The following is a 57,671-nucleotide window of genomic DNA, read 5'->3' as shown; positions in this document are numbered from 1 at the left end:
AGCAAGAGTGAACAATTGCATTGCTTTTTTGAGATAGGAAGGATCGGGCCATTCTTTGCCCCCATTATATAGAAGTATCTGATTTGGAAACCGATACCTATCCAGAACCTTCTCTGTGGCCAGCATTGGGGTGTAATTAAAATTTTCCTTGTCCACAATGCCCACAAAGTGAAAGGGACGTTTTATATCCAAAAGCTCGGTATTGGAGATGGCTGCGCCAATAGAAATTACCCCATTGATTTCCTTTATAAACAAGGGAACCAAATTGGCAAATCTTGCTCCAGCCTGGGCACCAGCACTATAAATTCGTGATTTTTGTATGGGCAACAAATCCAAGACCTTTTTAATAGACCTACCTGCTTTGATAATATTATTGGATAGTGATAGGGAATCGTACACCTTGGGAGCGGCCAAAATATATCCTTCATCCTCCGCGGTGCCCAGAAACATTGACATTGTCTGTTTTTCCCTTCCTTTTAAATCGAATACCACCAAGAGGGGCCAGCTTTTGTCCGTGCTGAAGTTTGACGGTAAATAAAGTGAAAAGGTATCTGGCAGGGAATCATGAACAGGAAGCGACTCTAAAATGGTTCCCTTTTTCAATACCATTTGCTGCGAAAAGGCAACTTGACCTATGCATACAACAAGAAAGAGTAGGGTGAATCTTTTTTTCATATTCCTTTCATAACAAAAATCTGGCCAAAAACTAAGAAGTGAATGGCTATTTAAAAATAATCTAATTTTAGGTATTAACCTTACCTTTTATGATCGGGGCATCAGCAACCACATTAGAGAGCACGATATGGGTCCTGCACTCCCCATACACGATAAGTTGGTCGATGAACTTTTCCAAATGGGACTGATCCTTAAGGACCACTTCCATAATTATGTTCTCATTCCCTGTAATCCTATAGCAATTGATTACCTCCTGAAAGGAATTCACCTTATTTAAAAAAGGCTTCAACTTTCCCATAAAGGCCCTAAGCATAATGATTGCCTTCAGTTGATTACCTGCCAGCGTATAAGAGACTTTGGTTCCGTAACCCTCAATTACCCCGACATCTTCCAACTTCTTTACCCGTTCTGCCACGGCGGGTGGTGTTAGGCCCACCTGCCTGCCGATATTGGCGAATGATTCCCTTGCATTTTGCTGCAAACAGCCAAGAATTTGCCAATTCAAATCATCTATCTTCATATTTAAAGTAATTGATGTAATTTTTTAATAATCCAAAGCACATGGGCTTATTTGCTTTCAAAAACAAAGTTAAGTTATCTTTTTGAGACGTAATTTTATGGTTTGAAATTGCTTTGAAACTGATGGAGAGAAATTCTTTGAATTCGCTGGGTGTCTATCGCAAATCACTGGCCTTACGTGATTTGAGCGAAGCCATTGCCCTTTATTTTTCTTATAATAAAGAAGTACTGTCCTTAAGGAAAGTTGGTAGTTTCAGAGATGATATTACCCAATCCCTCATGACCGATGCTGTGCAGATTACCAAAGAGGTCGAACAGGCTGCTCTCAGCAATTCGTATTCGGTACGGATGAGGAGCCTCACCTTTATCAACATCATGACGCGAAACATTCTCGCCTACTGCAATGGTTTGGAAAGGGACGGGGTCAAAGAAAAGGAATACCTCAATCTACTTCGAAGGGAAATCCGGACTTTTAGAACCTCATTTAAAAAGTGGAGAAAGTCATTTCAGAACGGATTGGATTAAATTCATTTACATATTTCTTCTATACTGGCCCCCAACTTGAAACAAGGCCTGTGTTATTTGTCCCAAGGAGCAATACTTGGACACTTCCATCAAACGCTCAAAAATATTTTCGTTCTGCACCGCCGCATCCTGCAGGGTAATCAATTGCCTGCTTGCTTCCTCCCTATTTCCTTTTTGTAAATTTTTCAGAGTACTTATCTGATCTTGTTTTTCCTCCTCGGTGGCCCTTATCACTTCGGCAGGTAAGACGGTTGGCGAACCCTTCGAGCTCAAGAAAGTATTCACACCAATAATAGGGTATTCACCCGTGTGCTTTAAAGTTTCATAATGCAGACTTTCTTCCTGAATCTTAGAACGTTGGTACATGGTTTCCATCGCTCCCAATACCCCACCTCGCTCGGTAATTCTATCAAACTCCAAAAGCACGGCTTCTTCGACCAAATCGGTAAGCTCTTCAATAATAAAAGACCCTTGCATGGGGTTTTCGTTCTTTGCCAACCCCAGTTCCTTGTTGATAATCAGCTGAATTGCCATGGCCCTTCGTACCGATTCCTCAGTGGGGGTTGTAATGGCCTCATCATAGGCGTTGGTATGCAAGGAGTTGCAATTGTCATAAATGGCATAAAGGGCCTGCAGCGTGGTCCGAATGTCATTGAAATCTATTTCTTGTGCATGAAGGCTCCTTCCTGAAGTTTGGATATGGTATTTCAACATCTGTGCCCTAGGATTGGCCCCGTATTTCTCCTTTAAGGCTTTGGCCCAGATTCTTCGGGCTACCCGACCGATCACAGCATATTCCGGATCGACCCCGTTGGAAAAGAAGAAAGATAGGTTTGGCCCAAATTTGTTGATATCCATTCCCCTGCTGAGATAATACTCTACGTAAGTAAATCCATTGGACAAGGTAAACGCCAATTGGGTAATGGGGTTGGCTCCTGCTTCTGCTATATGGTAGCCGGAAATGGACACCGAATAAAAATTGCGAACCTGATGGGTAATGAAGTATTCTTGCACATCACCCATTAATCGCAGTGCAAATTCAGTGGAAAAAATACAGGTGTTCTGCGCCTGATCCTCTTTTAGGATATCCGCCTGTACCGTTCCCCTTACCTGACTCAAGGTTTCCGTTTTGATCTTGTTATAAACATCTATAGGCAACACTTGATCACCCGTTACCCCTAGCAGCATAAGTCCCAAACCATCGTTTCCCTCTGGTAATTTACCTGAGTATCGGGGACGATCTACGTTCTTCTTCTTATAAATATCAATGATTCTTTGCTCCACTTCCTTTTCAAGACCATTTTGCTTGATATACTTTTCACAGTTCTGGTCTATGGCCGCATTCATGAAAAATCCTAGAAGCATAGGTGCAGGGCCATTGATGGTCATGCTCACCGAGGTCATCGGATCACTTAAGTCAAAACCGGAGTAAAGTTTTTTGGCGTCATCCAAACAACAAATGGAGACCCCCGCATTACCGATCTTACCGTAAATATCAGGTCGATGGTCAGGATCGTTTCCGTATAGCGTAACAGAGTCGAATGCCGTGGAAAGCCGTTTTGCCGGCATATCCAAACTCACGTAATGGAAGCGTCGGTTCGTGCGCTCTGGCCCTCCTTCCCCAGCAAACATACGGGTTGGGTCTTCACCTTCCCTTTTAAAGGGATATAGTCCGGCGGTATAAGGGAACTCCCCTGGAACATTCTCCTGTAAAGTCCAACGCAATATATCTCCCCAAGCAGTATATTTAGGCAAGGAAACCTTAGGGATTTTGCTATGGGACAAAGATTCGGTGTGGGTCTGTATTTTAATCTCCTTGTTGCGCACCGCGAAAGCATAGACCTCTGATTTATACCGTTGCACCTTTTCGTTCCATTTGATAAGGGTTTCCCAATTATGGGGGTCTAAATTCATTTTAACCCGGTCAAATTCTTTTATCAAAAGCTCAAGGAAGACCGTATCATCAGCTTTTTTTAGTTTCGCTTGAAGCCGTTCTTCATCCAATCCTGATTTTGACAAAACATCTGTTAGTGCCCGGGCCTCTTCCATATCCAAAAGCGATGTAATGGTCATGAAAATCCCGTAAAGTTTTTGTGCAATCTTACTTTGCTTGTCAACCAAGCTGTCATAGGAGCGGTTGGTCTCGGCAATTTCCGATAGGTAGCGAGTGCGTGCCGGAGGAATCACATACACCTTTTCACTCATTTCGTTGCTTATTTCAAAATTGGAAATGAGTTTTGACTTTGCCTTGTTCACCAAGGTGTCCATGACTACCTTGTAGAGCTGGTTCATCCCAGGGTCATTGAATTGCGAAGCAATGGTTCCAAAAATAGGTAGCTCCTCCTCTTTGGCATCCCAAAGTCCGTGATTGCGCATGTATTGTTTTTTCACATCACGAATCGCATCCAGAGCACCTCTTTTATCAAACTTGTTTATCGCAACCACATCGGCGAAATCCAGCATGTCAATTTTTTCCAACTGGGTTGCGGCCCCAAATTCCGGGGTCATAACATAAAGTGAAACGTCGCTATGCTCCAATATCTCGGTATCTGATTGACCTATTCCCGAAGTTTCCAGGATAATCAGGTCAAATTTGGCAGCCTTAAGTACCTGAACCGCTTCGGATACATGTTTGGACAAAGCCAAATTGGATTGCCGTGTGGCCAATGAGCGCATATAAACCCTCTCGTTGTTTATGGCATTCATCCTAATACGGTCCCCCAGCAAGGCTCCACCAGTTTTTCTTTTGGATGGGTCCACGGAGATAATGCCAATATGTTTATCCTCAAAGTCATTCAAAAAACGGCGAACCAGTTCATCCACCAAACTTGATTTACCAGCGCCACCGGTCCCAGTTATGCCCAACACGGGAACTTGTCCTATTTGGTTTTCGATTCTTTCCTGATAGGCCTCAAAATCCGAATGCCGGTTTTCCGCCAAAGAAATCAGCCGGGAAAGTGTGTTGACCTGTTTTTGTTCCAGTAGATTTTCCAAAGTACTCCCTTTTGGAACTTTCAAATCAGGAACAGGATGATCACACCGCATTACCAAATCATTGATCATACCCTGCAATCCCATTTCCCTTCCGTCATCGGGTGCATAGATGCGTTCGATACCATAGTCCATCAACGCTTTGATCTCCGATGGTAAGATGACGCCTCCTCCACCACCAAAAATCTTAATATGGCTCGCTCCCCTTTCCTGAAGTAAATCATACATGTATCTGAAATACTCGTTATGTCCACCTTGATATGAGGTCATTGCAATGGCATTGGCATCTTCTTGTATGGCGCAATCCACCACCTCGGAAACACTTCGGTCGTGTCCAAGGTGAATTACCTCAACTCCAGTGGATTGAATAATCCGTCTCATAATATTGATGGCGGCATCATGTCCATCAAACAAGGATGCTGCCGTTACAATTCTAATCTTATGCTTGGGCTGATAGGGCTTAGATTGTTCCATTGGCAATAAAGGGTCAATATTAGGCTTGCAATTTACAGAAAATGCAGGCTAAAATCGGTTTTGTTTCGAATTATATAAAAATTGTTGCTAGTAAGGCCTGCTTTTTTGGAATATCATAATTTTACCATGTTAATTTTTGCTTCATGAAGCTCACCGTACTTATCCACTGCGAAGACCAACCTGGAATTATTAGTTCCGTTACCCAGTTCATTCATGGAAAAAATGGAAACATTATTTACCTAGATCAACATGTGGATAAGGAAGCAGGTGTCTTTTTTATGCGCTTGGAAAGTGAGTTCGATAGCCATTTAGAACTGAGTCATTTCAAGGAAAGTTTTGAACAAAAGTTGGCGAAGACCTATGGAATGGAATGGGATGCGTTTGAAGATGGGCACAAACCAAAAATGGCCATTTTTGTGTCCAAATATAAGCATTGCCTTTACGATTTACTGAGTCGACATAATTCCGGGGAGCTGGACGTGGACATCCCATTTATTCTAAGTAACCATCCAGATTTGAAATATATCGCTGACCAGTTTCAAATCCCCTTCTTTCATGTACCGTTTACCAAAGATATTCGTGAAACTGCGGAAGTGGAACAAATGGAACTTTTAAAGGAACACCAAGTGGATTTTGTAGTTCTGGCCAGATACATGCAAATCGTATCCCCTAAAGTCATTGATGTCTTTCCCCATAAAATCATCAATATTCACCATTCCTTTTTACCCGCGTTTGCCGGCGCCAAACCTTATCATGCTGCCTTTGAGCGAGGAGTTAAAATCATTGGTGCCACAAGTCATTATGTAACCGCCGAACTGGATGCCGGACCAATTATAGAACAGGACGTGACCACGGTGTCCCATACTCATGCCATTAAGGATTTTATAGCCAAGGGACGGGATTTAGAAAAAATTGTGCTTGCACGTGCCGTTCATCTACATGTGGCCAGAAAGACTATAGTCTACAATAACAAAACTGTGATTTTTTCGTAAAATTCTGTTTCTCAGCTGGGTTTTATAAAGTTTCGGTGTAAATTAAGCTCAACTATAAAACACAGAAACATGAAACGAATACTGTTATGCGTTCTGGTATTTCAGCTAGTAGGCTGTACCGAATTGCAACAAGTTGTTAACCAACTTCCACAGGGAACAACTATTGGTGATGGGGAAATAGCGCAGGCATTGCGGGATGCTCTAAACCTTGGAATTGAAAAACAGGTAAACAAATTGGGCCTTAAAGACGGGTTCTTTAAAAATGAACTGGTCAAAATATTTTTGCCGGAAGAATTGAAGAAAGTCGACAAAACTTTGAGGGACATTGGCCTGGGGAACTTGGCTGACGAGGGACTCCGTATTTTGAACCGAGCAGCCGAGGATGCTGTAAAAGAAGCAACTCCCATTTTTGTTGATGCGGTCAAAGGAATTTCCTTTGCCGATGCAAGACAAATTCTTTTGGGAAGTGATACTGCGGCCACTGGTTATTTACAGCGTACCACCGAAACCAAATTATACGACAAATTTAATCCTGTTATTGAGCGTTCTTTCAAAAAAGTGGGAGCCGATCAAATCTGGAGAAACATCATTAACAAATACAATAGTTTGCCATTGACCAATGATGTAAATCCGGACTTAACCGACTACACCACGAAGGAAGCTTTGGACGGGGTTTATAAAATGATAGCTGTGGAAGAGCAGCAAATTAGGACAAAAATTTCGTCTAGGACAACAGATTTGTTAAAGAAGGTGTTCGCTTTGCAAGATAAATGATAAAATTTTCATAATAATGTAATAACTATAAAGTTTTATCGTTATAATCACAACAAAGAAAGACAATTATAACAAATTCCTAAAGTTAATTTAACCTTTCCAAAAAGGTTAAATTGGAATTTTGTAGCAAGTTATCTGAGTTAGCATTTTTTTGAGTTAGTTAGTTTAAACCGGTGCCTGCACCGGTTTTTTCGTCTTCTGAATGCACTTTTTTTCTTTCCCAAACCTCCTAAAAAGCATATTCAAAACAAATTGCCAAGAGTAAACTATTATCGGGGATTACGCTTTTTAGTTTTTTTTTAACACTTCGAATTGAGTAATTCTTTAATTTCAAAGAAGGCTAATTCACTAATCAACTTATGGGACGGTTGTACCTCTTCCTGTTTGTGTTTTTCGTTTCCTGCACCAGTTGCTTGTCAAACACGGGTACCAATATGCTGGATTTTGCGGAAGACGGCAATGTAAGCTTGCAAGATTCTCTTGAATGGGCTGACTATTACTACAATATACACAGGTACAAAAAAGCCATTTCCATATACCAGCGAAATCTAGATAATCCTTCGGCCGAAAAAAACCATATTTTAAAGCGTTTGGCGCTAAGCGAGGCTGCCTTGGATCTTCCCAAAGAATCTACCGCAACCTTGCTATCCTATTTACAGCATGACTTCAATCCAAATTTTCTGTCCAATGAAGGTTTTGACCCTATTCGCAAATCTGATGAATTCAAGCTCATTTCGGAGAGGGTGATACCCAGGGTCACAACCTGGTCACTATTATATCTATTTGTTGCACTGGTAGGATTTTATGTAGTAATATTAATTGTGTTCAACAAACGAATCCATAGGGCTTCAAGGCTCCTGATTGCCCTGTTTGTGTTTATTCATTCCTTCTTTATCCTACACGTTTCCATTAATAGCTCAAACTATTACTTTCAGTATCCCCATACCTATTTAATGTCCACCTGGGGGTCATTCCTTTATGGACCTCTGCTATACTTTTATTTCAAGTGCACCATGCAGAAATACAAGTTCAGGACCCTAGATTTTTTGCATTTGTTGCCAACGGTAGTTTTACTAGGTTATCTTTTTATTACGGTATATAACTTTTCGGGGGACAGCAAAATTCAAGTAATGCTTTCCAGGGTCCAAGAAGGGCTAAATCCCCAAGATTCGGGAAAACTTTTGCTCTTGGTCGTGCTAAAAATCATTTCATTGACCATCTATGGATATTATATCGGTAGGGTATATCAAAAAGGAAAGAGGGAGAAACTAGTAGAAAACAAAAGCCGTATCTGGCAGAAAAACGTTTATCATATTCACATTCTTTATGTAATTACGTATACGGCCTACGGCATCGTGATCGTAAACGGGGTAATCAGCGGCGTTTTTTATGATCTTTCCTTAGCCGCAATGGCTTTGATGGTTCTATATGTTGGCTATTCTGCCAACATACAGCCCGATGTCTTCAGTGGTATATACGCCTATAGCAACCGCTTGTTTCCAAAATATGAGAAATCTGGTCTTACTCCAAGCTTGTCTTTGGAATTGAAAGAAGACCTACTCAATTTATTCGCAATCGATAAAATTTACAGGGAAAATAACATCAGTCTGGATATGGTGGCCCAAAAATTGAACACCACTAGACATAATACTTCTCAAATTATCAATGAACACTTTAATGTCAGTTTTCATGAATTTGTAAATATGTACAGAATCAAGGAAGCCAAGCAACTCTTACTGGAAGACAAATCCAGAAGGCTGAACATCATCAATGTGGCTTACGAAGTTGGGTATAACAACAAGGTTACCTTCAACAAGGCATTCAAGAAAGATACGCAGCTCACTCCAACACAATACCAGAAAAGCGTTATACGCACCTAAGGGTAGTTCAGTAATCTTAAATCGGGAAAGTAAACGTTTATAAGGTTTAGCCATGAAAGCATTCTTCCCGTTGTAATTTAAGGTAATGAACAGCCCAAGCTACTTCCCAAAGATTCTTTGGTCTCATTAGGTACATATTTGAATTAGTCATCAATATAAGCTTCGGGCTGTTTATTTTGTTTTGCTGTATATTCCATCAAAAGCAGTATTAACCACCTCTCCCCCCTGCAGTATTTCCCATAGTTGTCTCACGGTTCCATCTTCGTTCGTCGTCCATGTGATTCTATTCACATACGTTGTACCATCATCTTTAGCAACAGGGTCCGAAGATAGAATCATTTGGTTCCCGTCCCTTTTTCCTTTTAATTTCAAATAGGCACCGGTATTGTCCAACCAAAGTTGCTCCCATTGTTTATCCGTAGCATTATAAAAATTAAGACTCGTCCCTGTGAACCCCGATTTAGCACTCGTCCAATTTTCCCGAATAACGCAACCTCCTTCTACCTGGCTGATTTTACTAGTTCCCGCCGGGGAACCGTCCTTGGCATTCGCTACCGTCCAATCCCCAATCCAAAAATCAAAAGCCCGATGATTATCTGAACAGCATTTACACGATGTTTGATTTTGCGCAAGCATCAAATTAAAAACCAAGAGTGCCGCCAAAAGGGTAATCTTTCTGTAAACCATGATATGTTATTTGTGCAGTTTTGCTTTGAATAAATGTAAGTTAATTTTTTCCCAAGAAAGTACAAGAACGACGGGCTTAGGTTTCCTTCATTGTTAAATTTTAGATAAAGTACCTGATTTTTAGCTGTATAGACCACCTACCCATAGTCCAAGACCAGCTTTAGACCGTATCTTTGTTATAACAAATCTTGTAAAATGAAAAATCAGTATTGCAAAGTTGGGGCAGTTACCCCCATCACAAGCGGAAGCCAGGCAGTTCCCATTTTGGAGTTCATGTATCAGAACTTCATTGAAAAAGCTACAGATGCCACATACATGGATACCAGCTTAGGAGAGTTCTTTAAGCGAAAAGCCCAAGGAATTAAGAAAGTATTGGAAAATCTTGCTTAAAGGATTTAGGTTAACCTATCCAGTTCAACCTCCATTTCTTCTTGAATAGTTTTCGCCTTTAACCCAGCCTTTTCGGCAAAATCCTCACCTTGAGAGGCGTACAGTATACCTCTGGAAGAATTTACCAGCAAACCGATATTTTTTGCCATTCCGTATTTGCAGACCTCCTGCAAATTACCTCCCTGTGCTCCCACACCCGGTACCAACAAAAAACTCTCGGGAACTATTTCCCTTACCTCTTTCAAGAAGGACGCCTTTGTAGCTCCGATTACGTACATCAGATTTTCAGCGTTTTTGTATCCTTGAGACGTCCGCAAAACAGATTTATAAAGCTGTTTACCTTCCACATCCAAGGTTTGGAAATCAAAAGCACCTTTGTTGGACGTAAGGGCCAATAGAATAGTATGCTTGTCCTTAAACTCCAAAAAGGGCTCCACAGAATCTCTTCCCATATAGGGCGCTACGGTAATCGAATCAAAGTTTAAGGTCTCAAAAAATGCCTTTGCATAACGGAATGATGTATTCCCAATATCACCTCGTTTGGCATCGGCTATAGTAAATATATCCGGGTGTTCCACGTTCAAATAATCCATGGTTCGCTCCAAAGACTTCCAACCATTGAGGCCATAGGCCTCATAAAAAGCGATATTGGGTTTATATGCTACGCAATATTCACAAGTGGCATCAATAATGGCTTTGTTGAAGCTGAAAATTGGATCGTCCTCAGAAAGTAAATGCTGTGGCACCTTGTCTAAATCGGTGTCCAAACCGACACATAGGAATGACTTCTTTTTTTTGATTTGGGAAATTAAGTGCTCTATTTTCATGCTAGTTGGTTCTCGTTGGCCTTCATTGTTAGGTTCCTAGTGTTTGAAGCCAAAAATGCGTTAAAAAATCTCCGAAGCCTCCTTAAGTTTCTCCGTATTTTCCACCAACATCAGCTCATCGATAATTTTTTGGACATCGCCGTTGATAATATTCTGCAAATCATATAGGGTAAGTCCAATTCTATGGTCCGTAACCCTTCCTTGCGGATAATTGTAAGTTCGAATTTTTGCTGAACGATCGCCACTACTTACCTGTGAATTTCGCTTGGCCGCATCCTCTTCCTGTTTTTTGGCCAATTCCAGGTCGTACAATCTGGATCGAAGCACCTTAAAAGCCTTCTCCCTGTTCTTGTGCTGCGACTTTTGGTCTTGACACTGGGCCACCAATCCTGTAGGCACGTGTGTCAAACGAACAGCGGAATAGGTTGTGTTTACCGATTGTCCACCCGGACCAGATGAGCAGAAGTAATCAATTCGAACATCTTTAGGGTCAATTTGAACGTCAAAATCCTCCGCCTCTGGAATCACCATTACAGTGGCCGCACTGGTATGCACCCGTCCCTGGGTCTCAGTTTGCGGCACACGTTGCACACGATGCACCCCGGCTTCAAACTTTAGGGTTCCGTAGACATCTTCTCCAGACACTTCAAAATGGATTTCCTTATATCCACCACTGGTACCCTCGTTCAAATCTATTATGTTGGTTTTCCAGCCCTTGGATTCGCAATACTTGGTATACATACGGAAGAGGTCTCCAGCAAAAATACTGGCTTCATCACCGCCTGTTCCTGCCCTGATCTCCACAACCACATCCTTTTCGTCTTCAGGGTCCTTTGGTATGAGTAGAAATTTAATCTCCTCTTCCAGCTTGGGAAGACCATCCTTGGCCTCCTCCAGTTGCATTTTGGCCATCTCCACCATCTCGACATCACTTCCATCCGCAATAATCTCCTCGGCTTCGTTAATATTGTTGGTCAACTCAACGTATTTTTCCCGTTTGTCCACCAATACCTTAAGGTCCTTGTACTCCTTGTTGAGCTTTACATACTTTTTCTGGTCAGAGATGATATCAGGTTGGATGATAAGGTCGGAAACCTCATCAAAACGTTGTTTTACAATGTTGAGTTTGTCAAGCATAAATCAATCCGCGTTAGGAATGCGAATTTACAATTTTTGATTGGATTGTTTTTTGAAGAAACCAAGGCTAATTTCCCACAAAAGTGGTTCCCAGAGAGATAATATAGGCGTTTAGACCATCACTTCTGTCATAGGCATTGAACCTAAGGTCAATAGTTTTTAAACCAAAAGAAAATAGCTTTGCATTGGCCAACAGGTCCTTGTATTGAATCCCCACCCCATATTGATGGGCATAGTAGCTGGACAGATCGTAATCGGAGGTGTAGAATTCAAAGGATGACAGCGCTCCTTCCTTGGGGTAGAAATAATCCGCCGCTGACTGTGTGTAATACCTATAGTTTGGATACAGGGTAAATCTATCGTTCAGCTTTAATGGCACTTCCAAACTTGCCGTGTGAGAGGTTATGCCCCAGTCGTCCCAATAAAACCGGTAATAAGAGCGCAGCACCATAAAATCATTCACGTAGTAATTAAGCCTACCACCCACAGGTATTTTGAACCTATTATCAGGAAGTCGTTCTACGTCGTCTGCCAATTGGAAATCATCAATAAAAAAAGCTTCGGTATCACCAAAATAAACGCGTTGGAAAGGTGTGCTCAACAGCCCATTTTGCGTAACCACATCCGCAAAAATAGCACCCTGTAACTTTTGTGTTAGAATTTGGGAAAAGCTAAATGATGCTGAATACGAATTCCTATTTTCACTTTGGAAAGGCGTAAAAGAAGGATTGTATGTTCCATTACCCGTAACCCGATCATCAAAAAAACCTTGTCTAAGCTCTATAGGGTAAATCGCATTCCATTTGTCTAAAAACACACGTCCACCAAGGCTTAGCTCTGTATTTTTCTCGTTGAACAACCGAGTGTAGCTGCCTCCAAAACCCAACGAAAAATAATCGTATTCTGTTGAAAAATATAGGTCTGCACTCCAAATGGAGTTTCTATCCGTAGAACTGTGCTGATAACTGGGATTGAAATAGGCAAGCAAATCCTTTCTGGACTCCCCTGAAGAAGCATCAAAAGGAGTGGTATTCAGATTCCCCCCGTCCAAGGGATCCACATTACTGGACGATGCAGAGGTATAGGCAGACAAACCAACGTCCACGGTAAGTACATCGTTTTCATTCATGGGAATCCGCAACACCAACGTAGAGGTGGCATCGGTCAACTCCTCTGTTCCCTCACCACCGGTCACGGCAGCGTTTTGACCATCCTGGTCATAATAACTGAAAAGTAAATCAACTTCGCTGGCCTCCAAAACCCTTTTAGTGTATGAATTATTGGTCTGCTGTCCCCAAATTGCCGGACTTATTAAACCAACCAACAATAACCAAAAAGCTAATCCAAATCCGGATTTTCGAATTGTTAGCGTATTGGACAGAACCATCTTAGGCTTTTTTGTTTTAGTCCTTAGTTGCATCCGCATCCCCCACCCGATTTTCCACCATTGGCACCAGCAGAGCCTTCGCGATAAATCTGAAAATTGGTTTCAAAACGTTCGCAGGGCCTTGCGCCCAACAACATTTCTTGATCGTTGACGTATACCATGTCATATTCCCGAACCGCCACACAGGAACTGGTGAAAATTAGAATACACAATAAATAGAACACTTTATTCATGTCTTATAGCTAAGGGTTGTCATTGAATACTATTCCCGTACTCCTATGGATTTTATTATCCGAATCCACCACTACCGCCTCTGCGCCATCCATCTGGTTGATCAGGTGAATACCACTATCCTTCCCCATGATAAATACCGCGGTAGCCAAGGCATCACATAACTCAGCATGTTTGGCAAAAACAGATACACTCTGAACTCCAGAAGTAGGATAACCCGTCCTAGGATCAATGATATGTGAATATTTTTTTCCGTTCAGGATTATGAATTTTTCATAATTGCCAGATGTAGCCACCGAGGACTCCACCACCGGCAACCAACTAAACACCTTCTCCTTGCTCAAAGGATTGGCAATACCGACCAGCCATTTCTCTCCCGTTGTCTTGGTGCCCCAAGTGGTGAGATCCCCAGACGCATTGATAATTCCCCCTTTTACCTGTTTAGAGATCAAGAGCTCTTTAGCCCTATCCGCAGCATAACCCTTACCGATAGCTCCAAAGCCAATGCGCATGCCTAGTTCCTCAAGAAACACGGTGCTTTCATCAGGATTCAGAATGATTTTTTCGTGGCCAATTTTCGAAACAGACTGTTGGATTGCCTTTTCAGAAGGTGAGCGGTCCATGCTCCCATCAAATTTCCAGATGTTATCCATGGATGCATAGGTAATATCAAAGGCACCATCGGTAATTTCTGATATTTTTTTGGCGCGTTCTATCAATCCAAAAAGTTCTGCACTCACTTTAGTGGGCCTAATGCCCGCATTGGAATTAATTTTTGAAGTCTCCGAGGTCTCATCCCAAGAAGAAATGATTTTTTCTATCCGTTTGATTTCGGATACCGCCTCGTTGATATTGATGTAACCTATGTCCTCATTTGGGGCAATTACCGTGATTTCAAACCGGCTCCCCATCAATTTCATGGTTTTTTTTACGGTAACGTCATTGGGTTCCTGACCAAAAGACAGGGAACAAATCCAGCCGAATATGAGAACCAGAAGTGCCCTCATTGCACAAATCCATTGAGCAATAAGATATAATCGGAAGGTGAAGCTTTTTTATTGAACCCAGTGGTCCCTAAAACTGATTTTTCCTTGTCCAGCACTACCACCAACGGAAAATGACCTTTGGGGTTATAGGCCTCAAAAAGTGATTTGTTCCGATTCAGCTTCTCAGGTGAAAGTTGGTTTTTTTTCTTTTTGGGAAAATCGGCATTGAAAAGCACGTAGTGCTCGTCGGCATATTCAAGAAATTCGTCTGAATCCAAGATATTTCGTTTGAACCGAATGCAAGGACCACACCAATCTGACCCGGAAAACACCAATACTATGGGTTTATCCTCCTGACTTGCCGCGCTGAGCGCGTCGTCAAAACTATCCTGCCAATGTTGCGCTTGGGCCAAACCAAAGCACAAAACACCAAATAATATGGTCAAAAAGTGTTTCATAAATTACGATGCTATGATTCAAATACCCTAAGGCTGTCTCCGTTAAGTTCCGTACTGAAAACCCGTAATGGATTATTGGTCACCGAATTCAATGGGGTTCCATTTTGACTGAATCGGGAACCATGGGTGGAACAACTAAAGACACCTCCATCCTGTGCCAAGAAACGGACTTCTTCCGTCTGCTGATGGCTGCAAATCTGACTTGCGGCGATGAGCTCACCTTCCAAGTTTCTGGCCACAACTATATCAGTATATCCAAGTCCGGGGTCCGACTTCACCAAAATGAAGCCACCGTTGCTTTCCAAAGGGCTCGATTCCGGAGCTGTGAGGTCAACGGTAAAGTCCACTCCGTCAGGTTCAGGAAATTGTTCCAAATCCTCAGAATCCGTAGAGCAACCGTTTAAACATGGGAATGTAAGGGCAAATGCAGCACCTGCGCCCAAACTTCGTAGAAAATCTTTTCTTTCCATAGCGTGGGGTTTATAGAAAGAACGCTAATTTAACGGGATTCGTATGCTAGTATTCAAACTTGCCAAACTCACTTTGGATGGTTAATTTTTTGGCGTCCGAAGCCTCCACTCTACCAACAATCCTAGCTTCTACACCAAAGTCCTTGGAAATGGAAATAATCTCATCCGCAACTGATTGGTCTACATACAATTCCATACGATGCCCACAGTTGAACACTTGGTACATCTCTTTCCAATCGGTTTGGGATTGTTCCTGGATCAGTTTAAAAAGCGGCGGTATCGGGAATAAATTATCCTTGACAATATGGTTTTTCTCAATAAAATGAAGGATTTTGGTCTGGGCCCCACCGCTACAGTGCACCATCCCATGGATTTCCTGCGAACTAAACTGTCCCAATACTTCTTTGATTATTGGAGCATACGTTCTAGTGGGGGACAACACCAACTTACCAGCATCTAAAGGGGCATCATCAACTGTATCCGTTAGCCTTGTGTTTCCAGAATACACCAAATCCTCTGGCACAGCAGCATCAAAACTTTCCGGGTATTTCTGGGCAAGGTACTTGCCAAAGACATCATGTCTGGCCGAGGTAAGTCCATTGCTTCCCATTCCGCCATTATATTCGTTTTCATATGTCGCCTGCCCAAAAGAAGCCAAACCTACAATCACATCACCCGGTCGGATATTGGCATTATCGATAACATTCTGTCGTGACATACGGGCCGTAACCGTTGAATCCACAATAATGGTTCGAACCAAATCGCCAACATCTGCGGTCTCCCCGCCCGTTGAATGAATGGTGATTCCATGTTGACCTAAATCAGCAATAAGTTCTTCAGTCCCATTGATGATGGCCGAAATCACCTCTCCGGGTATCAGATTCTTATTTCGCCCAATAGTAGACGACAGCATTATGTTATCTGTAGCTCCAACACAAATCAGGTCATCGATATTCATGATCAAGGCATCCTGAGCAATTCCTTTCCAGACCGAGATATCCCCAGTTTCCTTCCAATACATATAGGCTAGGGACGACTTGGTTCCAGCGCCATCAGCATGCATGACCAGACAATGGTCTTCGCTACCGGTCAGATAATCCGGGACAATCTTACAAAAGGCCTTCGGAAACAAACCTTTGTCAATATTCTTTATGGCATTATGAACGTCCTCCTTGGACGCGGAAACACCCCTTTGGGCATATCGCTTGCTGTTGTCTGAAGACATAAACTGATTTTGCGCAAAAATAGGGAAAGTAAGTACTTTTCCCTATCAAATTCATCTTGGTTTGTATGGCTTTTATAAGCTTGGGGATTGATCCAAGTAATTGGACTCCCAAATTTTGGACCGGGTAGGTTGATCAATATTTCCTCCGGAAATAACCACTAAAACTCTTTTGCCCGGATTCTGACCCTTAAGCCATTGAACAACACCTTCCATACTCATTGCACTGGTAGGTTCAATTGTACATTTCAGCAAGTGGGTTAGCCATTGCGTCCAATACACCATGCGGTCCTCATCAATTTCATAGAATCCGTCCAATTGTTTTAGGTATTCAAAGGTAATGTCTCCCACCGCCATTGTCATAGCTCCATCCGCCAGCGTATCAGGGACATTTGCCAGTCTTTGTACGCTCCCTTTTCGTAAGGATTCGGCAGCATCGTTGGCCCGTAATGGCTCCACTCCCATTACTTTGGTTTGTGGAGAAAGCCCCCTAGCGGCGATCAACGTACCAGATAGCAACCCTCCTCCCCCACACGGTGCAAAAACAGCATCCATATCGTCCAAATCACAAAGAGCTTCATAAGCTGCAGTTCCTTGCCCACAGATTACCTGCTCGTGGTTGTAGGGAGGTATCCAATAGGTTCCCTCTTTTTGTGCCGCTTCCCTAACTTTTTCATCGGTAATATCCCTTGTCTTGCTCAATACCACCTGCGCTCCATAGGATCGGGTTGCTTGGATTTTTACTTTTGACGAGTACTCCGGCATAAAAATCGTGGCAGGTACGCCAAATTTGTTGGAGGCATAGGCTACTGCCTGGGCATGATTCCCAGAACTATTGGCAACAATATGGCCTGGTTTTTTTCCATTTTCAGTCAGCCACGCCAAGGTATTGCAACCGCCTCTTGCCTTGAAGGCTCCTATTTTCTGAAAACATTCCGCCTTAAAAAAAATCTCATGCCCCAACCACTGATTCAACAAGGAGGATGAAAGTAAAGGAGTCTTGTTTATAAATCCACTGATACGGCCTGAAGCACTTTGTATGTCCTCTAGCGTTAAATCCATATGATTTACTTGGCAAAAAGAAGTTCTCGATATTTGGTGAACGGCCACAGTTCATCGGAAACTAATTTTTCCAATTTGTCCGATTGTTCCCGGATATCATCAAAAATAGGCTTAACATTATTGCAATAGGCTTGCGCTCTTTTGTTAATGGTTGAGAGGTTGTTCGCACGTTTTCTGGACGCCGTCATTTCATCCGTCATTTTTTTAATTTCAGCCACGTGCTCACCAATTTGCTCCAAAATATTTAATTGGCTCACCGCCACTTTGTTGTAGGCGGCCCCATATACTTCCTTTAGACCTATGACATTTTCCAACAACACATTTTGGTAACGTACCGCTGCAGGTATAATATGGTTATATACCATTTCTCCAAGAACCCTGCCTTCAATCTGCACATGGAAAATATAGGCTTCGAGCTCCACTTCCTGGTGGGCCTTTAGCTCCACCTCGCTCATAACATCCATTTCCTGAAACAGTGAGATACTTTCTTTAGAGGTAAGTACCTGAAGTGCTTCCGGAGTATTTTTGTTGTTGCTCAACTTTCTTTTTCGGGCTTCATCCTGCCATTCCACCCCGTAGCCATCACCATCAAATCGAATCCGTTTGGATGTCTTTATATATTCCCGAAGCACGTTGAACACCGCTTCATCTTTCTTTAGGTTCTTCTTATCAATCAGTGCATCAACCTCTTTTTTAAAATCGGTCAATTGCTTGGCCACAATGGTATTCAAAATGGTCATGGGCTTGGCACAGTTAGTCTTTGCGCCAACACCCCGCATCTCAAACTTGTTTCCAGTAAAGGCAAAGGGAGAGGTTCTATTTCTATCCGTATTGTCCAATAAGATTTCAGGGATTTTCCCAACAACATTCAACTTCAGCTCCGTCTTTTCCTGTGGGGAAAGTTTTCCCTTGGAAACGCCTTCCAATTCATCCAGAACATCGCTCAGTTGTTGTCCAATGAATATGGAGAATATTGCTGGCGGAGCCTCGTTAGCCCCTAAGCGATGATCATTGCTGGCAGAGGCAATGGAAGAACGCAAAAGCTCTTCATATGCATCAACGGCCTTAATGGTGTTCACAAAGAAGGTCAAGAATTGAAGGTTCTTCATGGGAGTTGAACCTGGACTCAATAGATTCACGCCGGTATCCGTCGCCAATGACCAGTTATTATGCTTCCCCGACCCATTGACTCCTTGGAATGGTTTTTCATGGAACAAGACCGTAAATTGGTGTTTATCGGCCACCTCTTCCATAACATCCATAAGCAGCAGATTATGGTCATTAGAAAGATTTGCTTCCTCAAAAACAGGCGCAAGCTCAAACTGATTTGGAGCCACTTCATTGTGGCGTGTTTTAACTGGTATGCCCAATTTGGTGCATTGCTTTTCCAAATCACTCATAAAACTAAGTACCCGACTTGGTATAACTCCAAAATAGTGGTCATCCAATTGTTGACCCTTTGCAGCGGCGGTTCCCACTAATGTTCTCCCCGTCATCACCAAATCCGGTCTGGATCGAGCTAAGGCCTTGTCCACTAGAAAATATTCCTGTTCCCAACCCAAAGTGGCATGCACCTTTCGGACGTTCTTGTCAAAATACTGTGCAACTCCAGTGGCAGCCTCGTCAACCGCATGTAATGCCCTTAACAAGGGTGCTTTATTATCCAGTGCCTCCCCGGTATAGGCCACAAAAATGGTGGGTATGCATAAGGTCGTTTTATAAATAAAGGCCGGTGAAGTGGGGTCCCAAGCGGTATAACCTCTTGCCTCAAAGGTGTTGCGAATGCCCCCACTCGGAAAACTAGAGGCGTCCGGTTCCTGCTGAACCAATTGGGCTCCTCCAAACTTTTCCATTGCCCTCCCATCGGGCAAAATATCAAAAAAAGCATCGTGCTTTTCAGCGGTTGAGCCCGTCAGCGGCTGAAACCAATGGGTGTAATGCGTTGCTCCCATGGAGAGTGCCCAAGCCTTCATACCTTCAGCTACCTGGTCAGCTATTTTTCTATCAATTTTGGTTCCCTGAAAAATTGCGGACTTTACCTTATCCAAAGCCTCACTTGTTAAGAATTGAAGCATTTTTTCCTCATTGAACACTTGTTGGCCAAATAGGGCCGAGCGTCTGCCCGTTTCTTCCATTCCGGCAGGGACCCTGGCTCCACTTTCCGCCAAGGCCATAAATCTTCTGTTTGACATTGTTAGGGTTGTTTGAAATGCGAAATTACAATTAACAATTTAATAATATACGCTTCAATTTTTACTTTTTTGACATTTAACCCCATGAATTTTAGGGGTAACTTAAAATATAAGGTGCCATTTGTTATTTTAACCCTTCAAAAGATATATTATCGAGAGAAAAACATACTTTTGTCAATCATAAAATTTGAGAACAAATAACTACCGCAATTATGAGCAAATCTAAATTAGAGTACATCTGGTTGGATGGCCATCATCCAACTCAAAACATGAGGAGTAAAACTAAAGTTGAAGATGATTTTAGTGGAAAGTTGGAAGATTGTCCAATATGGTCCTTTGATGGTTCTTCTACAGAACAAGCATCGGGAGATTCTTCTGATTGCTTATTAAAACCTGTTGCCATTTATCCAGACCCCGTAAGAAAAAATGGTTGGTTGGTAATGGCCGAGGTATTAAATGCTGATGGAACCCCACACGCTTCCAACGCCAGGGCAACCATTGATGATGACGATAATGACTTTTGGTTTGGGTTTGAGCAGGAGTATTTTCTAATGGACACCAAAACCGATTTACCCTTAGGGTTTCCACGTGGCGGATTTCCAGGACCACAAGGTAAATACTATTGTTCTGTTGGAGGAAGATATACATGGGGCAGGGATTTAGTGGAAGAGCATGCTGATTTGTGTATTGAGGCCGGATTGAATTTTGAAGGTATAAATCAAGAAGTGGCGCCAGGTCAATGGGAATTCCAATTGTTTGCCAAAGGGGCCAAAAAAGCAGGTGACGAAATTTGGATTGCCCGTTATTTATTGGACAGGTTGACCGAAAAGTATGGATATTATATCGAATACCACCCAAAACCTGTTAAGGGAGATTGGAATGGTTCCGGTATGCACGCCAACTTCTCAAACACTACTTTGAGAACCTGTGGTTCCAAAGAAATGTATGAAAAAATTTGTGAAGCCTTTAGACCGGTTACGGATGAACACATTGATGTTTATGGTGAATTTAATGATGAGCGTTTGACAGGATTGCACGAGACTGCCCACGTTTCTGATTTTTCTTATGGAGTTTCGGACAGGGGAGCTTCCATTAGAATACCAATTATTACAGTTGAAAAAGGCTGGAAAGGTTGGTTGGAAGATAGAAGACCAGCTTCAAACGGAGATCCGTACAAAATTGCGGGCAGAATTATTAAAACCGTGAAGTCTGCAGATGTATAGTATTTAATTAGTTGTTGACAATAGTTTGAAAGCCGCCCTTAATGGGGCGGTTTTTTATTTTATGGTCAGATAAACAAAGGTGACATAAAACAACAACAAGATCAATCCATCACGCCATCCCAATCGCAAGCCTTTTGGGAAGAAAACCAAAGGAAGTATCAAAAAAGAAATGCCCAGCATCCAGAAAATATCACTAGATAGCAGTCCTTGATCAATCACTTGAATTGGGGTGATAATCGAGGTTATTCCCAACACCGCCAAAAGATTAAAGATATTGGAGCCAATAAGATTCCCCAATGAAATAGCCTTCTCCTTTTTAAGAATGGCGATAATAGAGGCTGCCAATTCGGGAATACTCGTGCCCACGGAAACTATGGTAATGCCGATTACCCGGTCACTGACGCCTAATGAAGATGCCATCCCCACAGCACCCTTGATCAACAATTCCGATCCACCCCAAAGTGCCGTGCCACCTATCCCTAAAAAAAGAACTATTTGATACAAAGGCAACGGGGTATCATCCTCAGGCATTTCATCCACAACGGCCGTTTTTTGGAACCTAAGAAGGTACACTAAGAAGAGAAACAAGAAAACCACAAGAACAATCCCTTCATATTGTTGCAGTTCCCCATCAAAATAGATAAACCCACAAAATAACAGGGAAGCCACCATCATAACCGGCCAATCCGTGGTATAGAAACTCTTACGCACATCAATACTTCCCATCAGGACAGTTATTGCCAGCACTAGCCCCAAGTTCGCAATGTTTGACCCCACAACATTCCCTAAGGCCAAATCCGGAAAACCATCCAGGGCGGCTTTAATACTAACTATAAGTTCGGGAGCAGAAGTAGCAAAGGAGACTATTGTCATTCCTATGACAATTTTCGGGATGGCCAAACGCAGCGACAAGGCTACAGCCGATTTCAACAACCAATTTCCACCCGCTATAAGTAAAACAAGTCCTAAAACAATAAAAAGTAAATTCACCAAGGGCTAAAATTTGCTGTAAATATAGATGAAGATTTATTCGCCCAAAGCGTGCGGGGAAAAATATTGCTTAACACCTTCAAAATTCATTCTTGAACCCTTAAAAAAACATAGTTTTTTTGAGACTTCAACCATACAGGAATCACAAGATTTCAAATTTCCAAACAAACGAAATCACTCAAAATGCCCTTTTTTTGAACGAAAAGTCCCTTGGTTTTGAAAATAGACCTCAAATACCCCCTACAAATATTACAATCTATAATATATTTTTACTTTATAACTTATGTTTTAAAACATTAAGCAAGGAAGTCACATTATTTTTAAAGTGTATTGTATTTTTTTAGCTTCAATGTTGTATTCAATTGTATTGATTTCCTTCCAAAAATTTGGAAACATGATTCTTCTCATTTTATCTTAAAAAAAGTAACCGGTTAACAACAGTTTTTCAACCCTTAAAAAATTAATCAACACGATGATTACAATTGTCAAGTTTTTGGTGCTCCTGGCCATCCAGTTGCTCAGCATCATTTTTGTTTAACCCTTTAAAACCAATACTATGCTTACATTATTTGGAATACTCATAATACTTTTAGGAATTGTAACCTTGGTTGCCAAACCTATTTTTAAACAAAGTAAGTTGCTACTGTGGTTTACCTCACGACGCAGTCTACAAATCATAGGTATTGGAATCCTTATGAGTGTGGTAACCGGTACCTTCTTTTATGCCGAACCAGGTACGGCCTATGCGGTCCAATACCCCTGGGGAGGCCAAAAAGCAGTCTTCAGACAGGGTATACACACCAAAATGTGGGGTAGATTAATTCCAATTCAGTTTGAATTGCCCATAAAATATGTGATTCCAAGTCAAGAACATGGTTTGGGCGAGCAGAGTGAATATGCCAATGTGGATGAAGCCAAATATTGGGCTTTCAGTGATGCGGTAAAGGCGAGAATTGCCACCTCGGTGGTAATAAGTATCAACACTGTGGACGAATCCCAATTTTTATCTGTGGCAGATCGCAACAAAACGGAAAAGAATCTCATTCGCTCGAGAATCATACCCAATATTGACCAGTCCATAAAGAACACTTGTAAACTTATGGACGCCCAAGATTATATTTCTGGACAGGCTTCTGATTTTGACCGCTACTTTAAAGATCAATTGGAAAATGGAATGTATGTTCTGGAGGAGTACGTTAACAACGAGCAAAGAGATATTATTGGAGACAGCAGTACGGTGAGAACCATTGTCAATAAGGAATCGAAGCAGAAACGTTTCCGTATTAAGTTTAAGGATGGAAAACCTATTCGAGAAGAAGGTAATTCCCTTGGAGCATACGGTCTAACAGTGGTGCAGGCCGTGGTTACCGAAATTGACTGGGAAACCACTTTTGACAAGCGACTGCAATTACAGAAGGAAGAGGTAGCCCAAACCCAATTGGAAAAGCAGCAAGCTGAGCGTGAATTCTATCGCGCCCAAAAGGAAAAGGCAAAAGGCGAGGCTGAAAAAGCTGCAGAACGCGCCCGACTTGAAAAGGAGCAAATCCAAAAGACCATTGCTGCTGAAACAGAGGCAAAAGTGGCCGAATTCAACTTAGTTAAGGAAAAGAAACAGTTTGAGGTGGAAAAATTCAAGGCGCAGAGCAAAAAGGTTGCCGCTGATGCGGAAGCCTACCAGAATGCCAAGCTTGTCAATGCGGGTCTAACCCCTCAGGAAAGAGCCGAGTGGGATTACAAAACCTCGGTTGGCGTGGCCCGTGAACTCAAGGAGCTACGTTTACCCGAAATTTTTATTGAGGGAAGTGAATCCAAAAATTCGGACAATACTTTGCTCGAGTCATTGATTGGGGCAGATTTGGCCAAACAGATGATGAAAAAAGGTGAAAAATAGTAAAAAGAACCCGGTCCTATGACCGGGTTTAATTTTGTTAGCCAATACCTTATTTCTCCTCTCCTATTCGTTGCAGAAAATCAATGTCTTCCTCCACAGTTAGGAGCAATAAACTTGTTGCCGTACAAAAGACGGGGCTTGTAATACAGTGATGTCCATTCCAGCTACCATCCTCATTTTGGATTTTTAGGATGCGGCCTCCAATATCATCATACCATTTCTTCCAGTCTTCATCCTTATTTACCAACATGGACTCACCAGTTTGCAAATAACTTAGAAATTCTTCTCCCCCGTTATTTCCAAAACCATCCAACACCTCATCCTTTTGCGCCACAACTTTTGCTGACTCATAAACCTTATAGGCTGTACCATACTTCTGGGCTTCTCCGCTAACATATCCTATCTCTTCCAAGGTTTCCGCATTGATTTCGGCATCGGCAGCAATCTTTCCCTCTGCTTTTGCCCTTTTGATATCAGCTTTCGCCTTTCTGGCCTCTTTTGCACTTGCCCTGACGCTCCCGCTTATGGAATACAGCACTATTCCAGCCCCATCATCTGTTTTGACCGTTCCATCTTCATCATTATAATTGTCCTTTTGATACTTTTTTGACCTTTCCAAGACCTCCTTATCAACGGTGGCGCCCACCGCCTGCGCAGATTCCAAAGCACTATTTGCCATACCACTTTGCAGAACCCCGGCCCAACCGGCTCCTTTTTGTCTTCCGTTACCATCGGTACCATCCTGAATACGGGCAATGCAAACATCCAAACATCTGACAACACGCTTTTTATCCATACCTGTTAGGTTCCTGTCTAGGATATTGGAAAGAAACTGTGCTGCCAAAACCGCATCGATGTTCTCGCCCAGTTTTGTTTGTATTTGGGTGTTTCTGACCCTTGTAATATATGGACTATCATCCCCAATACTTTCTATGGTCTCCAAAATGTAATTCAATGCATTCCTAAGGCTTTCCGAATTTGCCCCCTTTTCCAATTCGACCCCACTGCGTAACAATGCCATTCCAACCATGGCCGTGGTAGCAGGATCAGCTTTAACCGCATGTGGATCTCTTACATATTGGGCCGAATGACTTCCGGCACCATAACCACCATTGGGCAGTTGGGCCTGGGATAACCATTGAAGTCCATCGCGGACAGCCAACTGGGTGTTTTGGTTTGATTTATAACGGTTGAAACCATCAGATGGTTGCTCACCCATTACGGTCATAAACACACAGCCTTTCTCTGGCTGCAAAGTACGTTTCGGCTTTGATGCTATCAGAGTGCCATAAAGCACAAAGCCAATCAGTGCCATGATAGGCACAAACAGAAGTTTCAGTTTTGTCTTCATCATTGAAAATTTTTAATTCGTGCTGAAACTAGCCAAATGACCTATACAATAAAATGGGCAATTAGGCAGATGTGATTTCCACTGAGGGAAGTGTATGCGACATTGAGTAAAGCTTTTAGAAATCCTCTACCTAACGCCGCCCATACTACCGGACGCTTTTTTAGAAAATTTTAGCAATTCAAGGCGTTGCATCTAATTCGATTTGTCTATTTTACATTTTTATAACAAATCACACTTAATTAATGAAAAAAATAACAGTTTTTTTAGTTTCCCTAGTTCTTCTGGCCTCTTGTAAACAAGAAGCTAAAAAAGAAGAAATTCCAAGTCTCAGCGAGGAATTCGCTGCAGTATTGGACAGTTATTACGAGGAAGATCTCAAATTGAATCCAATAAACGCGACCACAGCAGGTGATCATCGTTATGACGATGTTTTTGCCAACTCGCTTTCAGATGAGCATATTGCAAAGGTTAAAGCCCATTTTGAAAACTATAAAGCACAATTGGCCAATTTTCCAGACGAAGCGCTGACTGAAAGTGAGCAGTTGAGCAAAGCAATTCTAGCTTGGGAATGTGATATCAACCTTAACGAGTTTAATCACAAGGCCAGCCTAACCCCTATTGACCAAATGTGGTCCACCAATCTTTTCATGGGACAATTGGCAAGTGGTTCCAGCGCCCAACCTTTCAACACGGTGGAAGATTATCAAAAATGGATAAAACGAGTGGAAGGTTATCTGGCATGGCTCTCCAGTGCCGAAGAGAAAATGCGCGAGGGAATGCAAACGGGTCATGTTCTTCCAAAATCTTTGATCGTAAAAGTACTGCCACAATTGGAATCCCTTACCATCACCGATTTAGACAAACATCTGTTTTTCTCTCCAATCAAAAATCTTCCCGATGGTTTTACCGAAGCGGAAAAACTGGAACTCACAACTGCCTATGAGCAAATGGTTAAAGATAAAATCGTCCCAGCTTATCAAAAACTACACGATTTCATGAGAGATGAATACATGGAGGCAGGCAGGGAATCCAGTGGTATTCAAGGTGAACCTGATGGCGATGCCTATTATGCACATCAGATTAGAAAATACACCACGACCAATATGACAGCTTCACAAATCCATGAGTTGGGACTTAGTGAGGTTGCACGAATCCGGTCCGAAATGGAGAAGGTAAAAGAACAAGTTGGTTTTGAAGGGGATTTAAAAGCCTTTTTTGATTATGTAAGGAACAATAAGGAACTCATGCCCTTTACGGAACCCCAGCAGGTTATTGCCAATTTCAATTCCATTCATGACCAAATGAGGCCCCAAATTGAAAAGTTGTTTGACGTAAAGCCAAAAACACCATTTGAGGTTAGGCGTACGGAAGCATTTCGGGAAAAATCGGCCAGCGCTGAATATAACCCAGGCTCCTTGGATGGCACCCGTCCCGGTATTTTTTATACCCCGATTCCAGAAGTCACCAAGTACAATGTCTATTCTGACGAGTCGTTGTTTTTACACGAGGCAATTCCAGGGCACCACTATCAAATTTCCTTGACCCAGGAGAGTGAAGAACTTCCAAAGTTTAGAAAAACTCTTTGGTACAGCGGTTATGGTGAAGGCTGGGCTTTGTACTGTGAATCTTTGGGAAAAGAGCTTGGACTTTACACAGACCCGTACCAGTATTTCGGTATGCTTGGAGCAGAGATGCACCGTGCTATTAGGCTGGTTGTGGATACCGGGCTTCACTCCAAAGGGTGGACACGGGAACAGGCCATCCAATATTCTTTGGACAACGAAGCCGAATCCGAAGCTTCTATAATTTCCGAGGTGGAACGTTATATGGCCAACCCAGGACAGGCCCTATCGTACAAAATTGGACAACTTAAAATACGTGAATTACGTCAAAAAGCTTCAGAGGTTTTAGGGGATAAATTTGATATTAGACAATTCCACAACCAAGTATTGGAAACCGGCTGTGTTCCACTTGCGCTGCTGGAGACGAAAATAGACCAATGGATACAAGAGAATAGTTAATTTCTAATCTTCGAGGGCTGCGAAAGCAGCCCTTTCTTTTTGGTTTCCAGATGCATAACCCACCTATATCCTTAACTTGGTTATATTTGTAAATCCAACACCCAAAGGATGCTCTACAAAGTACTGGCCAAAATCAATAAAGTTGTTCTCCCATCCTATACAAAACGCGGATTGGATCTTACCAAGGCGTCCAAATTGCAGCTAGCTATAATCGGTTGGCGCTATTATGTTACCACCAGAGCTCTGAATTAATATTTCAACAGGGATTCAATTGGGTAGCCATTAAGTTTGTCTGCGCCCTTCAAAAAGGTAAGCTGAATCAAAAAATTGCATTGGATTACCTCTCCGCCCAATTGCTCCACTAGTTTGCACACGGCACTTGCAGTGCCCCCTGTCGCCAAAACATCATCATGTACCAAGACCCTGTCCCCTTTCTGAATGGCATCCGTATGCATTTCAAGAACATCGGTTCCGTATTCGAGCTCATAAGATTCTGAGATAGTTTCGTAGGGAAGTTTCCCCTTTTTCCGAACCGGAATAAAGCCAGCATCAAGTTTTGCAGCCAACATTGGGGCAAAAATAAAGCCCCTGCTGTCCACTCCGACAACTTTGTCGATCTTCAAACCATTGAGGGATTTCATCAATGCATCACAAGCTTTTGTAAGTGCTAATGGGTCCTTTAGCAGCGGGGTAATATCCTTGAACATGACACCTGGTTTGGGAAAGTCTTCTATGTCACGGATATAGGATTCAAAATCCATAATTTTTGATTACTTGGTTTTGTCGTAAATTTAAAAAGAAATATATTTGCACCCCATTAAAAAGGCCTCGTGGCGCAACTGAATAGCGCATCTGATTACGGCTCAGAAGGTTGCAGGTTTGAATCCTGCCGAGGTCACCAGGTTTGAATCCTAATAGAGTCTAAGTATCTGATACTTAGACTCTTTTTTTGTTTTTTATAAGGATTCAAACATTTGACTTCACAAAAACTTAAATCGCTGAAAATCAATGAAATAAAAAGAGGCAACTAAGCTAAACTAGCACAAAAACTTACCAATAAAAATCAGTGGGAAGTAGAAAATAAATACTTTTCTTACAAGAATCATTATATTTAGAAGTTAGCGGTTATTATAAATACATATGAGCTTTAAAGACACTTTGGATTCAATTAATAGATGTTTTGCTAAAAATGTTGAAAAGGATTTACCAACAATTGACGATTTCAGTTCAGATTTGATTGCAGGATTCAATAATGGCAATTTTGAGCTTTTGGAGAGTTTTTCTAATAAAACAAAAGATGTGTACCTCAAATCGGTTTCAAAACGAATTCTAGCAATAAAATCAATCCAAAAAGCCAGAAGCACTGACTCAGAACTAAATATTAAAAAAACTTGGAAATGGATTTATGAGTCGTTAAAAGTTATTCCGACTACAGCCACAATATCTTCAATAGGTTCTCAAGGGTTTTTATCTATTCCACTTTTTAAATATGATAGAGAAATGGAAGGTTTTGACTTCATTAGGCTTCACATATGGGATAATAGTTTAGATAAATATTTTGATAAAAAAAAGAGCAATACTTTTTCAATTCATACACATTCCTTTTTGGCGCAAAGTTGGGTTCTTGTTGGAAAAATTGTAAATAATAGATTTAGAGTCAAAGAAAATCATGAAAATAAAAATGCATCCCTTTTTACCGTAGAATATAATAAAACCCTAAATGAGATTAATCAACATACTAGTGTTGCCGTAAATACTGAAAAAAATGTAAACGTCAAGCAGATTTCAAATGAAGTTTATTCGCCATTTAGTAGCTATAACATCAAACACGGGTATTACCATCAATCAAAAAGTTTAGGAATAAACGGCTTGTCTGCCACTTTTTTTTCATTCACTTCTAAATTTGGAATTGCTGACAACTCATTTGTTGTTGGACCAATGGATATTAAAGAATCAAAAATCAATAGAAAAATGCACATCGATGCGACTTACTTAATTGAGCAGTTAAATACAATAATTGAGGGTTATGAATGAGTTTCAAAGAAAAATGCTTCTGGACTGGATGCGTAAAGTTCATCAGTTGGAATATGCACATAGATTTGAATCTATTAAGTGGGTTAAATTTCATGAACGAATTGGGTATGGAGCTTTTGTATTATCCATAATAATCGCCTTTAGTTTCAGGTTTCCAGAGGTTGATGCAAAAACATTCGAGGGATTACCCTTCTTTTTAAAACAAAATTTTTTTGTTGCTTTTGCATCAACAGTAGTTGCACTACTTACCGGATTACAAACATTTTTAAAACCAAATGAAAAAGCGGAACAGCATAAAAATACAGGTAGTAACTACGAAAGATTAAGACATAGAATTGAATTTATTCTTACTACTCCGTTTTCTAAAACAGAAACAAAAAATCGAATTGAATTGATTAAAGAAGAATGGGAAAATTTAGACGCAATTAATGTGTCTGATAAAAATTTTGGAAAAGGGAAAGACAAAGTAAAGACTTTTGGGAAGTATCCTAAAGAATTGGACTTTTTAGAGGATGTGTAGAAAGCAATAACTACCCTAATAACTTAAGAGCTAGTATGTGATTTATACTAAAAACTTACCAAAAAAAATTTAAATAATTGAATAATAGCAACTTAAAGTAATATAAATAATCCTGCCGAGGTCACGAACAAATCGAAAAGCAAGCAAAATCATAAAGCTTGCTTTTTTGATTTTGAAGGTTTTTGATTTTCAGCGCGGAGTGCTAAGAAACACCGAATGTAATCTGCCGAAGTCACTCATAGCTCAAACCCAGCATTTTCATGCTGGGTTTTGTTGTTTTAGGACTATTATTTTAGTCGTACTTTTAAGTTATCATGACCAAAATAAAAACCAATCCAGTGCACAAATTAGTAGTTCTGCTCTTTGGACTTATTGTATTTTCCGGATGCAAAAACTCCGCATCCAACAAGGGACAAAGTCAATTATCATCAAACCTTCACCATAAATCCCAATTGATCATTGAACAAGATGGTCAGGCTTTTCGGGATTTGAATAAAAATAAACAGATGGATATCTACGAAGATATCCGTGAATCAATCGACGACAGAATTGACGACCTATTAGGTCAGATGACCTTGGAAGAGAAAGCGGGAATGATGTTTATCAATGGGGTCCCCGTAAGTACCGACGCACTCCCAGACGGCAAGCAAGGTTTAAAAGGATTTGTTGCTACCCAACCTCCGATTACCGAAAACATGGACTCCAAGAAAATGACCCATTTCAATACCTGGGACATTCCTGAGGACCTCAGCATTTTAGCCAAATGGTATAACAATGTTCAGCAATTGGCCGAAAATTCAAGGCTGGGCATTCCCATTACTATGGCCTCGGACCCCAGACATCATTTTGACAAAAACAGAGCCGAAGAAACTTCTTCTGGTTTTACCCAATTTTGCGAAATGCCCGGTTTTGCGGCTATTGGCGATGAAGGTTTGGTCAGGGAGTTTGCCGATATCGTGCGCAAAGAGTTCCTTGCTGTGGGATTTAGGGAATCCTTGAGTCCGCAAATTGATTTGGCAACTGAACCTCGCTGGGCACGAATCAATGGTGGTTTTAGCGAAGATGCCTCTCTTACTGCTCGTTTGACAAAACCCTATATACAGGGCTTGCAAGGTAAAACCCTATCCAATGGAGTAGCTTGCATGACGAAGCACTTTCCCGGAGGGGGACCCCAAAAAGAAGGTTTGGACCCTGATTTTATCTTCCACAAAGGCCAAATTTATCCAGGCGATAATTTTGATTATCACCTAATTCCTTTTGAAACAGCTTTTGAAAGCAACACCGCAGGAGTTATGCCCTATTATGGTGTACCTACAGATCAGACCGATGAAAATGTGGCCATGGCCTTCAATAAAACCATTATTACCAAGCTGTTACGTGAGAAGTATAACTATGACGGGGTTGTGTGCACTAACTGGGGATTGATTACCGACATTCCCATGGGCCCAGATGTAACATGGGAAGCCAGGGCCTGGGGCGTAGAACATTTGAGCGAAGCGGAAAGGGTTCTAAAAGTCATTGAAGTGGGATGTGACCAATTCGGTGGAGAGAGTCGACCCGAATTGGTGGTGCAGCTGGTGAATGAGGGTAAATTGCAGGAGGAAAGGTTAAATATCTCGGTACGACGCCTACTACGGCAAAAATTCGAGCTAGGCCTTTTTGATAATCCCTTTTTGGATGAAACCAAAGTGACTGAGGTCATTGGAAATGAAAGTTCAAAGGCACTGGGAGAAAAAACACAGCGGATTTCGATGACATTATTAAAAAACCAAAACGAAACCCTACCCCTGGCTCAGGCTAAACACAAAGTGTTTATCCAAAATATGGATAGTATTACAGTTTCCAAATATGCAGAAGTAGTTGCATCCCCTGAAGATGCAGATTTTGCAATTATAAGGTTAAACACTCCATGGTATCCGGTTGATACCAAAAACTTCATTGCTGCGTCGTTTCACCACGGAGATTTAGACTTTAAAGGAGAAGAAAAACAGGAAGTTTTGACCTTGATGAAAAAAGTTCCCACCATAGTGGATATCTATTTGGATAGGCCTGCTGTTATCCCAGAAATAACAAAACTCGCAAAGGCGGTCATTGCCGATTTTGGCGCTAGCGACGAATCAGCATGCGAGGTTCTTTTTGGAAATGCCAAACCTCAGGGGAAATTACCTTTTGAGCTCCCCTCGTCCATGGAGGCTGTGAGGAGTCAAAAGGCCGATGTTCCATATGATAGCCAAAACCCTTTATTTGAATTTGGTTTTGGGTTGCAGTATAAATGATGGTTTTTGGCTTCCAATCCCTAAAATCCAACCTTTCTTGGCTTTTCTTGTTCTAAAAATGCATAGGTGGCTTTAAGCAATGCTTCCGGTTTATCCATATGAACAAAATGACCCGAGTCTTCGATGATTTCTAAGCGGGAATTGGAGAGGCTTTCAGCCAAGAGTTCCCCTAATCTTACATTGATAAATCGATCATGCCTTCCCCAAACAACTAGCACAGGTTGATGTACTTCATGAATTCTACTTTCCAAATACGCTTGTCCAGGGGCATTATTCTGAAAATAAGCCAAAAAGGCATTTTGAGTATTCTCATTATATCCATCTTTAAGGAATTCATCTTGAATCTCTTTTGGGATATTACTGCCTCTGTAAAATCCTTTATCATAGGCTATTTTTGCAGAAATTTTTGGGAACCATTTGATCAAAGCTTTTGCCCTAATGGAATTTTTGCGGGCAAAACTCTTAACCTCCCATGAGGAATACGCACTTGTTGGAAAGGGTATCCCATCCATAACTATTACACGCTCAATTCTATCAGGGTGCTCCACCGCCATGATCAATGCCGGAGACAGTCCAATATCTGTGGCCATAAGGTGAGCATTCTTGATTTGTAGCGTATCCAGAAAATCCATGGCAACCGCGGCAAATGACCTCGGATTGTGGTTCTTTACCTCCATAAAGGACTCACTTCCCCCAAAACCAGGCCAATCCAAGGCCAAAACATGGAATTTCTTGGATAAGTCAGGAGCGATATCGAACCAGGTGTGAAGGTTCTCTGGCACCCTATGCAACAAAAGCATAGTAGGGTTGTTGCGGTCCCCAAGTTCCGCATAGCGTAGCTTCAATCCATGTTCATGGACATGGGTTGTTTATGTACTCAAAAGTCTTGATTGTAGCTCAATTGTTTTCATGATACTATTTATTTATTGATTTTATTTTTAAAAAGCCAAGGTCCCAGAATCTTTAGCATGAAAGGCATTACCATGAAAACCATGGATATGGATATCATCAGTACCACAATGAGGAGGGTAATACGTCGATCTATATGGTGTAAGGGCAAAATTTGTTTCACCAACCATTCATAGGTAAGCAACAAGGGATATACACCAGCAGCGGTAACGAGTGCTTGTTTCCAGGGAATCATCCGCGGGATGTTCCGAGAATATCCCAAACGTAATTCCGACTTTTTTACACCTGTTTTTACCCGTTCCGATTTTCCAGTTTTCATTGCTATTATTTTATTTTAAAAAGTTGTATATACAACTTGAATTTCAAATTTTTTTATCCAAGTCGAGCCTCCAAATTTTTAATGCTTTGAAGGCCATCCTCTCTCAAATGTTCCACAAGAACATCCATAGCCTTTTCCCATTCCGGAATAAGGACCTTCACTAAATCGATTCCCTGCTCCGTAAGTTCTATCTGTGGTCTATAGGAGGTGGTTCGGAAAATCCAGTTTCTTTTTTCCAACAATTTAATGTTTCTACTAACGGTTGACCTTTCAAGGCAAAGAACCTCTCCCACCTTGCCTTGTTCAACCTTGCCCAGTTCATGCAACGTAAATAGAATCGTCATCTGGTTTTCCGTAATCTTAAAATCACCAAGAATTTGTCTGATATGACCATCTGCTATTCGCGAAAGTCGCCTTAAACGAGAACCAACACAGTGCTTCAACTGATATTTCATGGTACGAATGTAAAAACAAAAGTTGCATATACAACATATTTAACATTAATTAACTATCGATTTCCTCTTTTCAACTAGCATAATCGGGCTGGGTCGAGCACCATCATGGGAAGCTAGAATTTAGAGAACAAGGCCTATACCGCATTGTCGTATGCTTCCTTAAGCCATCCAATCAATTCTTCGTCTACCTCGGAGACTTTCTCGATTTGAACACGATTTGAACACATGGAACCAAAACTACCAGAATTCAGCAATCGGTTGGTAAGCGGCTTATCCTCTAGTTTAAGTCCAAGGTCAATCCTGGTTTTCGTGGAAGGCTGAATCAGGGCAAACTGTTTTTTAGCCCTTGCACTCACATTGGCTTTTTTGGGAACGAAAGTTATATCTGAATCCAGTTTTTGAATGGCCTCTCGGAGCTTTTCATAAATGGGCAGCAAATGTTCCTTTCCCTTGTATTGCATCCTGATCAAATCCTCATCGGTATGGGAGGCCGCATCAGCACTTCGACTCTTTAGTGCAACAAAATTTGCATAACCATGGGTAAAACCATGTTCCGCTTTTAAGAATTTTAGAATCTCCCCATGTTTTTCAAAGTTTTCTTTTCCAACGATTACAATCCATTCTTCCAAAGATTTTCCCGTTTTCTCCAAAAGGCCTTTTTCCATATCAGTTTAAAATAAGTGGTTATGTTCTTTTTTTATTCCTCTTTAGTTTCAAGACTTAACATTCCCTTTTCGGTGAACCATTTTCTTAATTCAAAGTTGAACACCTTAGCCTTTACTGCAGGATCCTCCATAACCCAGGACTCTGCCTCCTTCTTTGATTTGGCATCAAGAATAAAAAGCCCTCCACCATCGGCAAACGGGCCTGCCAACAGCAGTCTCCCCTGTTGTGCCATTTCCTTGATGTTTTTAAGATGCTGGTTTAAAATTTTCTGGGATTCGGAGGGAGAGATACTATCCCTTTCTGGATTTGGCACCAGTTCCACAAAGTAATAGGTGGCCAATGTGGGCATGTTTTCATTTTGACCGTTCATCTGCTGTGCAACCATCAAAAGACCAATAGCCCACAATGAGGTTCTCAAGATTTTCATCATTTGTTAATTTATCTAAACCCACTTCCGTACTTGTATTTTTGCACAAAACAACCCACCCTTGAGTTACACAAGACGAACGAGCTTATCTTAAGTCAGGGAAACTAACCAAATACTGTGTTCCAAAAAATGGGAGTGAAACAAAAATGCCGTTATTTGAAATAAAACCTAGCTTATTTGAAACTAATGTAAGTCGGTGTTTATAAGCATACTACATTTTAAGTGAAAGCAAACGAAGTTAGCATACAAAGCCTTACCTTTCTTACTAAAATCCTGTAAACCTAAGCCTATATCCAGATAGGTTCAGGCATCTTATAGTATTTCAAATTGCAATATTCATGCAGCTAATGAAGATTTCATCTATACCCGATTATCGACTACCCTCTGTAGGTCAAATTGACCCAAAAACATGGGTTGGTAAAAGATTAAAACAGTTTTTGGTACTTGCCTGGACCATAATTGCCCTATCAACAGTTTTCCAGTCTTTGCTTTTTTGGGAATCCACAGACCAGATGTTTTGGAATAGAACTTTCATTTTTCCTTCGGTGATTTGGATTGTAGGTCTTTTACTGATTTTCCTATTAGTACTTCCTGGATACTTTCTGATACAAAAGTTTACAGGTTTCCAAAAGCTGATGTTTTTTGTTGCACATTGTGTGCTTTATTCAGCACTTTACATCGCCCTAATTGTTTCTCTTTATGGGCTTTTCCTTCGCACAGCCAATTGGTCTTGGTATATAGACACGGCCAATACTATTGCAAGCGAAGGACTCCATAATGTGATCAAAAATTATCTATTTCTTATTTCCATCATATTTGCGTTTGAGTATTTTAAGCGAAAAGAAAATCTTATTCGAGAAAAAGAGCAAGTTGAAAAAGAATTACTGAAGGCGAAACATCTAGCCCTTAAAGCCAAATTACAGCCTCATTTTCTATTCAACACCTTAAATAGTATTGTTGCGCTGATAGAAGAAAACGGTAAAAAGGCCGAGGACTCCTTAATAAGCTTAAGCGATTTACTCCGGTACTCCATGGATATCACCCCCAAACAGCTTATTCCTATTGCAGAGGAGCTGAATCTTCTTCAAAAGTATCTGAAAATTGAAAAAAACAGATACGAAGAACAACTTGAGGTCAAATGGGAACATAGAGATCAAAAGACATCTTTTCAGCTTCCTGCCTTAATCCTTCAGCCCATAGTTGAAAATTGCATAAAGCATGGGTTTAAAGGCATCAACCGGGTTCTGACCATTACCATTTTTGTTGATTATACATTGAAGAAGATCAAAATAGCCAACAATGGGAATGTCCTTCCCAAAGCACCTACGTATGGTACTGGAATTGAAATTGTAAAACAACGTCTGGATTATCACTTTGGAGAGAATTTTAATTTTAGATTGGAACAACAGGACCAATGGGTGGTCTATGAAATTCAATTGGTATGATGGCTGAGCTTAAACTGAAAACCGTTTTAGTGGAAGATGAGGGCGCGGCATTACGTCGGCTAAAAAAATTTGCTTCAAATTCCGAGTACCTAAAAGTTGTGGGTATGGCCCAGAACGGTTTGGAGGCCATTCAGGAAATCAAGTCCAAATCCCCAGATTTGATTTTATTGGATATTGAGTTAAAGGATATGACCGCATTTGAAGTTCTTGATCGACTTTCGTGTACTTTCACCGGTAAAATCATATTCGTAACGGCTTTCAATAAATATGCGGTTAATGCCTTCAATATTTCTGCAATCGATTATTTATTGAAACCTTATGATGAACATAGGTTCGAACAGGCCATAGAAAAAGCTGTAAAACAAATGGTAGCGCTGGATACCAATATGCTACTTGAGGTATTCAAAAAACTTAATCCTAATAGTCCCGAAAAATTGCAAATCCAAGAAGGTTCCACTTTGCACCATATCCCAATCAAGGAAATCATTTGGATAGAAGCAGATGGTTATTATTGCAAGCTTTATAAGCTAAATGGAAAATCGGTGCTTTTGAGAAAATTACTAAAGGAATTTGAAATAATACTTCCCAAAACCAATTTTAAGCGCATCAATAGATCTTCAATTATAAACACAAGTTTTATAGAAAAGGAAAGGGTTCACCAAAGCAACCATCTGTACTATCTTACTGGCGGTTTTGAATTAAAGCAGTCGGATAAATACATGAATAAGACCGATTGGTAAGCCTTTGTCCTAATTTAATCTTGCGCATCACCTTTTAGTGAGTCAATGGTAATCCTGGCCTGCTCTAATTGATTGCCTAGCCGCTGATTTTCCCGATTATACCGCTCCTGAATCTGTTCCAACTTTCGTTCAAATTCATCAACGGGCACATAATCAGGTTCCCAAAAAGCTCCTTTTAAAATACTGAAGAGGGTGAAAAGAAAACTGAAAACAATGGCGGAGATAAGTAAAACAAGTAAAGTCCGTTCCCGCTTTGGGCCTGGTGTACTTCTTTTAAGAAGTTGTTTTTCATCTTTTGAAAGTTTCCGATTATTGGCCAGTTGCCCCAAAAAGGTATCCCATTTCTCCTCCTCTTTCACATGCATGTCCATAAACCCACCGTCATCTAAAAAATCCTGGGTATTCCTGGTGGAAGCCAACATAAAAATCTCGGCGCCATTACCTCCCATGACATCCAGCAGATTCGTATCATAATCCCGAATCTCCCGTATCAGCTTCTCTACAAAACCCAGATCATAATTGGGACGAAGAAATTCATCATATAATACCTGAATCTCAAAATAATCCCTACGATCCGTAGCGTATTCCAAAAATCGATCTTTTAATTCGGCCTTAAAAAACTCGCCCATTTTAGGTTAGTGAATTGTTTGGTTGGATACTGGTTACAAAGGCTAAAATTAAGGTAAATACAATTGGGGCTGAGCAATTCCTGTGTAAAGAATAAGTGATTTTTCTCCGGATGTAAAACTCCATTTCCGTTCTAGGAACCTATCTACACAATTTCTGCACTTAGTCCGGCTTGAAGCAATCGGGTGCATCTGGGTTTCAAATCATCGTATTCCCCCGTTTTAACCGTACACTTACCATTGTAATGCACAATTAAAGAGCATTGTTCCGCTTGTTCCGGGGTGTGCTCGCACACGGAAATTAAGGTTTCGATGACATGGTCAAAGGTATTGACATCATCATTAAAAAGTACGATCTCGCTCTGCTTTACAACTTCTTCTTCCAGCAGCAGTTCTTCCGATACTTTCTCCTTGGTACCCATTCTATTGGAATTAATTATTCTAATTTACATATTTTGCCGAAACCCACTTATTCTTTTCAAAATTTTTAACGAATTGCAAACCGTGCTCGGTACACTTTGAAGAAATTGCATCTAAATCATCTGAATAAAAGCCACTTAGAAATAAGGATCCTTTAGGGTTCAGACTTTTTGCATAAGCGGGAATGTCCTCCAACAGGATATTCCGATTGATATTTGCCAAGATGATATCGAATGTTTTGCCGGCTAAAAGCGATACGTCCCCCTGAAAGACTTCAATACTGCAGTGATTTCTTTCAGCATTCTCCACCGTGTTCAAATAGCACCACTCATCAATATCTATGGCCTCTGCATACGCAGCGCCCTTCATCTTCGCCAAGATGGCTAAAACCCCCGTGCCACATCCCATGTCCAGTACCGATTTTCCATCAAAATCATTATCCAAAATATGTTGAAGCATCATGTGTGTAGTCTCGTGATGCCCGGTACCGAAACTCATCTTTGGCTCAATAATAATATCGAACTCAACCGGCTCCTTTTCATGAAATGGCGCTCGGACCATACACTGGGAACCCACCTTTATAGGACGAAAGTTCTTTTCCCATTCGGCATTCCAGTTTTGTTGTTTGATTTTCTTTTGGGACCAGTCGATTTCAAATTCCTGATGTTGAAGGATATGAACTTGCTCCAACAAATCAGATGCCCATTCAGATTCCAAAATGTAAGCCCTGAGACCGGTTTCCTCCTCCACAAAACTCTCAAACCCAAGGGCTCCAAGTTCCGCAATCAGAATTTCAACGGCAGGTTGAACGGGTTTTACCTTAAAATGACATTCAATATAGGTTAAACCCATAATCTACAGTTAAATGGCCCTAACAATGGCAATAAAATCATCCGCTTTCAAGGAAGCTCCTCCAATTAGACCCCCATCCACATCCGGTTTGGAAAATATTTCCTCGGCATTGGCCGGCTTTACACTTCCCCCATAAAGAATTGAGACACCATCTGCAATCTCCGTGTTGTACGCTTCAGTAATGGTCTTCCTAATGAACGCATGCATTTCCTGAGCCTGTTCTGGACTTGCGGTCTCTCCCGTGCCAATGGCCCAGACCGGTTCGTAGGCCAAAACAATATTCGACCATGACCCGGCATCCAAATCAAAAAGCGCATTTTTTAACTGGCTCTCCACTACCGCAAAATGGTTTCCAGACTTGCGTTCTTCCAATTCCTCACCAAAACAAAAAATGATTTGCATATCCTTATTCAAGGCGGCTTTTACCTTCTTGGACAACAATTCATCATCCTCCCCAAAGTAAGAGCGCCTTTCCGAATGGCCCAAAATCACAGTATCCACATGGATATTCAATAACATATCTGCAGAAATCTCACCGGTATAGGCGCCATCCTCGGCAAAGTGCATGTTTTGGGCTGCTACCTTAATCCTTGAGGATTGCAAGTTTCTTTGTGCTCCGGCAAGATTTACAAAAGTAGGAGCAACTACAACTTCTGCATGGGTATCTGGTAGTTTGGCTGAAAGTTCCGAAAGCAAAGCCTCGGTCTCCTCTAAATTTTTGTTCATTTTCCAGTTACCTGCTACTATTTGGGTTCTCATAGTTTTCTTTTTAGGTGGTTATTAGAAATCAAGTTGATCAAAATCGTTATAATGTACTTTTTGGGTAATAGTTCCTTTTTTTAAAACCAATACGGCGGGATTGGACCGAACGATGGTCTTAAGTGTGGTCTCATCGGTAAAATAGAAATCGAAATCCAGGCCAAAGTCCTTTTTTAGAGCCCGAGTCTGCGCATCACTGGAAGCCGACATGCCAATGACCTTATACCCTTTGGCATTAGCCTTACGGGCGAGATCTGCAATTTCCGCAAAATAGGGACGTTCGCTTTTTGCCAGGTCATAGGCAATTACCATGACCAAGTTTTCCTCTTCCAAAAGTTCTGAAGCAAAGTCAACACCCTCCTGTTCAATCGTAAAATCGTGAATGGGTGGCTCATAGCCTTTTTGAATTTCGGTGGTTTCTACGTCCAAAAACTCACCGTCAACCGAGGGGTATTCCCCATTGGTGACCACAATTTTATCAGTCCCATTAACCTTGAATCGCCAGGCATACTCGTAGATGGGTTTTGGTGCGTTCTCGGGAACCGACATGCCCTCCTGTATATTGGCCCCAATTTCATAAGGTCGAAAGTCCACAGACGGTAAATGATTGAGTACCTGATTGGCAAACAAGGAACAGCCCACCAAGGCAACAGCACCCAAAATCCAGTTCGTTTTTTCCGTAAACAAAGGTTGGATGTACTTCCGCCCAAAAAACAAGATCAGGATAAAAACCAGTAAGATCACATCTTTTGTAAAGGATTCCCAAGGTGTTAATTTTACGGCATCCCCAAAGCATCCGCAGTCTGTGACCTTGTTGAAATAAGCGGAATAGAACGTTAGAAAAGTGAAGAAAATGATCATAAGCAAGAGGCTCCAAACCGTAAACTTGGGTTTAAAACCAATAAGCAGTAAAATACCCAAAAGCACCTCTACAATGACAACAAATATGGAGATTCCCAATGCTAACGGGGTCAAAAATGGCAAATCCAACACCCCTTGACTAAAATATTCTTCCAACTTAAACGAAAAACCAACAGGGTCATTAAGCTTTATCAGTCCACTTATAATGAATAAGATTCCCACAAAAATCCTTGAAATCCAAACTAGATATTTCATTTGCCGTCATTTAGGTGGATGAGTGCAAAAACAGCATAATTGATAATATCCTGATAATTTGCATCTATACCTTCACTAACCAAGGTAGTCCCCTGATTATCCTCAATTTGCTTGACGCGAAGCAGCTTTTGCAAAATCAAATCGGTAAGCGAACTCACCCTCATATCGCGCCACGCCTCCCCATAATCATGGTTTTTATTTTCCATGAGTGACTTTGTGGTAAACACCTCGTCATCATACAATTTTATGGCCTCTTTTTCACTTAGATCTGGCTGCTCAGCTATACCTTTTTTAAGTTGAATCAGGGCCATAATGGAGTAGTTGATGATACCGATAAATTCAGACTGTTCACCTTCGTCCACCTTGCGCACTTCATTTTCCTGAAGGCTTCTAATACGTTGCGCTTTTATGAAAATCTGGTCGGTTAGGGAAGGAAGTCGCAATATTCGCCATGCGGTTCCGTAATCCTTGGTTTTTTTTAAGAAGAGTTCCCGGCAGTTGCCAATGACCGCATCATATTGTTGGGAGGTCTGCTGCATCTATTCTTGCTAATTTGCGTAAATTTCGTCCAAACTACAGGTGCTTTGTAGCACCTTGCCAAAGATAATCAAACGCAACAAAGCACCCATTTTTTATGACTATAAACTGCAAGGGAAAGCTGATTGATCTAAGCAGCCCCAAAATTATGGGCATACTTAACCTCACACCGGATTCATTTTACGACGGAGGAAAGTACAAAGACGAGCAAGACATCTTAAACCAAGTGGAAACGATGCTGAAGGATGGGGCTACTTTTATAGACATGGGTGCCTATAGCTCCCGACCCGGTGCTGAACATGTCCCAGAAGATGAAGAACTCCAACGGATGTTGCCCATACTTGAGCTGATTCTTGTCAATTTTCCAGAGACTTTGGTTTCCATAGATACCTTTAGAAGCAAGGTAGCATCCAAGAGCATTGAAATGGGTGCCGCGCTTATCAACGATATCTCTGCGGGAAATCTTGACGAGGAAATGTTGAATACTATTGCAAAGTATCAAGTTCCTTATATTATTATGCATTTAAAGGGCACACCCCAATCCATGCAAAAACAAGCGGTATATGACGATTTGATCAAAGACCTAAGGTTTTATTTCTCTGGAAAAATTAAGGAAACCACGTCAAAAAAAATCAACGATGTCCTAATTGATCCTGGTTTTGGTTTCGCCAAGACAACGGCACAAAATTATACACTTTTGAATCACCTAGATTTATTCCAAGCCTTTGAGCTGCCCATTTTAATAGGACTTAGCAGAAAATCCATGATTTATAAAACACTACGGTCCTCTCCAAAGGCAGCATTGAATGGCACTACTGCCCTGCATATGGTTGCACTTTTGAAAGGAGCCAACGTGTTGCGCGTGCACGATGTAAAAGAAGCCGCTGAATGCGTAACCCTCATCGAAGAACTGAAAGCTAACGCGCTCTAATTTTAGGTTCTGCTATTTTTGCTAATTTTACAAAAACACCGCGGTTGGATTTTCTAAATTTTCTTGAATTTAAGATTACCGATGTTATAGACATCGTTCTTGTCGCCGCCCTGCTCTACTACATCTATAAACTGGTCAAGGGAACCGTAGCCATCAATATCTTTATTGGTATTGTAATCGTTTGGGCCCTATGGAAACTTACGGAACTTCTGCAAATGAAAATGATCAGCAGTATGGTTGGTGGTTTTATGAATATTGGATTGATTGCCCTTATCATTGTCTTTCAACAGGAAATACGGAAATTTTTGTTGATGATCGGCTCCACCAATTTTGCCACCAAACGTAACTTTATCCGCCATTTTAAGTTCCTGAAACAGGAGGCCATGCCCACGGACACCAATGTTGAGGCCTTAATTGGGGCTTGCGAGAAAATGGGAGTCACCAAAACCGGAGCTATTTTGGTATTGGAGCGAACAAATTCCCTGGATTTTGTAAAAATTACAGGGGACAGCATGAACATTGAGATCACCCAACCCATTTTAGAGAGTATTTTCTTTAAGAATAGCCCACTGCATGATGGAGCAGCCATCATTCAAGACAACTTTATTACGGCCACAAGAGTGATTCTTCCTGTATCCAATGACAGAAACATTCCGCTTCGTTTCGGACTTCGACATCGCGCCGCCGTAGGTATTACCGAGAAGACAGATGCTGTTTGCTTGGTGGTCAGTGAGGAAACCGGTGCCATTTCCTATATTAAAAATGGTGAGTTTGTCCCTTACAAGGGTCTTGAAGAACTTTCTAACCTACTAAAAAAGGACCTGGAATAGAATGGAGTGCAAAAACTGCAAAAGCCCCCTTCAATTCTCGGATAATTATTGCAATTCCTGTGGTGCCAAGGTCATTCGCAATCCCTTGACCTTAAAAAATGTATGGGAAGATGTCAGTGCTCAGGTATTTAATTTGGACAACACCTTTCTCAGAACCTTCAAAGGCCTATTTAGCCACCCGGGAGAGGTAGTTATTTCTTTCATTTCGGGAACCCGAAAAAGGTATATGAACCCTGTAGGCTACTTCGCTATTGCCGTTACTTTATCAGGTCTGATGTTTTTTATTCTGAGAAATCTCTACGGACTCAATCTTGCCCAAAGCAGTATCAACGATGTGGATGTATCCGGAATGAATTTTGTCTTTGATTATCAGGCATTGTTGTCTTACCTCAGCATGCCGCTCTATGCATTGATGACCTGGCTATTGTTTCGCGGAAAAAAGAGATTCAACTACACAGAACACTTGGTGGCCAATGCCTATATCACAAGTCAAATGTCCTATCTGCAGGTCTTTACGTATTTATTGGTATTGGGGCTGTTTCCCGTGCAATTTGATGTATTCAATTTTGCTTTTCTGTTTGTTACGGTCATCTATCAATTTCACGTTTTACGTCAAATGCACCAAACAAAACTATGGGGTACTTTATGGAGGGGACTGATCTATGTGGTCCTGCTTCTCATTATTATGACGGGATTGGGCACTTTAATGGTGATTATTGCCATTCTAACTGGACAGATGTCCTTGCAGGAAATAACTTTACAATAACTATATCTCTAAGCAACTTCTTCTTCCAGAAACTGAGCCTCGTATAAGTCATTATAATACCCACCTTTTTTTAGAAGTTCTTGATGGTTACCAATTTCAACGATTTGGCCAGCATCCATAACAATAATCTTATCTGCCTTTTTGATTGTGGCCAAGCGGTGGGCAATGATAATGGAGGTTCTTCCCTCGGTAATTTTATCCGTAGCCTGTTGGATCAATTGTTCCGAATAGGTATCCACAGAGGAGGTGGCCTCATCCAAAATAAGGATACTTGGGTTACTTACATAGGCCCGCAAAAAGGCAATGAGCTGGCGCTGCCCGCTGGAAAGCATGGTACCGCGTTCCTTCACATTGTATAGGTAGCCTTCAGGCAAGCTGGAGATAAACTCATGGACTCCAATCTGTTTGGCGGCCTGCTCAATATCCTCCAAACTCACACTCTCATCCCTAAGAGAGATATTGTTGGCGATGGAATCGGCAAAAAGGAAAACATCCTGCAAAACAATAGCTATATGTGAACGAAGTGATTTTAAGGTGTACTCTTTTATATCATGTCCATCGATCAAGATGGAACCCGAATCAATTTCATAGAAGCGATTGAGCAGATTGATAATGGTGGATTTTCCAGCTCCTGTGGCACCAACAATGGCAACCGTTTCCCCCGCTTCCACGTCGAAAGAGATTCCATGCAGTACCTCCTCGTCCTCCACATAGCTAAACCGTACATCGGAAAATGACAAAGCACCCTTTACATCAGATTTTTCAAGGGACCCCTTGTCTGCAATTTGACTATCGGTATCTAAAATTCCAAATACCCTATTGGCAGCTACCATTCCCATTTGCAGCGTATTGAATTTGTCCGCAATTTGACGCAAGGGACGGAACAACAAGTCCATCAAAAAGAAAAAAGCGAATATGGAACCCGTATCGTTGAGGCTTACATTGTCTATATTCTGGACCACTCCAAAATACACTACCAAACCAATCCCTATGGAATAGGAAATTTCGGCAATTGGAAAGAAAATTGAGTTATACCAGACCGTTCGCAACCATGCATTTTGGTGCTTTTCATTAATATCCCTGAACTTCTTTTTTTCAATTTCCTCTCGATTGAAGAGCTGTACTATTTTCATACCGGCAATACGCTCCTGTACAAAGGAGTTAAGATTTGCCACCTGGGCACGTACCTCAATAAAGGCAACTTTCATTGCCTGCTGGAACAGACGTGTCGCTATCAAGATAATGGGAAGGATAGCGAATACGATAACGGCCAATTTCCAATTGATGTACAGCATAATCCCAGCTGCTGAAAGCATTTTTAGCGTATCCGCTACAATGACAAAGAAACCCTGACTGAATATCTCACCAATACGTTGCATATCTGCCACAGCCCTAGTGACCAAGACTCCGATTGAGGAATTATCAAAATAGGTCATTTTAAAGCCCATCATGCGCTGGAACAAGCGTACCCTTATATCTTTAATTACGGATTCTCCCAAAAGATTGGCATAGTAATTAAAGGATAATTGACAAATTACCTGGCCCAAAAGGGCACCTAACATGGCCAAGACTACAAGCATCAACAATTCTTCATCCTTAGCGGAAAGCGCCTTGTTGATAATATCCCTAACCAGGATAGGGGTTAAAACAGCAAAAGCAGCGGACAAAATGGCCACAATGGCAACCACCCAAAAGATAACTCGATAAGGTTTCGTATGGGCGAAAACCCTTTTGAACAATCGAAAATCGAATGCCTTTCCTATTTCTTCATTTTTGCTCATCCAAGATGGTTTTGGGGTACAAGACCTCTGTCAAATATAATCCTTTTGCAGGCACTGATGCGCCAGCATTACTCCTGTTTTTACTTTCTATAATGGTATGGATTTCATCTGGGTTCGTTTTCCCCAAGCCTATATCCAAAAGGGTGCCCACCACTGCCCTTACCATATTTCGAAGGAATCGGTCCGCCACAATGGTAAAGACAAGTTTATCTCCTTGCTTTTCCCATTTGGCCTCTCTAACATCGCAATTAAAAGTCTTTACATCCGAATTGGATTTTGAAAAGCTCTCAAAATCAGTATGGGAAAGTAAAAATTGGGCTGCCTGGTTCATTGCTTCAACATTCAAGGGAAGTTTTATGCAGTGGGCCAAATCCCGATAGAAAGGATTTTTATCCTGAACCACCCAATACTCGTAGGTGCGTTCCACAGCATCAAACCGGGCATGTGCATCAAGCCTTACCTTAAAAATTTGCTGAACAGCTATGTCTTCCGGAAGAAGCGCATTCAGACGATAAACCAACTCATTGCAATCTTGAATTTCGGATACGTCAAAATGGGCGAACATCTCCTTCGCGTGCACTCCTGCATCCGTTCGTCCAGCACCCACCACTTCAATCTGCTGTCGCAGCAAGGTGGAAAGTGACCGTTCCAATACTTCTTGAACTGTAATGGCGTTCGGTTGGTTCTGCCATCCATGGTATGCCTTTCCGAAATAAGAAAACCGGATAAAATATCTCAATGGGATTCCCTACATTTAAATGTTAAAGATAGTTCAATCCCCACCAATGAAAATCTTGGGTTGTTTTTTTAGCATATTTTTAGCGTTATGACCAAAATCTTACTGCTCTCGGATACACATGGCCACATGGACGAGACCATTTTAAAATATGTTTCCCAAGCCGACGAGGTTTGGCATGCTGGCGATATTGGTCATTTGTCTGTTACCGATAAAATCGAAAAACTTAAACCGCTTCGGGGGGTTCACGGAAATATTGATAACCATGTCATTCAAAAGGAATTTCCGGAACACAACCGTTTTTTTTGTGAAGAAGTGGATGTCTGGATCACACATATTGGGGGATATCCCAATCGCTATGATCGAAGAATCAGGGATGAATTAAAAAGACGTCCTCCGAAATTGTTTATTTGTGGACACTCCCACATTTTGAAAGTTATGAACGATAAAAAATTAAACCTACTACATATGAACCCCGGAGCCTGCGGAAAGCATGGTTTCCATCAAGTCCGGACCATGCTCAGGTTTCAAATTGATGGAGATACCATTTCAGATCTGGAAGTAATTGAATTGGGTAAACGATAATATGAAACCTTTCTTTTTTCTTTTCTTGGTGTTTTTGATATCATGCGGCCCTGCTGCCAAAGAAAAGCAGGAAGAAGTCGTTGATCATCAAGATAAAGTAAGCCTCTATGTCCTAGGTACGGTCCAAGATGGAGGCAGTCCACATATTGGATGCAAAAGGGACTGCTGCAAAGACTTGTTCCAGAACCCCGATTTCCAAAGAAAGGTGGTTTCCTTGGGCGTAGTGGATAATGAAAACCAAAGATCATACCTATTCGAAGCTAGTCCAGATTTACCATCCCAGTTGAAATCCCTAAAGGAATTTTCTGGAAAAACGACCGAAACCCCAGATGGGATATTCCTGACGCATGCCCATATTGGGCATTATGCCGGGTTGATGTTCTTAGGTCGCGAAGCCTTAGGAGCCAGTAAGGTTCCAGTTTTTACCATGCCGCGGATGAAATCCTTTTTGGAAACAAATGGCCCTTGGGAACAATTGGTCCATCTAAAGAACATTAAACTGCATGAAATGGGATTTGATCAGGAACAAAAACTAACTCCCAACATTACCGTTACACCTTTTCAAGTTCCCCACCGCGATGAATATTCCGAAACGGTGGGCTTTATCATAAAAGGGCCCAACAAAACAGTACTATTTATTCCTGATATTGATAAATGGCATAAATGGGAAAGGGACATTACCAAAGAGATTCAGAAAGTGGACCTTGCATTTTTGGATGCTACTTTTTTTGACGCTGTAGAAATTAACAACAGGGATATTACCGAAATTCCACACCCTTTTGTGATAGAAAGTATGGAAGTCTTCGACAATTTATCGTTGTCTGAAAGGGAAAAAATTCATTTTATTCATTTTAACCATACCAACCCCCTACTGAACCCTGAAGGTAAGGCCCACCAGAAGGTTACGAAGGAAGGCTTTAAGGTCGCAGAGTTTCATCAAAGGTTTGGGTTGTAAAAAATCTTCTAAGTAAGTATAGGTAAAACGGACCGTCTAATAGGCAAAACCCTTATACTATACAAAATGAAACTATCCAGTTTAAAACTTTTAGCCCTTATGGGCTTTCTTCTTTTCGCATCATGTGGCCAAAAACCAAAACAAGAGGCCACCGCGGAAGAACCTGTTGCGGAATCTCCCCATACACCTGAATACAATACCGAAAATCCTAGAACGGTGCTTACCTCCATAGCTCATGCACATGGAGGTTGGAACGATCTTTGGAAAAAACGGGATGTGGAATACACCTACGATTATAGAGTTCCGGCCACGGACAAAGCGGATATATCCATGGAGCGCTACATTTTTAATTCCGAAGCCTCCTATGGCAAATACCTACAGCACCAAATCAATGTAATGCCGGACAACGACGCTGAAGTGGTTCAGTGCTTTGACGGAAAAAACACAGTTGTGATGGTGGATGGAAAAAAGTCGGAAGACGAAGCTTTGGTCGGGCTTAGTGATTTTCTTCGCAGGGCCAACTATTATTGGTTTACCATGCCCTACAAATTGAACGATAAAGGAACTGTTGCAAAATATCTGGGGAGCGAAGCGTACAATAACATCAATTATGATAAGGTACATGTAACTTATGATCCCGAAGTAACAGGAAAGGAACAAAATGATATTTACATTTTATATGTCAATCCTGAGACCAAGTTGGTAGATCGTTTCTATTTCTCCCTTCCTTTTTTAGGGGTTGAAGAACCCGTGATCATTGCCAATTATGAATACGAAGACATTGAAGGGCAATTGATAGCTACCAAACGATCCTACTTTATACCCACTGAAGAGGGTTACCCGGAAGAACCAAGTCTTGTGCAAACCTTAAGCGACATAAAGTTTGGCAATGGGTTTACGGAAGAGACATTGATGCAGTAACATCAACAAAACATATTGAACAAAAACCCCGGCTAAAGCCGGGGTTTTTTCGCACTAATACTACTAAGATGTTAGGTTTAACGCAGACGATCCACAGATTTTACAAGATCTTCATCCTTTTTGATGGCTCTGTTGGCCAGAACCAGAAAAACGATAGAAAATACAGGAATCAGCATCCCAATACCCTTCTCAGAAACCACAGTCTCTCCGGATAAGTTTAGGGATCGGTAAACGAAAAATCCTAGTAAAAAAAGATTTAATATCATGTTCAATCTGTTCACCACAAATTGATTTTGTCTGTTTTTGTACAAAAAAATGGAAACCAATGCCAAGGCCGCCGAAGCGTAAAAAGCCAAACTAACCCAAAGTACTTCAGCTGCAAAAACTTGATGCCCTTCGGTATTGGTCCACAGTTGCACTATAAACGGGAGTGCACCCGCTATTAGTGCAACCAGTGCCAAAAAAAAGGTCTGAATTCGCTGAATCATTACTTAAATTGATTTCGGAAGGCAAAAATAGGTGTCTTTTCGGTAAAAGACGCCCAAATGTTGAAAAATAATTTGTATACTTGTGTCGTTATTAGCGAAGCACTCGCATCAAGGATTCTTTCCTATCGTAGTACCCCAATAACTTTACTTCAGATTATTTACGAAAGACAATAATAATTTATTCATTACTTAATGTTCGAGATTTCAGATCTAAAAGCTAAAAAGCTTCCAGAACTGCAAGAAATTGCAAAAGGACTCAATGTGCCCAAATTCAAGACTCTAAAAAAATTGGATTTGGTCTATCAAATTCTGGATGTTCAGGCTTCCAACCCCAAAGCGGTTAAAGAAAACACCCAAACACCGCAAGAGAATGCTCCCCAAAAGCCTAAGAGGGCTCGATTGGCAAGACCCAAAAAAGAGCAAAAAGACGCAGATGTAGCTACAGCTGAGGCACCAAAACAAAAAGACAGTAAGGAGAAAACCGAAGGAGCTTCTGAAGTTTCCCCTAAAAAAGAGCAGCCCAAGCAACACCAACATCAAAAAAACCAGCATAATAAAAGAAACCACCAGCATCAAAGGAATGGTCAAGACAAAAAGAGCAGTAACTTTGATAAAGACTTAAAAAACAGGTATAAAGAGCCTGAATTTGAGTTCGACAGCATTATAGAGAGCGAAGGTGTTCTTGACATTATGCAAGACGGATATGGTTTTCTTCGGTCTTCCGATTACAACTACCTATCCTCTCCAGATGATATTTATGTATCCCAATCCCAAATTAGACTGTTTGGGCTCAAAACTGGGGATACCGTCCTTGGAAACGTAAGACCTCCTAAAGAAGGGGAAAAATACTTCCCGCTGATCAAGGTGACCAAAATTAATGGGCTTGATCCCCAAGTGGTCCGAGACCGCGTCTCCTTTGAACACCTTACACCATTGTTTCCAAAGGAAAAATTCAAATTGGCGGAACGCCAAAGCACATTATCCACACGTATCATGGATTTGTTCTCCCCAATTGGAAAAGGACAACGTGGGATGATCGTTTCGCAGCCTAAGACAGGTAAAACAATGTTGCTGAAAGATATTGCCAACGCGATAGCGGCAAACCACCCAGAAGTATATCAAATCATTTTGTTGATTGACGAACGCCCCGAAGAGGTAACCGATATGCAGCGTAATGTTCGTGGTGAAGTTGTGGCTTCTACCTTTGACAAAGAGGCAACGGAGCACGTGCGAGTGGCCAATATTGTGTTGGAAAAGGCCAAACGACTTGTGGAATGTGGCCATGATGTTGTGATTTTACTTGATTCCATTACCCGATTGGCAAGAGCGTATAACACTGTTCAACCTGCATCCGGAAAAGTATTGAGTGGGGGTGTTGATGCCAATGCACTACATAAGCCTAAGCGATTCTTTGGAGCGGCAAGGAATATTGAAAATGGAGGGTCACTCTCCATCATTGCCACTGCTTTGACCGAAACTGGCTCTAAAATGGACGAGGTCATCTTTGAGGAATTTAAAGGTACCGGTAACATGGAACTTCAATTGGATAGAAGAATTTCCAACCGTAGAATCTTCCCTGCTATCGATCTTATTTCTTCTTCTACACGAAGAGATGATCTACTCTTGGACGAAACCACCATTCAGCGTATGTGGATCATGCGCAAATATTTGGCGGACATGAATCCTGTGGAAGCAATGGAGTTTATGGAACAGCGCATTAAGCAGACCAAGAACAATGAGGAATTCCTATTAACGATGAACGAATAGGAATTTTCCGTAGTTTTTCCCCATAGAATTAAAAAATAAAGACCTTTGGCCGAAACCAAAGGTTTTTTTGTGCGTTCGTTTTAAGAAAACCATATCTTTAGTACGGTTTCCCCACCACGTATATACTTAAAACACTTACAAATGAAAAACACCAAAAAAGTAACCCACCTTCTCATGCCGATATTGCTCATGGCCCTTATTGCATGTCAGCAACAACCAAAAAAAGAAGACCATGAAGAAAAACCTGATCAAGAACATCGCGAAAAAGTAAAACCCCCTAAGCAAATTATCTCTCTTGAGGAATCCAAAAACCTTTACGATAATTACACCAGAAATCGGGTAGAGATCATACAGCAATTTGAAGCGGAGCGAAGTCCAGAGGAAGCTTTTGATCCTGCCAGATTTGCCGCATTTGATTATGCTGGCATAAAACAGTACATCGCATTTATTGAACAGGAAGCCAAGGAAGCCGGTGTGGATATTTCTTCCCTTCGTTTATACTTCGCCAATTATCCAGACAAGGAAAAATTTCCGGATGGAAAAAAATTGGTGCACCCAAGACAGAATTCCATTTTTATTGTACCTACCATTGATGTTGATGGACAAGACTTTGGCTTCTTCATTGGAGAAGATGGAAAGGCTAAACTAATTAAGGATGCGGTAGGGCCCAATGGAATTGGAGTCAACCATTCAACATCCAATCAAGCCCATGCCAGTTTTGTACCTTCATTGTCCGCCCCAGTATTGCAGGGAGGCCAAAGCCTAAACTATAACAGAGGACAATCTGGCCCCCCTCCATCCCCAGATTTTTAGTACGATTATGTATCCAGAGCTCCTGTCTTTTATTAAGGAACACTATAATATTTTACTCTACCTGGTCACTTGGATTATTGCCGTGGCCAGGTACAGAAGATATTTTGATACGGTATTGGGGTTTTTTCCCATATTCATCATGTACACCTTTCTCACGGAGCTTCTGGGTTATTTTGTAAAGTTTCAGGAAGGGTTTCAATTTTTTTCGGACGATCAGTACGCCTGGCATAATGTGATCATCTATAATATCTATTCCCTTGTTTCCTTTTCTTTTTTCTTCTTTATCTACTGGAAGACATTAAAAACACCCAAGTTTAAGGTGATCGTAAAAACGGGAGCAGCCGTAAGCTTGGCGGCCTATATTGTTAGTGCTTTCTTTCAGAATCCGTTCCACATTAACTTGTACTATGCAGACCTAGTCGCATCTATGGCCCTATTGGTGTTTATTGTCCTTTATTTTAAAGAGAAGCAAAAAGAATCCAGCCCCTATCCCATGAAACAAAATCTGTTGTTTTGGGTAAGTTTAGGGTTGGCATTATTTCATTTATTCTTTCCATTAATTTTTGTAGCAGCTTATGAGGCACCAGCATTTTATTCACAGTTTCAACTGCACAAACTATTGATGTTCCTTATTGTGGCAATGTATTCCTTATTTATTGTGGGCTTTTTGATTAGTAAACGCCGTGCCTTTAGATAGGCATTAGCCATACCACAGATTTAAGCGATTTTACAACTTTTGGTCACCGTTCATCGATCAATTATATCAATTTGTAGGTTTTTTCGTTCAATTTGAATAGTTGAATGCTTTCAATCATTTATCGGACAAATAAAACCGTTTGTCGACACAAAGTCGCAAATAGCCGCTAATCAAAAAACTGGGAGCCTTCCTAATAGTAGTTTTATTGAAAATTTTGGACCTACGAGTCCTGCAAACATCAAAAAGATGAAAACGTCCCAAATTGTTTTATCTCTATTTTGCCTAATGGCATTATCACTTTCTTCTTGTGTAAAGGATAGCCTTGACAATCCGACAACCCCAAATCCAGACGGAGGAGAAGATCCAAATCCTACAGAGATTCCAATCGAAGAACTTGAAATTACGGAGTTGCAAATTCCTTCCGGGTTTGAATTTGCAACGGAAAAGCAAGTTTCCCTAACCATTAATGACAATACTCCCGGTGTTAAATACGATGTTTACGCCTACAACGACGAAGTGGTTCAAGGTCCGGCCATTACACTGGTCAATGATGAGGGCGAAGAAGAAACTGAGATCGACATCTCCGTGGACAACTTGAACCACCTTATTTTCAGTGGCAGTCCGTCCGGCGGAACCATTGAGCACACCTTTGCAGTTGCCAGCTATTTTGATAAGCTTTATGTGCGAAGAAAAGAAGGGGCCAGTTACTCATCTTCCATATTAACTATTAACTCGGAAACCGTTATATATACCTATTCCCCCCAAAGCAGTAAGCGTATTTCAACCGGTAAACCAATGGTAGAAGATTACCTCTATTGCGTTAATGGAAGTGGTGAAATGTTTCAAATAGACCCAATTACAGGGGACTATACCTTTATTTCTGATATGCCAATGGGCAGTTGGACGGCCGCCATTGACCAGGAAAACAAGCTTTTGTATTCCATTGGACGTAGTAAGCCAAATCCACTTATGAAGTACGATATGGTGAACGACACGTGGACAACTGTCGCCAACTTGGGAATAGGTGGACCACGATTGGATTATAACAAGAACGACGGTCTTCTCTATTTTTCCACAGGTGACAAGCTTTATTCCATAGATCCCCAAAATGGAAGTATTCTTTCCAATTGGAAAATCAATGGCCTTCATAAAAAGAATGGTGGAGACCTGGCATTTTCTGAAGATGGAACACTTTTTGTCTGTTCTTTTTCAGGACTATATAGATTGGACCCTGATGCCAATGGCGATTTTGATGCCATTCGAATTAGCGGGCAAGATTTACCTTTTGACCCCACCTCCATGACATTTGATTCCAACAATGAGCTTTGGTTGGCCAACAATGGCGCAAGTAGTAATCTAATAGTAATGGACACCCAGACAGGTGGATGGGAATATCGCTATGGGCCCAACTCAAACACGGGTGTTAATTTTAACCGAACCATAAACGACCTGACCACTTTAAGGGTTTTTGATGAAGTTACCATTGACCCGGATACCGATGGGGATGGCATAACCGATAGCAACGATGAGTTTCCGAACGATGCCGAAAAAGCCTTTGAACAATTTACCCCCAGTAAGTATGGCTGGGGAACCGTGGCCTTTGAAGATCTTTGGCCGTTTTTAGGAGATTACGATTTTAATGATACAGCTGTCAATTACCGATTTGTTGCCGTACTTAACGCAGATAATATGGCGGTACAGTTGGACATTCATTTTGAGGTGACCTCAGATGGGGCCGGTTTCACCAATGCTTTTGGTATTGAACTGGAAAGCATCTCCCCAAGTCTAATTGAATCCGTAACTGGGACCGTGCTTACCGAAGGCTTCATTAATGTAGCTGCCAATGGTGTGGAACAGGGACAAAACCGGGCTGTTATCATCTTGTTTGACAACAATGAAACCATGTTAAAGGTACCTACCACAGTTTCTGTAAAATTCACCACCCCCATAACCACGAACCAACTTGGATTGGCTCCCTTTAACCCGTTTTTAATAGTGGATGGGGATAGAGGCAAAGAAATTCACCTACCCAATCGATTCAGAACTACTCTTGGTGTTAACGACACCACGGTGGAGGGAATCAACAGGGATATCGATGGAAATTTCCAAACGGATACCGGACTACCGTGGGCCATAAATATTGTGCATGCTTTTAAGCCGCCAAAAGAAAACATACCTGTTAACCAAGCGTACAACTTCTTCAATGAATGGGCTTCCTCCGGAGGAGCGTCCTATCAAGATTGGTATAAGGACTCCACCGGTTATAGAAATGAATCAGAGCTTCAGGATTAAGACTGTAATCCATTTTTCATAAAAAAGAAACGCCCTAAAAATGGCGTTTCTTTTTCCTATGGTTGTTTCCGAACCAAACTTTCCATGTATCAAGGATTGACTGAATAAGTTCTCTTCCGGCCCCAAGCATCCATGGGTATTTTTCTTACAACGCTTTTAACAGCTTTTACAACTTCACACGGTAGTTTATCGATAAAAAATGGGTTTTTGTAGGTTATTTCGTTCATTTAATGAATTTCTTATTCATGGCAAGGAACGTCTATTTCATATTGTTTCTAATTTTCTCCACCCTGCTTCTTCAAGGATGTTTAAAGGAAAAGTACAACGATTACTTGGAGTCATTGGGACAGGATTCACTCAACGTGGATGCACCAAATCTTACGGAACTTCAATTTCCCGTTAATTTCGATTTTAAAACCGAAACGACCATATCCGTAAACATAACTGACAGTTCCCCCAACGTGGTCTACGAGGTATATGCTTATACTGACGAACTTGTTGAAAGCTTGGATAGCATCACGGGGCCGCTTCCCAACAAATTATTTGAAAGACTTCCACGAAATGGTTCCATTCAGGAAAGTGTGAACATTTCATCCTTTATAGATGACCTTTTTATCATTCGAAAGGCCAACGACGGCATTCAAGACATTGTGGTTCCCATATTACAGAATTCAGCCTCTTATAGTTACAATGGCCCCACTGGCAAAAACATACCCACTCCTAAACTTTTAACAGACAAACAGGCCAGTGTAGACTGCGCCAATGTTTATGGTCAGAGGTTTTACGCAGATGTCCGAAATGTTTTTGTTTCCAACGATGCTAATAGTAACACCATCTCAAATATCATATTTCCAAAACAAGGGGCCACTGCACTAATTGAGGCCACCTCCGTGGATGGGGTTGAGTTTAAAAATCGTTTTTCCATAGCCGGGGCCGGATTCTCCACCCCGATTTATACGTTCAACGGTTTCAACTTCTGGATAGCCTCAAAAATTGACACCAACAACGATCCAGATGGCTATGTGGAATTTGAGATGACCTTTGATACCCCTATTCAAAATTTGATAATGCATTTCCGTAGCGTGGATGCATCTATGTACCAATTTATAGGTGATCAGCATACTGAAACTTTACTTTCTGGTGGTAGGGAGTTTTTTTATGAAGCATCACCAAGGGTACTAAAGGATACAGATTCCCGCTCTCGAGGAAGATACTATAGGGATGGTTATGGTTCTGTACTGATTTCGGCCACGGAAGGCACATTTGACCGCCTAGTTTGGCGAAGAATAGATGACCCCAATAGTAATACCCAAAACGATTCCAATTGGTTCACTTTTTCGGAAGTTGAAGTATGCAATGACCAAGATGGCGACGGGGTTGTAGATTCGGTGGATGAGTTTCCAAATGATGCAGGCAAGGCCTACGCCATAGTGTATCCATCCAATTCCTCAAAAGCCTCCTTGGTTTTTGAGGACTTATGGCCTTTCCGAGGGGATTGGGACTTTAACGATACTTCCATTGACTATTCCATTTCCAAAATTTTTAATGCTTCTGATCAACTTGTAGGTATTGATTTCTTCTATTCGGTCACCTCAGACGGTGCTGGTTTTGTTAACAGTTTGGCGTTTGAAATCCCAGGATTGAACCCGAATAATGTAGCCTCTACAACCGGTCAGTTGCTCAATAGAAACGTTTTCGACCTTAACACCAACGGAACGGAATTAGGGCAAGAACATGCCGTGATTCCATTATTTGATGACCACTCTACCATAGTGAACCAAGAAAATACAGTAAGTATTATCCTCGTCAACCCAATTTCCAACACAAGTGTCGATTTTGCACCCTTCAATCCGTTTTTGGTGGCTAATGGCCAAAGAGATGTAGAAATACATTTGGCAAAATACGAACCCACCTCGTTGGGAAATTCTTTACCAGAGGTTGAGGGAAACGTTGCAGACACAAATGGGGACTATACCACAGAAAATGGACTTCCTTGGGCTATCAATGTAATTGAGTCCTTTCCGCTACTTCTAGAAAAAGAACCTATAAATGAGGGTTATCTGCATTTTGAAGAATGGGGGCTGTCAGGAGGAAATACAAGAAAAGATTGGTATAAAGACAAGCCTGGTTACCGAAACAATGTCAAATTAATTAGACGGAACTAACTCAATTTAGAGAATAAAAAACGCCCCAAAAGGGGCGCATAATAGTTAAGTAAGGATGCAAATTACATTGCTGCAACCTTGCTCATGAGTTTACTTTTCAAGTTGGCAGCCTTGTTGTTGTGAATGATGTTGCGCTTTGCCAGTTTGTCAATCATACCAACCACTGTTGGAAGAAGCGTCTCTGCCGCCTTCTTATCCTCTTCATTTCTCAGCTTTTTGATGGCGTTACGCACCGTTTTGTGCTGATATCTATTACGCAAACGAACTGCTTCGTTTCTTCTAATTCTTTTTAATGCGGACTTATGATTTGCCATTTCTCTAGTTAAATATTATTAAGTTATGAGTCATGAGTTATACTCAAAAACTCTCAACTCTGCATTCTACACTACACTTGTAGCCCGTAGGGGAATCGAACCCCTGTTACCAGGATGAAAACCTGGCGTCCTAACCCCTAGACGAACGGGCCATTTTAAGTTAGAAGCAGGCTT

General features: G+C 41.3%; 57 protein-coding genes and 2 tRNA genes (1 of these 59 running past the window's edge). 26 read left to right on the top strand and 33 right to left on the bottom strand.

Annotation, left to right across the window (positions count from 1 at the left end; genetic code table 11):
• Positions 1–675 carry the 5' portion of an alpha/beta hydrolase gene (locus BUC10_RS00300; protein ID WP_073175937.1) on the bottom strand. The gene continues 741 nt to the left of window position 1, outside the view, so only the first 675 of its 1,416 coding nucleotides appear in the window; it begins with the start codon at positions 673–675; its stop codon lies off the left edge, out of view.
• A 67-nt stretch (positions 676–742) separates the two neighbouring features.
• Positions 743–1,195 (bottom strand): Lrp/AsnC family transcriptional regulator, encoded by a 453-nt coding sequence (locus tag BUC10_RS00295; RefSeq protein WP_073175936.1) that lies wholly within the window; start codon positions 1,193–1,195, stop codon positions 743–745.
• A gap of 122 nt (positions 1,196–1,317) precedes the next feature.
• On the opposite strand from BUC10_RS00295, the gene BUC10_RS00290 reads away from it, so the two are divergent.
• Positions 1,318–1,719: a hypothetical protein gene (locus BUC10_RS00290; protein ID WP_073175935.1), complete on the top strand. Its 402-nt coding sequence runs from the start codon at positions 1,318–1,320 to the stop codon at positions 1,717–1,719.
• 6 nt (positions 1,720–1,725) lie between these two features.
• Here the strand turns inward: BUC10_RS00290 and BUC10_RS00285 are convergent, their stop codons facing one another.
• The gene (locus BUC10_RS00285) at positions 1,726–5,184 is read right to left on the bottom strand and encodes a methylmalonyl-CoA mutase family protein (RefSeq protein ID WP_073175934.1); all 3,459 of its coding nucleotides are present in this window, start codon (positions 5,182–5,184) and stop codon (positions 1,726–1,728) included.
• Between the two features lie 143 nt (positions 5,185–5,327).
• Here BUC10_RS00285 and purU point away from each other — a divergent pair, with 143 nt between their 5' ends.
• From purU to BUC10_RS00270, 3 genes are all read left to right on the top strand, one after another.
• The gene (purU, locus tag BUC10_RS00280) at positions 5,328–6,176 is read left to right on the top strand and encodes a formyltetrahydrofolate deformylase (protein WP_073175933.1); all 849 of its coding nucleotides are present in this window, start codon (positions 5,328–5,330) and stop codon (positions 6,174–6,176) included.
• A 69-nt stretch (positions 6,177–6,245) separates the two neighbouring features.
• Positions 6,246–6,950, top strand: a complete 705-nt coding sequence (locus tag BUC10_RS00275) for a DUF4197 domain-containing protein (protein ID WP_073175932.1) — start codon at positions 6,246–6,248, stop codon at positions 6,948–6,950.
• 359 nt (positions 6,951–7,309) lie between these two features.
• A complete protein-coding gene (locus tag BUC10_RS00270) occupies positions 7,310–8,830 on the top strand; it encodes a helix-turn-helix domain-containing protein (protein WP_073175931.1) in 1,521 nt (506 codons plus the stop codon).
• Between the two features lie 171 nt (positions 8,831–9,001).
• Here BUC10_RS00270 and BUC10_RS00265 read toward each other — a convergent pair whose 3' ends face one another.
• Positions 9,002–9,517: a hypothetical protein gene (locus BUC10_RS00265; protein ID WP_073175930.1), complete on the bottom strand. Its 516-nt coding sequence runs from the start codon at positions 9,515–9,517 to the stop codon at positions 9,002–9,004.
• 195 nt (positions 9,518–9,712) lie between these two features.
• On the opposite strand from BUC10_RS00265, the gene BUC10_RS00260 reads away from it, so the two are divergent.
• Positions 9,713–9,907 (top strand): hypothetical protein, encoded by a 195-nt coding sequence (locus BUC10_RS00260; protein WP_073175929.1) that lies wholly within the window; start codon positions 9,713–9,715, stop codon positions 9,905–9,907.
• A 5-nt stretch (positions 9,908–9,912) separates the two neighbouring features.
• Here the strand turns inward: BUC10_RS00260 and pyrF are convergent, their stop codons facing one another.
• The 10 genes from pyrF to BUC10_RS00210 all read right to left on the bottom strand — a co-directional run bounded on the left by pyrF (position 9,913) and on the right by BUC10_RS00210 (position 19,879).
• Positions 9,913–10,734: an orotidine-5'-phosphate decarboxylase gene (gene pyrF, locus BUC10_RS00255; protein WP_073175928.1), complete on the bottom strand. Its 822-nt coding sequence runs from the start codon at positions 10,732–10,734 to the stop codon at positions 9,913–9,915.
• 60 nt (positions 10,735–10,794) lie between these two features.
• Positions 10,795–11,871, bottom strand: a complete 1,077-nt coding sequence (gene prfA, locus BUC10_RS00250) for a peptide chain release factor 1 (RefSeq protein WP_073175927.1) — start codon at positions 11,869–11,871, stop codon at positions 10,795–10,797.
• Between the two features lie 67 nt (positions 11,872–11,938).
• Positions 11,939–13,258 (bottom strand): DUF3570 domain-containing protein, encoded by a 1,320-nt coding sequence (locus BUC10_RS00245; RefSeq protein WP_073177008.1) that lies wholly within the window; start codon positions 13,256–13,258, stop codon positions 11,939–11,941.
• A 23-nt stretch (positions 13,259–13,281) separates the two neighbouring features.
• Complete coding sequence (locus BUC10_RS00240) at positions 13,282–13,491, bottom strand: DUF4266 domain-containing protein (protein WP_073175926.1); 210 nt, start codon at positions 13,489–13,491, stop codon at positions 13,282–13,284.
• A gap of 9 nt (positions 13,492–13,500) precedes the next feature.
• Positions 13,501–14,496 (bottom strand): FAD:protein FMN transferase, encoded by a 996-nt coding sequence (locus BUC10_RS00235; protein WP_073175925.1) that lies wholly within the window; start codon positions 14,494–14,496, stop codon positions 13,501–13,503.
• Complete coding sequence (locus BUC10_RS00230; protein WP_073175924.1) at positions 14,493–14,933, bottom strand: thioredoxin family protein; 441 nt, start codon at positions 14,931–14,933, stop codon at positions 14,493–14,495. Before BUC10_RS00230 ends, BUC10_RS00235 begins: the two co-directional genes overlap by 4 nt.
• 11 nt (positions 14,934–14,944) lie before the next feature.
• Entirely contained in the window at positions 14,945–15,403 is a 459-nt protein-coding gene (locus BUC10_RS00225; RefSeq protein ID WP_073175923.1) for a Rieske (2Fe-2S) protein, read from the bottom strand.
• Between the two features lie 46 nt (positions 15,404–15,449).
• Complete coding sequence (locus tag BUC10_RS00220) at positions 15,450–16,628, bottom strand: AIR synthase related protein (RefSeq protein ID WP_073175922.1); 1,179 nt, start codon at positions 16,626–16,628, stop codon at positions 15,450–15,452.
• Between the two features lie 72 nt (positions 16,629–16,700).
• Positions 16,701–17,687: a serine/threonine dehydratase gene (locus BUC10_RS00215; protein ID WP_073175921.1), complete on the bottom strand. Its 987-nt coding sequence runs from the start codon at positions 17,685–17,687 to the stop codon at positions 16,701–16,703.
• Positions 17,688–17,692: 5 nt separating this feature from the next.
• On the bottom strand, positions 17,693–19,879 hold the full coding sequence (locus BUC10_RS00210) for a glutamine synthetase III family protein (RefSeq protein WP_073175920.1): 2,187 nt from the start codon (positions 19,877–19,879) through the stop codon (positions 17,693–17,695).
• Between the two features lie 212 nt (positions 19,880–20,091).
• Here BUC10_RS00210 and BUC10_RS00205 point away from each other — a divergent pair, with 212 nt between their 5' ends.
• Positions 20,092–21,102, top strand: a complete 1,011-nt coding sequence (locus tag BUC10_RS00205; RefSeq protein ID WP_073175919.1) for a glutamine synthetase beta-grasp domain-containing protein — start codon at positions 20,092–20,094, stop codon at positions 21,100–21,102.
• Between the two features lie 54 nt (positions 21,103–21,156).
• Here the strand turns inward: BUC10_RS00205 and BUC10_RS00200 are convergent, their stop codons facing one another.
• The gene (locus tag BUC10_RS00200) at positions 21,157–22,095 is read right to left on the bottom strand and encodes a calcium/sodium antiporter (RefSeq protein WP_073175918.1); all 939 of its coding nucleotides are present in this window, start codon (positions 22,093–22,095) and stop codon (positions 21,157–21,159) included.
• A 553-nt stretch (positions 22,096–22,648) separates the two neighbouring features.
• On the opposite strand from BUC10_RS00200, the gene BUC10_RS00190 reads away from it, so the two are divergent.
• The gene (locus BUC10_RS00190; protein WP_073175916.1) at positions 22,649–23,983 is read left to right on the top strand and encodes a cell envelope integrity TolA family protein; all 1,335 of its coding nucleotides are present in this window, start codon (positions 22,649–22,651) and stop codon (positions 23,981–23,983) included.
• Between the two features lie 49 nt (positions 23,984–24,032).
• On the opposite strand, the gene BUC10_RS00185 is transcribed toward BUC10_RS00190, so the two are convergent.
• On the bottom strand, positions 24,033–25,337 hold the full coding sequence (locus tag BUC10_RS00185) for a prenyltransferase/squalene oxidase repeat-containing protein (protein ID WP_131819024.1): 1,305 nt from the start codon (positions 25,335–25,337) through the stop codon (positions 24,033–24,035).
• A 239-nt stretch (positions 25,338–25,576) separates the two neighbouring features.
• Here BUC10_RS00185 and BUC10_RS00180 point away from each other — a divergent pair, with 239 nt between their 5' ends.
• Together BUC10_RS00180 and BUC10_RS00175 are read left to right on the top strand one after the other, a co-directional pair.
• Positions 25,577–27,355 carry a DUF885 domain-containing protein gene (locus BUC10_RS00180; protein ID WP_073175914.1) on the top strand — a complete coding sequence of 593 codons (1,779 nt, stop codon included), beginning with the start codon at positions 25,577–25,579 and terminating at the stop codon, positions 27,353–27,355.
• A gap of 108 nt (positions 27,356–27,463) precedes the next feature.
• The gene (locus BUC10_RS00175; protein WP_073175913.1) at positions 27,464–27,607 is read left to right on the top strand and encodes an SsrA-binding protein; all 144 of its coding nucleotides are present in this window, start codon (positions 27,464–27,466) and stop codon (positions 27,605–27,607) included.
• Here the strand turns inward: BUC10_RS00175 and BUC10_RS00170 are convergent.
• On the bottom strand, positions 27,604–28,116 hold the full coding sequence (locus BUC10_RS00170) for an adenine phosphoribosyltransferase (protein WP_073175912.1): 513 nt from the start codon (positions 28,114–28,116) through the stop codon (positions 27,604–27,606). The two genes, BUC10_RS00175 and BUC10_RS00170, sit on opposite strands and share 4 nt — an antisense overlap.
• Positions 28,117–28,179: 63 nt before the next feature.
• On the opposite strand from BUC10_RS00170, the gene BUC10_RS00165 reads away from it, so the two are divergent.
• The 4 genes from BUC10_RS00165 (at position 28,180) to BUC10_RS00150 (ending at position 32,185) form a co-directional block, all read left to right on the top strand.
• Positions 28,180–28,256 (top strand) — tRNA-Arg (locus BUC10_RS00165).
• A gap of 239 nt (positions 28,257–28,495) precedes the next feature.
• The gene (locus BUC10_RS00160) at positions 28,496–29,389 is read left to right on the top strand and encodes a hypothetical protein (RefSeq protein WP_073175911.1); all 894 of its coding nucleotides are present in this window, start codon (positions 28,496–28,498) and stop codon (positions 29,387–29,389) included.
• Positions 29,382–29,909, top strand: a complete 528-nt coding sequence (locus BUC10_RS00155; protein ID WP_073175910.1) for an SLATT domain-containing protein — start codon at positions 29,382–29,384, stop codon at positions 29,907–29,909. The genes BUC10_RS00160 and BUC10_RS00155 overlap by 8 nt, the downstream gene beginning before the upstream one ends.
• Before the next feature lie 314 nt (positions 29,910–30,223).
• Complete coding sequence (locus BUC10_RS00150; RefSeq protein WP_084732488.1) at positions 30,224–32,185, top strand: glycoside hydrolase family 3 protein; 1,962 nt, start codon at positions 30,224–30,226, stop codon at positions 32,183–32,185.
• Between the two features lie 20 nt (positions 32,186–32,205).
• Here BUC10_RS00150 and BUC10_RS00145 read toward each other — a convergent pair whose 3' ends face one another.
• The 5 genes from BUC10_RS00145 to BUC10_RS00125 form a co-directional block, all read right to left on the bottom strand.
• On the bottom strand, positions 32,206–33,030 hold the full coding sequence (locus BUC10_RS00145) for an alpha/beta fold hydrolase (protein WP_073175909.1): 825 nt from the start codon (positions 33,028–33,030) through the stop codon (positions 32,206–32,208).
• A 74-nt stretch (positions 33,031–33,104) separates the two neighbouring features.
• A complete protein-coding gene (locus BUC10_RS00140; RefSeq protein ID WP_073175908.1) occupies positions 33,105–33,413 on the bottom strand; it encodes a putative antibiotic biosynthesis monooxygenase in 309 nt (102 codons plus the stop codon).
• Positions 33,414–33,466: 53 nt separating this feature from the next.
• Positions 33,467–33,868, bottom strand: a complete 402-nt coding sequence (locus BUC10_RS00135; RefSeq protein WP_073175907.1) for a MarR family winged helix-turn-helix transcriptional regulator — start codon at positions 33,866–33,868, stop codon at positions 33,467–33,469.
• Between the two features lie 134 nt (positions 33,869–34,002).
• Entirely contained in the window at positions 34,003–34,533 is a 531-nt protein-coding gene (locus BUC10_RS00130) for a DUF5655 domain-containing protein (protein WP_073175906.1), read from the bottom strand.
• 32 nt (positions 34,534–34,565) lie between these two features.
• Positions 34,566–34,964, bottom strand: coding sequence for a YciI family protein (locus BUC10_RS00125; protein ID WP_084732487.1), 399 nt, complete (start codon positions 34,962–34,964; stop codon positions 34,566–34,568).
• A 335-nt stretch (positions 34,965–35,299) separates the two neighbouring features.
• Between BUC10_RS00125 and BUC10_RS00120 the strand changes: the two genes are divergently transcribed.
• A complete protein-coding gene (locus BUC10_RS00120; protein WP_084732486.1) occupies positions 35,300–36,406 on the top strand; it encodes a sensor histidine kinase in 1,107 nt (368 codons plus the stop codon).
• Positions 36,403–37,146: a LytR/AlgR family response regulator transcription factor gene (locus BUC10_RS00115; protein WP_073175903.1), complete on the top strand. Its 744-nt coding sequence runs from the start codon at positions 36,403–36,405 to the stop codon at positions 37,144–37,146. Before BUC10_RS00120 ends, BUC10_RS00115 begins: the two co-directional genes overlap by 4 nt.
• 14 nt (positions 37,147–37,160) lie before the next feature.
• On the opposite strand, the gene BUC10_RS00110 is transcribed toward BUC10_RS00115, so the two are convergent.
• The 6 genes from BUC10_RS00110 to BUC10_RS00085 form a co-directional block, all read right to left on the bottom strand.
• Positions 37,161–37,775 (bottom strand): hypothetical protein, encoded by a 615-nt coding sequence (locus BUC10_RS00110; RefSeq protein ID WP_073175902.1) that lies wholly within the window; start codon positions 37,773–37,775, stop codon positions 37,161–37,163.
• 143 nt (positions 37,776–37,918) lie between these two features.
• Positions 37,919–38,194, bottom strand: coding sequence for an ATP-dependent Clp protease adaptor ClpS (locus tag BUC10_RS00105; protein WP_073175901.1), 276 nt, complete (start codon positions 38,192–38,194; stop codon positions 37,919–37,921).
• A 19-nt stretch (positions 38,195–38,213) separates the two neighbouring features.
• Entirely contained in the window at positions 38,214–39,044 is an 831-nt protein-coding gene (prmA, locus tag BUC10_RS00100; RefSeq protein ID WP_073175900.1) for a 50S ribosomal protein L11 methyltransferase, read from the bottom strand.
• Between the two features lie 9 nt (positions 39,045–39,053).
• A complete protein-coding gene (tpiA, locus tag BUC10_RS00095) occupies positions 39,054–39,803 on the bottom strand; it encodes a triose-phosphate isomerase (protein ID WP_073175899.1) in 750 nt (249 codons plus the stop codon).
• Between the two features lie 21 nt (positions 39,804–39,824).
• On the bottom strand, positions 39,825–40,919 hold the full coding sequence (locus BUC10_RS00090; RefSeq protein ID WP_073175898.1) for a BT_3928 family protein: 1,095 nt from the start codon (positions 40,917–40,919) through the stop codon (positions 39,825–39,827).
• Positions 40,916–41,458 carry a DUF1599 domain-containing protein gene (locus BUC10_RS00085; RefSeq protein WP_073175897.1) on the bottom strand — a complete coding sequence of 181 codons (543 nt, stop codon included), beginning with the start codon at positions 41,456–41,458 and terminating at the stop codon, positions 40,916–40,918. Before BUC10_RS00085 ends, BUC10_RS00090 begins: the two co-directional genes overlap by 4 nt.
• Before the next feature lie 95 nt (positions 41,459–41,553).
• Here BUC10_RS00085 and folP point away from each other — a divergent pair, with 95 nt between their 5' ends.
• The 3 genes from folP to BUC10_RS00070 are packed head-to-tail and all read left to right on the top strand — an operon-like array spanning position 41,554 to position 43,983.
• Positions 41,554–42,387 (top strand): dihydropteroate synthase, encoded by an 834-nt coding sequence (gene folP / locus BUC10_RS00080; RefSeq protein WP_073175896.1) that lies wholly within the window; start codon positions 41,554–41,556, stop codon positions 42,385–42,387.
• A gap of 44 nt (positions 42,388–42,431) precedes the next feature.
• Entirely contained in the window at positions 42,432–43,217 is a 786-nt protein-coding gene (locus tag BUC10_RS00075) for a diadenylate cyclase (protein WP_073175895.1), read from the top strand.
• A 1-nt stretch (position 43,218) separates the two neighbouring features.
• Positions 43,219–43,983 (top strand): DUF3667 domain-containing protein, encoded by a 765-nt coding sequence (locus tag BUC10_RS00070; RefSeq protein ID WP_073175894.1) that lies wholly within the window; start codon positions 43,219–43,221, stop codon positions 43,981–43,983.
• Between the two features lie 8 nt (positions 43,984–43,991).
• Here BUC10_RS00070 and BUC10_RS00065 read toward each other — a convergent pair whose 3' ends face one another.
• Together BUC10_RS00065 and truA are read right to left on the bottom strand one after the other, a co-directional pair.
• Entirely contained in the window at positions 43,992–45,764 is a 1,773-nt protein-coding gene (locus BUC10_RS00065) for an ABC transporter ATP-binding protein (protein WP_073175893.1), read from the bottom strand.
• The gene (gene truA / locus BUC10_RS00060) at positions 45,751–46,503 is read right to left on the bottom strand and encodes a tRNA pseudouridine(38-40) synthase TruA (RefSeq protein ID WP_073175892.1); all 753 of its coding nucleotides are present in this window, start codon (positions 46,501–46,503) and stop codon (positions 45,751–45,753) included. Before truA ends, BUC10_RS00065 begins: the two co-directional genes overlap by 14 nt.
• Positions 46,504–46,590: 87 nt before the next feature.
• On the opposite strand from truA, the gene BUC10_RS00055 reads away from it, so the two are divergent.
• The 3 genes from BUC10_RS00055 to BUC10_RS00045 all read left to right on the top strand — a co-directional run bounded on the left by BUC10_RS00055 (position 46,591) and on the right by BUC10_RS00045 (position 48,961).
• Positions 46,591–47,085 (top strand): metallophosphoesterase family protein, encoded by a 495-nt coding sequence (locus tag BUC10_RS00055; protein ID WP_073175891.1) that lies wholly within the window; start codon positions 46,591–46,593, stop codon positions 47,083–47,085.
• A gap of 1 nt (position 47,086) precedes the next feature.
• Positions 47,087–48,040 (top strand): MBL fold metallo-hydrolase, encoded by a 954-nt coding sequence (locus BUC10_RS00050; protein ID WP_073175890.1) that lies wholly within the window; start codon positions 47,087–47,089, stop codon positions 48,038–48,040.
• A 99-nt stretch (positions 48,041–48,139) separates the two neighbouring features.
• The gene (locus tag BUC10_RS00045) at positions 48,140–48,961 is read left to right on the top strand and encodes a DUF6503 family protein (RefSeq protein WP_073175889.1); all 822 of its coding nucleotides are present in this window, start codon (positions 48,140–48,142) and stop codon (positions 48,959–48,961) included.
• A gap of 77 nt (positions 48,962–49,038) precedes the next feature.
• On the opposite strand, the gene BUC10_RS00040 is transcribed toward BUC10_RS00045, so the two are convergent.
• A complete protein-coding gene (locus tag BUC10_RS00040; protein ID WP_073175888.1) occupies positions 49,039–49,449 on the bottom strand; it encodes a DUF4293 domain-containing protein in 411 nt (136 codons plus the stop codon).
• A 192-nt stretch (positions 49,450–49,641) separates the two neighbouring features.
• Between BUC10_RS00040 and rho the strand changes: the two genes are divergently transcribed.
• The 5 genes from rho to BUC10_RS00015 all read left to right on the top strand — a co-directional run bounded on the left by rho (position 49,642) and on the right by BUC10_RS00015 (position 57,183).
• Positions 49,642–51,216, top strand: a complete 1,575-nt coding sequence (rho, locus tag BUC10_RS00035) for a transcription termination factor Rho (protein WP_073175887.1) — start codon at positions 49,642–49,644, stop codon at positions 51,214–51,216.
• Positions 51,217–51,357: 141 nt separating this feature from the next.
• The gene (locus tag BUC10_RS00030) at positions 51,358–52,029 is read left to right on the top strand and encodes a hypothetical protein (protein WP_073175886.1); all 672 of its coding nucleotides are present in this window, start codon (positions 51,358–51,360) and stop codon (positions 52,027–52,029) included.
• A gap of 7 nt (positions 52,030–52,036) precedes the next feature.
• The gene (locus BUC10_RS00025) at positions 52,037–52,726 is read left to right on the top strand and encodes a hypothetical protein (protein WP_073175885.1); all 690 of its coding nucleotides are present in this window, start codon (positions 52,037–52,039) and stop codon (positions 52,724–52,726) included.
• A 246-nt stretch (positions 52,727–52,972) separates the two neighbouring features.
• Positions 52,973–55,018, top strand: coding sequence for an LruC domain-containing protein (locus tag BUC10_RS00020; RefSeq protein WP_084732485.1), 2,046 nt, complete (start codon positions 52,973–52,975; stop codon positions 55,016–55,018).
• A 245-nt stretch (positions 55,019–55,263) separates the two neighbouring features.
• Positions 55,264–57,183, top strand: coding sequence for an LruC domain-containing protein (locus BUC10_RS00015; RefSeq protein WP_165614837.1), 1,920 nt, complete (start codon positions 55,264–55,266; stop codon positions 57,181–57,183).
• Between the two features lie 62 nt (positions 57,184–57,245).
• On the opposite strand, the gene rpsT is transcribed toward BUC10_RS00015, so the two are convergent.
• Together rpsT and BUC10_RS00005 are read right to left on the bottom strand one after the other, a co-directional pair.
• A complete protein-coding gene (gene rpsT, locus BUC10_RS00010; protein ID WP_073175882.1) occupies positions 57,246–57,497 on the bottom strand; it encodes a 30S ribosomal protein S20 in 252 nt (83 codons plus the stop codon).
• 80 nt (positions 57,498–57,577) lie between these two features.
• Positions 57,578–57,649: transfer RNA gene (locus BUC10_RS00005), tRNA-Glu, on the bottom strand.
• Between the last annotated feature and the right edge of the window lie 22 nt (positions 57,650–57,671).

Source organism: Flagellimonas flava, from assembly GCF_900129665.1.
GTDB classification, from domain to species: Bacteria; Bacteroidota; Bacteroidia; order Flavobacteriales; family Flavobacteriaceae; genus Flagellimonas; species Flagellimonas flava.
Note: the sequence above shows the minus strand (reverse complement) of the source record. Positions and strands in the feature narration are given on the sequence as shown.

Bases quoted from the DNA above. Each gene is read 5' to 3' on its own strand.
- BUC10_RS00135 (WP_073175907.1), bottom strand. From the start codon at position 33,868: ATGAAATATCAGTTGAAGCACTGTGTTGGTTCTCGTTTAAGGCGACTT.
- rho (WP_073175887.1), top strand. From the start codon at position 49,642: ATGTTCGAGATTTCAGATCTAAAAGCTAAAAAGCTTCCAGAACTGCAA.
- BUC10_RS00240 (WP_073175926.1), bottom strand. From the start codon at position 13,491: ATGAATAAAGTGTTCTATTTATTGTGTATTCTAATTTTCACCAGTTCC.
- BUC10_RS00295 (WP_073175936.1), bottom strand. From the start codon at position 1,195: ATGAAGATAGATGATTTGAATTGGCAAATTCTTGGCTGTTTGCAGCAA.
- BUC10_RS00205 (WP_073175919.1), top strand. From the start codon at position 20,092: ATGAGCAAATCTAAATTAGAGTACATCTGGTTGGATGGCCATCATCCA.
- folP (WP_073175896.1), top strand. From the start codon at position 41,554: ATGACTATAAACTGCAAGGGAAAGCTGATTGATCTAAGCAGCCCCAAA.
- rpsT (WP_073175882.1), bottom strand. From the start codon at position 57,497: ATGGCAAATCATAAGTCCGCATTAAAAAGAATTAGAAGAAACGAAGCA.
- BUC10_RS00285 (WP_073175934.1), bottom strand. From the start codon at position 5,184: ATGGAACAATCTAAGCCCTATCAGCCCAAGCATAAGATTAGAATTGTA.
- BUC10_RS00180 (WP_073175914.1), top strand. From the start codon at position 25,577: ATGAAAAAAATAACAGTTTTTTTAGTTTCCCTAGTTCTTCTGGCCTCT.
- BUC10_RS00110 (WP_073175902.1), bottom strand. From the start codon at position 37,775: ATGGGCGAGTTTTTTAAGGCCGAATTAAAAGATCGATTTTTGGAATAC.
- BUC10_RS00125 (WP_084732487.1), bottom strand. From the start codon at position 34,964: ATGATGAAAATCTTGAGAACCTCATTGTGGGCTATTGGTCTTTTGATG.
- BUC10_RS00155 (WP_073175910.1), top strand. From the start codon at position 29,382: ATGAATGAGTTTCAAAGAAAAATGCTTCTGGACTGGATGCGTAAAGTT.
- BUC10_RS00120 (WP_084732486.1), top strand. From the start codon at position 35,300: ATGCAGCTAATGAAGATTTCATCTATACCCGATTATCGACTACCCTCT.
- BUC10_RS00050 (WP_073175890.1), top strand. From the start codon at position 47,087: ATGAAACCTTTCTTTTTTCTTTTCTTGGTGTTTTTGATATCATGCGGC.
- BUC10_RS00220 (WP_073175922.1), bottom strand. From the start codon at position 16,628: ATGTCTTCAGACAACAGCAAGCGATATGCCCAAAGGGGTGTTTCCGCG.
- BUC10_RS00270 (WP_073175931.1), top strand. From the start codon at position 7,310: ATGGGACGGTTGTACCTCTTCCTGTTTGTGTTTTTCGTTTCCTGCACC.
- BUC10_RS00105 (WP_073175901.1), bottom strand. From the start codon at position 38,194: ATGGGTACCAAGGAGAAAGTATCGGAAGAACTGCTGCTGGAAGAAGAA.
- BUC10_RS00290 (WP_073175935.1), top strand. From the start codon at position 1,318: ATGGAGAGAAATTCTTTGAATTCGCTGGGTGTCTATCGCAAATCACTG.
- purU (WP_073175933.1), top strand. From the start codon at position 5,328: ATGAAGCTCACCGTACTTATCCACTGCGAAGACCAACCTGGAATTATT.
- BUC10_RS00175 (WP_073175913.1), top strand. From the start codon at position 27,464: ATGCTCTACAAAGTACTGGCCAAAATCAATAAAGTTGTTCTCCCATCC.
- BUC10_RS00190 (WP_073175916.1), top strand. From the start codon at position 22,649: ATGCTTACATTATTTGGAATACTCATAATACTTTTAGGAATTGTAACC.
- BUC10_RS00115 (WP_073175903.1), top strand. From the start codon at position 36,403: ATGATGGCTGAGCTTAAACTGAAAACCGTTTTAGTGGAAGATGAGGGC.
- BUC10_RS00225 (WP_073175923.1), bottom strand. From the start codon at position 15,403: ATGGAAAGAAAAGATTTTCTACGAAGTTTGGGCGCAGGTGCTGCATTT.
- BUC10_RS00130 (WP_073175906.1), bottom strand. From the start codon at position 34,533: ATGGAAAAAGGCCTTTTGGAGAAAACGGGAAAATCTTTGGAAGAATGG.
- BUC10_RS00020 (WP_084732485.1), top strand. From the start codon at position 52,973: ATGAAAACGTCCCAAATTGTTTTATCTCTATTTTGCCTAATGGCATTA.
- tpiA (WP_073175899.1), bottom strand. From the start codon at position 39,803: ATGAGAACCCAAATAGTAGCAGGTAACTGGAAAATGAACAAAAATTTA.
- BUC10_RS00090 (WP_073175898.1), bottom strand. From the start codon at position 40,919: ATGAAATATCTAGTTTGGATTTCAAGGATTTTTGTGGGAATCTTATTC.
- prmA (WP_073175900.1), bottom strand. From the start codon at position 39,044: ATGGGTTTAACCTATATTGAATGTCATTTTAAGGTAAAACCCGTTCAA.
- BUC10_RS00160 (WP_073175911.1), top strand. From the start codon at position 28,496: ATGAGCTTTAAAGACACTTTGGATTCAATTAATAGATGTTTTGCTAAA.
- BUC10_RS00055 (WP_073175891.1), top strand. From the start codon at position 46,591: ATGACCAAAATCTTACTGCTCTCGGATACACATGGCCACATGGACGAG.
- BUC10_RS00265 (WP_073175930.1), bottom strand. From the start codon at position 9,517: ATGGTTTACAGAAAGATTACCCTTTTGGCGGCACTCTTGGTTTTTAAT.
- BUC10_RS00230 (WP_073175924.1), bottom strand. From the start codon at position 14,933: ATGAAACACTTTTTGACCATATTATTTGGTGTTTTGTGCTTTGGTTTG.
- prfA (WP_073175927.1), bottom strand. From the start codon at position 11,871: ATGCTTGACAAACTCAACATTGTAAAACAACGTTTTGATGAGGTTTCC.
- BUC10_RS00245 (WP_073177008.1), bottom strand. From the start codon at position 13,258: ATGGTTCTGTCCAATACGCTAACAATTCGAAAATCCGGATTTGGATTA.
- BUC10_RS00065 (WP_073175893.1), bottom strand. From the start codon at position 45,764: ATGAGCAAAAATGAAGAAATAGGAAAGGCATTCGATTTTCGATTGTTC.
- BUC10_RS00070 (WP_073175894.1), top strand. From the start codon at position 43,219: ATGGAGTGCAAAAACTGCAAAAGCCCCCTTCAATTCTCGGATAATTAT.
- BUC10_RS00025 (WP_073175885.1), top strand. From the start codon at position 52,037: ATGTATCCAGAGCTCCTGTCTTTTATTAAGGAACACTATAATATTTTA.
- BUC10_RS00215 (WP_073175921.1), bottom strand. From the start codon at position 17,687: ATGGATTTAACGCTAGAGGACATACAAAGTGCTTCAGGCCGTATCAGT.
- BUC10_RS00235 (WP_073175925.1), bottom strand. From the start codon at position 14,496: ATGAGGGCACTTCTGGTTCTCATATTCGGCTGGATTTGTTCCCTGTCT.
- BUC10_RS00170 (WP_073175912.1), bottom strand. From the start codon at position 28,116: ATGGATTTTGAATCCTATATCCGTGACATAGAAGACTTTCCCAAACCA.
- pyrF (WP_073175928.1), bottom strand. From the start codon at position 10,734: ATGAAAATAGAGCACTTAATTTCCCAAATCAAAAAAAAGAAGTCATTC.
- BUC10_RS00140 (WP_073175908.1), bottom strand. From the start codon at position 33,413: ATGAAAACTGGAAAATCGGAACGGGTAAAAACAGGTGTAAAAAAGTCG.
- BUC10_RS00015 (WP_165614837.1), top strand. From the start codon at position 55,264: ATGGCAAGGAACGTCTATTTCATATTGTTTCTAATTTTCTCCACCCTG.
- BUC10_RS00210 (WP_073175920.1), bottom strand. From the start codon at position 19,879: ATGTCAAACAGAAGATTTATGGCCTTGGCGGAAAGTGGAGCCAGGGTC.
- BUC10_RS00045 (WP_073175889.1), top strand. From the start codon at position 48,140: ATGGGCTTTCTTCTTTTCGCATCATGTGGCCAAAAACCAAAACAAGAG.
- BUC10_RS00185 (WP_131819024.1), bottom strand. From the start codon at position 25,337: ATGATGAAGACAAAACTGAAACTTCTGTTTGTGCCTATCATGGCACTG.
- BUC10_RS00085 (WP_073175897.1), bottom strand. From the start codon at position 41,458: ATGCAGCAGACCTCCCAACAATATGATGCGGTCATTGGCAACTGCCGG.
- BUC10_RS00040 (WP_073175888.1), bottom strand. From the start codon at position 49,449: ATGATTCAGCGAATTCAGACCTTTTTTTTGGCACTGGTTGCACTAATA.
- BUC10_RS00260 (WP_073175929.1), top strand. From the start codon at position 9,713: ATGAAAAATCAGTATTGCAAAGTTGGGGCAGTTACCCCCATCACAAGC.
- BUC10_RS00150 (WP_084732488.1), top strand. From the start codon at position 30,224: ATGACCAAAATAAAAACCAATCCAGTGCACAAATTAGTAGTTCTGCTC.
- BUC10_RS00030 (WP_073175886.1), top strand. From the start codon at position 51,358: ATGAAAAACACCAAAAAAGTAACCCACCTTCTCATGCCGATATTGCTC.
- BUC10_RS00275 (WP_073175932.1), top strand. From the start codon at position 6,246: ATGAAACGAATACTGTTATGCGTTCTGGTATTTCAGCTAGTAGGCTGT.